This is a genomic window from Marinobacter sediminum, from assembly GCF_016820575.1.
GTDB classification, from domain to species: Bacteria; Pseudomonadota; Gammaproteobacteria; order Pseudomonadales; family Oleiphilaceae; genus Marinobacter; species Marinobacter sediminum.
In genome coordinates, this window is the sequence record NZ_JAEMQH010000001.1 from 1,203,268 (window position 1) to 1,260,938 (window position 57,671).

Here is a 57,671-nt window from a genome sequence, read left to right on the forward strand (position 1 = left end):
ATGCTGGGTGGTGTTCTGTTCGCTCACCAGGAAATGCAGGTTGCTGTTAGTGCGATCAAGGAATTCGCAGCCGAGATTGGCAAGCCGCGTTGGGAGTGGACTCCGGAAGTTGAGAACACCGAGCTGCTGAACGCCATCAAGGGTGAATTCGCTGGCGCCATCGAAGAAGCGTACAGCATCCGTGACAAGATGGAGCGTTATGCTCGTCTGAGCGAGATCAAGACCGCTGCTGTTGAGAAGTTTGCCGGCGAAGAGGAAGGCCAGCCTTCCGGTGATGAGGTCAAGAAGTACTTCGGCAAGATCGAGAAGTCGGTTGTGCGCCAGCAGGTAATTGATGGCAAGCCGCGTATCGATGGCCGTGACAACAAGACCGTTCGTCCGATCGAAATTGAAGTAGGCGTGCTGCCTAGCACCCACGGTTCGGCTCTGTTCACCCGTGGTGAAACTCAGGCCATCGTAACGACTACTCTGGGCACCGCTCGTGACATGCAGATCATCGATGCCCTGCACGGTGAGCGTAAGGACCCGTTCCTGTTCCACTACAACTTCCCTCCGTACTCGGTAGGCGAAGCTGGTCGTATGGGCAGCCCGGGCCGTCGTGAAATCGGTCACGGTCGTCTGGCGAAGCGCGGTATCTCCGCGGTTATGCCGACCATCGAAGAGTTCCCGTACACCATCCGTGCGGTTTCCGAGATCACTGAATCCAACGGCTCCAGCTCTATGGCGTCAGTATGTGGTTCCAGTCTGGCCCTGATGGATGCGGGTGTTCCGCTGAAGGCGCCGGTTGCTGGTATCGCCATGGGTCTGGTCAAGGAAGGCGACAAGTTTGCAGTCCTGACCGATATTCTGGGTGACGAAGACCACCTGGGCGACATGGACTTCAAGGTTGCTGGTACCAAAGACGGTGTTACTGCCCTGCAGATGGACATCAAGATCAACGGTATCACCGACGAGATCATGGAGCTGGCTCTGGAGCAGGCACAAGAAGCGCGTCTGCACATCCTGGGCGAGATGAACAAGGTAATCGCCGAGTCCCGTTCGGAGCTGTCCGCACGTGCACCGAGCATTACTACCGTTAAGATCAACCCGGACAAGATCCGTGACGTTATCGGTAAGGGCGGTGCAACCATCCGTTCTATCTGTGACGAAACCGGTGCGTCTATCGATCTGGACGACGACGGCAACGTGAAGATCTACGCCGATAACCAGGAAGCTGCCCAGGCGGCGGTTAACCGGGTCAAGGAGATCACCGCGGAAATCGAAGTTGGCGCGATCTACAAGGGGCGTGTTGAGCGCATCGTTGATTTCGGTGCCTTCGTTAACCTCCTGCCTGGCAAGGATGGTCTGGTGCACATTTCCCAGATCTCCGAGCGCCGTATCGAGAACGTGACTGACGAGCTGAGCGAAGGTCAGGAAGTTCTGGTTAAGGTTCTTGATGTAGACAACCGTGGTCGCGTTAAGCTGTCCATGAAGGAAGTTCAGGAAGGCGAGCAGCCGACTGACTTCTCTGCCTGATAGCTAGCCGCTAGAAGGTTCCGAAAAACCCGCCTTTCCTTTGGATTGGCGGGTTTTTCTTTTTCTGGCTGTTTGTTTTTGGTGGAGGCAACTGCTGAGAGGCATTTTTCAAAACACGCTACGAACACATCCATGTGCGCTTGTTTCGGGCCGTCCTTGGCCCTCAACAGTTTTGAAAAATGCCTCTCACCAGTTGCTCGTACTTATTTAGTGGCTTCGGCGAGGAAATTCAGTAGGGATTTTTTGTAAGCCGGGATCACGAACGTAGATGCGTGTGGCGTGTCTGTCTGTAGAAACTCTTTGGGCTCTTCTGCAGCCCTGTAGAGATCTCTGCCGTGATGGAAGGGGATGATTCCATCGCGGACACTATGGATGACCATGACCGGCACAGGGCTGATATCGTCGATGCGGTCGATGCCTTCGTATTCGGCCGGGATGGTCCAGCTTAGGGGGATCTGAAGCAGCCAGGTCAGCCAGACGCTGCCCAGTTTTTCCCGGGCAATGCCGCGAAAACCCGAGAACGTGCCGTCCAGTATCACGCCGTCGAGCCCTGGCTCTTCGCCGCGCTCAACCCATTCGCCGGCCAGGGGTATGCCTAGCGCCCCACCCAGGCTTTGTCCCAACAGGAACACCGGCCCGTCCCTAACCTCCGGTTGAGACCCAAGCCAGCGCATGCCGGTTTCTACATCGTGCAGGGCACCCTCGATGTCCGGCGCGCCGGTAGATCGGCCGTAGCCGCGGTAATCCAGGGTAAAGATGTTGTAGCCTTCAGCCGGCAGCCAGGCCACGTTGAAGATGTGGCTGCTTATGTTCTGGGCGTTGCCATGTAGGAAATACACAGTGCCTTTGGCCGTCCCAGGGTCTTTGGCAGGCAGCCACCAGCCGTGCAGAGTTTCGCCGTCCGCCGTTTCAAGGTAAACATCTTCGTACTCAAGGTTGAGGCTGTCGGGGGTAACGTAGGTGACCCTGTCTGGGAAGAAAAACACGCCACTGCAGCCCGCTTGCAACGCCGCCAGAGGCAGCAGCATCAGGAGCCGTAACTTTGTCCAGAGTGACGTCAGAAGTAGGCGTGGAGTCCGGTTTGCCATGTGCTCTGATACCTGTCGTAGTGGTCTTCCCGGGTGAATTCGGCGAACAGGCTGAAGGCGCGGCCCAAATGCCAGTTACCTTTTATATATACCTCATCCTGCCGGTGCTGGCTGCTGACGATCCAGGCTTTGGTCTTGGCGCCGGCGATCAGGCTCAATCGGTTGCCCTGATGCAGCAGGCCGATGTCGGCACCGGGGGCGGCGTCGTAGCCGCGGCGCAGGTCGTCGTCGATTTCCAGATCGGCGGTGGCAATGGCAAAGGCTTGAAGGTGATTGCCAAGTAACCAGCTGCCACCGGCGCCACCTTCCAGGTAGGGCGTCAGAACCCGCTTACTGCCATTATCGCTGCGACGGCCACCAAAGCCTACTTGCCAGGACAAAGGCGAGAAGAACTGGTCTCTGGGGCTCAGAGAGCGGATCTCGACGCCGATCAGCTGTTCCAGTTGCAGCTCGTCGTTGTCGGTGTAGTAACGGGCATCCAGGCGCAGGAACTGAAGCTGGGCACCGCGGCGATAACCGGCGGGTGGGTCCAGTACGTCGTGGTAGGCCGGGCGGAGGGTCAGTTCGGTGAACTCCCGGTGGGCCTGTTGGCCGGCACTAATGCTCGCGCGGAAGGTGTTATGGCCCTGATCGTCCCTGATCTCCGGTTGCGGTGGCGACTGGGGAGCCGGTGCGTCGTCGATATCGCTGCGCGCCATAAGCAGGTTGTGGGACAGGGGCGCGGCAAATTCCCGGGGCCAGCCGTCGGCTTCGCTCTGGTAGCGCACGTAGTCGTAGGTGGCATCAAGGACATGGGCTCTTTGCCGGGGCGCAAGCTGTTGGATTTCTTGGGCGTTGGGATCGACATAGCCGTTGGCGATGGCGGCTGCCAGAGTTTGCTGCTCCTCCGGCAACGATTCCAGGCTGTAGGTCACGGAAGTCGCTGCTGAAGGCCGGTAGTAGACGTCGCTGACCAGGTCTTTGTCGACCACCCAGCGTACGGTGTCAGAGGGAATAGCGTGAGTGCTTACTTCGCCCAGGAGGTTGGTGCCCGGGCGAGCCACATCAATCAGTGCCAGCAGCCGGTAGGCGCAGTTCTCGTCAAAGAAGTAGTAATCGAAGTTGTGGTCGCGGATTTCCCAAGCGTGCGCGATCAGCAGATCCACTTCCGCTTGCGTCAGGTTGAGCCGGTATTCCCATAGATCCCGGTGTTCGATATCCGAATACAGGCGTATTTTTTCGTAGTAGGGCTGCACGCTGGTGATGCCCGGATAACCGCCAAAGATCCCTTTGTAGGCAAACAGGATCTCGCTGTCGTGGGCGGCTGCGTCGGCCGCGTAGGAGATGGTGTTGGCCAGGAGGAGGTTGGTTTCGTCATCGTCCTGGGGCGGGTCCAGCCGCAGGAAAGTGTGCCCGAACATGGAGGAAGGGCTGTTCAGGTAGGATGCCGCGAACACCAGAGTTACCGTTTCGGTGTTCAGGGTCTCGGTCCATGACTCGTACGCAGGGCAGTCTACCGCCGGCAATGAGAGATTTAGCTGTCCCTTAAGCCAGGCTGTGCGGGCCGGGAATCGGCATTGGGCGTGGCTATCGCCGCTGCCGGGTTGCTGGATGGCGGATAAGGTGGCTTCCAGCTCGGCTTTGGGAGCGTGCTTGCCCTGGTCGCTGATGAAAAAAGCAGAATCGTCAGCCTGGCTGGTAAAGCCGCCGCCGAGGGTGTCCTGCTGGTAGTGCATCAGCGTCAGCCAGGCCGGATCCAGATGAAGGTCTTGAGTGGTCGGCGGAGTGTCTGCCAGGGCAGGTGCCGAGAGGGCAAGCCAGCATAGTGCTGGCCCGAGGCGAAGCGATTGGCCCATGGATGATGTAGTCGTCCGGGTTTGAGTGCGAGTGAAGCTGGATGGCGCGCCGTCCTTGGCACAAGAGCATCCCTGTACGGCGCGGTGTTATGCGGCCACGTACTTGCTCAGAGACTGGTTTTGCTCCAGCAGGGCGACAATGGCATCGACTGCTTCACCCGAGGTGGTGTCGGAGCTTGGGAAGATAGTGGCGAAGTTGTCCTGCAGTACCTTACGGAAGGTATCGCGGTCAGCTGCGTCAACGCCAAGGAGAACAGCCAGGGTATCCAGGTTCTCTCCGCTGCCGCGGGACATGTCACGGGCAACCTTGTCGATGTTGCTGTCCATGTACAGGGCCATGGATTGCACAGACTCGTTAGTCTGGCAGCCCAGGGTGCCGGTGGTCATACCGAAGGTCTGGTTACCGAAAGTGCCATTGGTAGTGGCGGCCAAAACGTGGGGGGCAATACCGGATTGTCCTTTCCAGATCATGGCGCCAACACCACAGCCAGGCTGTGCTAAAGCCATGGAAGAAGCACCCAGAAGAATTGCACCTGCGATCAGTTTTTTCATTATCCACTCCTTTATGTGGTTTTTTGCTCTCGTCGCATACCGCGTCACCCAGTGATGAGTGATATTGCAGAAACGGCCCTGACTGGTTTGTGTGGAGACAGGATGACCGTTTGACTGAGTATAGTGCATATCCTCAAGACGCCAACTGTACCTTGGATGAGTCTCTGATTTTCAGTGACATTTCCCGTCCTGACAGCACTTATCCGGGGCCCAGAAACAGAAAAACCGGCGCAAAAGGCATGCGCCGGTTTTTGATTGCCGAGGTAAAAACCTCTGGCCGCGGTCAGCCGCCCAGGTAGGCGTTCTGCACTTCCGGGTTTGCCAGCAGGTTCTTGCCGGTATCCTGCAGCCGGATCTTGCCGGTTTCCAGCACATAGCCGCGGTCCGCCAGGTTCAGTGCCTGATGGGCGTTCTGCTCAACCAGGAACACGGTAATGCCCTCGTCGCGCAAGTGGCCGATGATCTCGAAGATCTGTTTGATCACCAGTGGCGCCAGCCCCAGAGACGGCTCATCCAGGATGATCATGTTCGGCTTGCTCATCAGGGCACGGCCGATGGCCAGCATCTGCTGCTCACCGCCGGACATGGTGCCGGCGCGCTGGTGCTCGCGTTCCTTGAGCCGTGGAAACAGCTCGTAGGCGTGGTCCTGGCTTTTGCGGATTTCAGCCTTGGTGTTGAAAAAACCACCCATGTGCAGGTTTTCTTCCACCGTCAGCCCGGAGAAAATCCGTCGGCCTTCGGGAACGATGGCAATACCAGAGCGCATGATGTTTGCGGTGGGGTCGCGGGTGATATCGCGCCCGTTCAGGATAACCCGTCCGGAGCTGGCCCGCGGGTTACCGCAGACCGTCATCAGCAAGGTCGTCTTGCCGGCACCGTTGGCGCCGATCAGCGAGACGATCTCACCTTTTTTAACTTCGACGGACACCCCGTGCAGCGCTTCGATTTTGCCGTAGTGAGTATGGACATTCTCTAGTACAAGCATGGTTCTTCCTCAGGCCTCGCCCAGGTAGGCTTTGATCACGTCGTCGTTCTGGCGGATTTCCTCGGGCGTGCCACTGGCCAGGGGGCGACCCTGGTTGATCACGTTGATACGGTCGGAGATATCCATAACCAGGCTCATGTCGTGCTCAATCAGCACCACGGAAACGTCGTAGTCCTCTTTCAGGCTGACAATCAGCTGGTTGAGGTCTTTGGTTTCCGCCGGGTTGAGACCGGCTGCCGGTTCGTCGAGCATCAGCATCTTCGGCTCGGTAACCATGCAGCGAGCAATTTCCAGCCGGCGCTGCTGGCCGTAGGCCAGATTGCCGGCTTCTCGGTTGGCCAACTCGAGCAAGCCAACGCGGTCCAGCCAGTAAGCCGCGCGATCCAGCGACTTGCGCTCGCGCTCCCGATAGTTCGGGGTGCCGATCAGGCCAGCGAGCAGGTTGGTGTTCAGGTGGCGATGTTGCGCGACCAGCAGGTTCTCGACCACCGTCATCTGGCCGAACAGGCGAACATGCTGGAACGTGCGCACCATGCCCAAGCGGGAGATTTTGTAATCCGGCTTGCCCTGAACTTCCTGACCTTCAAAGAGGATCTTGCCGCCGGTGGGCTTATAGAAACCACTCATACAGTTGAATACGGTGGTCTTGCCGGCACCGTTAGGGCCGATAATAGAAACGATTTCCCGTTCTTTGACGTCCAGCGACACCTGATCCACGGCCAACAGGCCGCCAAAGCGCATGGACAGATTCTTTACTTCAAGCATCGTCCATCACTCCTGTTTTTTCAGTTCAATATGAATACGGCGCATCGGCATGAGGCCCTGAGGGCGCCAAACCATCATCAGCACCATGGCGGCACCAAAGATCAGCATGCGGTATTCAGAGAATTCACGGGCCAGCTCCGGCAGGATGGTGACCGCGATGGCGGCCAGGACCACACCAATCTGAGAGCCCATGCCGCCCAGCACCACGATGGCAAGGATGATGGCGGATTCCAGGAAGACGAACGATTCCGGGCTGATAAAGCCCTGCTTGGAGGCAAACACGGTACCGGCGAAACCGGCGAAGAAGGCGCCGATGGTAAACGCCGACAGCTTGACCGCGGTGCGGCTCAGGCCGAGGGAGCGGGCCGCGATTTCGTCTTCACGCAGTGCTTCCCAGGCGCGCCCGACAGGCATGCGCATGAAGCGACGGATGACCAGCGCGGTGAACACCGCCAGTACCAGGGCAATCAGGTACAGGAAGATGACCTTGTGCTCGCCGCTGTAGGCGATGCCAAAGGTTTCGTGGAACGAGGTGTTGCCTTCTTCCTTCACACGCCGGCCGAACTCCATGCCGAACAGGGTCGGATCGGGAATGCCGCCGATGCCGTTGGGGCCGCCCGTAAGCGTGGTCCAGTTGTTGAGCAAGATCCGGATGATCTCACCGAAACCGAGCGTCACAATCGCCAGGTAGTCTCCTCGCAATCGCAGCACCGGAAAGCCCAGCACCAGGCCAAAGGCGGCGGCCAGCAAGGCGCCGATGGGCAGGGCAACCCAGAAGGAGACACCCAGGTACTGGGACAGCAGGGCGAAGGTGTACGCACCCACGGCATAGAACGCGACGTAACCCAGGTCGAGCAGGCCGGCAAGGCCAACCACCACGTTCAGGCCAAGCGCCAGCATGATGTAGATCAGTACCAGGGTGGCCAGGTCTACCGCGCCACGGGACATGAAGAATGGCCAGAACAGCGCCAGTACAACAATGCCGGTCAGCACCCAGGATTCAATTTTGGCGCGCCGGTTTTCGGCCATCGGTTCCTTGGGTTTGCCGGCAGTCAGGCTTCTGAGGTCGCCGACCCGGCCCATGATCTGGTCGCGGAACAGCTGGAACAGGAAGACCACCACGGCGGCCAGGAGGACGCCGAGGATGGTCGTGGTGTCGGCGCCAACGATGGTGACGTTAATACCCTTAGCCTCAAGATTGAATCCGAGGATCGGGTAGGAGATGAGCAGGGTAATGAACGCGCAGAACAGTGCGTGTTTGAAGTTAAGAGCAGCCATTAGATCTTCTCAACCTCCGGTTTGCCGAGCAGGCCGGTGGGTTTGAACAGCAGAATGAGGATCAGCAGGCCAAAGGAGACCACGTCCTTGTATTCGCCACTAAGGTAGCCGGAGGTCATGCTTTCGGACACGCCGAGGATCAGCCCACCCAGCATCGCGCCAGGAATACTGCCGATACCGCCGAGTACTGCTGCGGTGAATGCCTTGAGGCCGGCAATGAAGCCGAACAGAGGATCAACCGAACCGTAATACATGCCCAGCAACAAGCCGGCAACGGCGGCCAGCGCAGCGCCGATTACGAACGTGGCGGAGATGATCCGGTTGGTGTCGATGCCCAGCAGGTTGGCCATACCCAGGTCCTGGGACACGGCGCGGCAGGCGCGGCCGGTGCGGGAGCGGGCAATGAATAGCGACAGGGCGGTCATGCAGATCAGCGTCGTGATGAAGATGGTGATTTGCATGTAGGACAGGGACATCTGGAAGGCGCCGTCTGAGCCAAAGGTGAAGCCACCGTCAATCAGGGCCGGGAAGCCGATGTTGCGCGAGCCCTGGGCCAGGTGCACGTAGTTCTGCAGGAAGATCGACATGCCGATGGCGGAGATCAGCGGAATCAGTCGATGGCGTCCGCGTACCGGTCGGTAGGCTACCCGTTCCACCGCCCAGCCCATGGAGCTGGACACGATCATGGCGCAGACCAGGGCCACGATTAGAATCAGGGGGAGCCAGACAACGCCAAGGGAGGCGAGGCCGGTAATGGCGATCAGCGCGGTGTAGGCACCGATCATATAGATTTCACCATGGGCGAAGTTGATCATGCCGATGATGCCGTAAACCATCGTGTAACCGATGGCGATCAGGGCATAGGTGCTCCCGATCGTCAGCCCATTGATGAGCTGTTGAGAAAAATAAAGGAGGTCTTGCATGATTGGAAAACTCCGAAAGCCTGCCCCCTCCGCTTCCGCACGCCGAACCCGGGATAACCGAGCCAGGAGTGGGGGAGGTTCAACAGGAGCCTAGAAAAACACCTTCTCCCGGATCGCGGTGAGAAGGTGCTCTCAAAATTACCGTTTGTTAACGATTTGGCTTAGTTTACCGGAGTTTTGCTTCCATCTGAATGCCATTCGTACACAACAAACTCGAACGATTTCATATCGCCGGCTTTGTCGTACTCAACGGTGCCGATGGGAGTCTCATAGGCGCCGCTGCGCAGGGCTGCTGCTACGTCGAACGGATCAGTGGATTCGGCTTTTGCGATGCCATCGGCAATCAGCTGAACAGCCGCGTAAGAGGTCAGTACGAACGGGCCAGACGGATCTTCACCCTTGCCTTCGAATGCCTTGACCAGTTCCTGGTTCTCAGCTTTCTGGTCGAAGCTCGGTGGCAAGGTTACCAGCAGGCCTTCGGCCGCTTCGCCAGCAATGGTGTTGATGTCTTTGTTACCAACGCCTTCAGGACCCATGAATACGGCATCCAGGTCACCCTGGCGCGCCTGGCGCAGGATCAGACCCAGTTCCGGGTGATAACCACCATAGTAAACGTAGTCCACGTCAGCTTGCTTCAGCTTGGTGACCAGGGAGGAGAAGTCCTTGTCGCCTGCGGTGATGCCTTCGAACATGGCGATTTCAACGCCCTTGTCCTTCAGGGTGTCACGCACGGCGGTGGCGATGCCTTCACCGTACTGCTGCTTGTCGTGAACAATCGCAACGCGTTCAGGGTTCAGGCTGGCGATGTAGTTGCCGGCAACCGGGCCCTGCATGCTGTCCAGACCGATGGTGCGGAATACCAGCTCATAGCCACGCTCGGTGATTTCCGGGCTGGTAGAAGCCGGGGTAACCATCAGGATACCTTCGTCTTCGTAGATGTCAGACGCAGGCTGGGTGGAGCTGGAGCACAGGTGGCCAACCACAAAGCGAACGCCGTCGTTCACCAGGTTGTTGGCAACAGTTACCGCCTGTTTGGGGTCACACACGTCGTCGTATTCCACGGCGACGAGCTTTTCGCCCATCACACCGCCATTGGCATTGATCTGCTCGATGGCCATGCGAGCGCCGGAAAACTGCATGTCGCCGTACTGGGCAACAGGGCCAGTCATCGGGCCGGCGATGCCAACCTGGATTTCGGCGGCGGCGTGGCCGGCGCCCATCAGCGCGATAGAAGTGCTAACAGCGGTTGCAAGTTTTTTTACTGACATTTTCATTAGGTCTGTCCTGTTTGGTTCAGGGTTATTCTTGTGTTCTCAGAGAGTTAAACAAACACCACAGCCTCATGCTTGTCAAGCAGATCGGGCCAGAGTTTGTTCGGGAACACAGGGCCGCAAGAACAGGCTGGGGTGAACAGCCGGTCGCTTCCAGTCGCACAGCTTGTAAGCAAGCCCTGTGCCGCTCCGAGAGTCGTCACGCGTCCGTGCTGTCGTCCTGGTCTGGGAAAACCAGTGTGCGGAAGCTTTCATGCTCGCGCAGGTGTTCAAAACTGAGGTCTACCGAGGCATCGTCGCGGTAAGCTTCTGAAATGTCTATCGCTTTTTGCAGAGTCGCGACGGCATCTTCCCAGCGGCCGATTTCGGCGTAGGCGCAGGCCAGCTGGTAATGGGCATGGCCGTTGTCCGGAGCCAACTTGAGCGCCCGTTGGCACAGGCTGATAGCCCACAGCGGTTCCTGAATTTCCAGTACCGCATCGGCCTTGTAACTGAGTGCTTCGACATCGTCAGGCCGGAGGTCGAGAATCTGGTCGTAGGCTGCGATCTTGTTCTGCTGCGACGTCTCCTGGCTTGCCTTCAACCAGAGCGAGTGCACTTCGTTGGTGCGCTCAATCTCTGCCTGGTTCTGGTGAATGATGTCGGATTTCTGCTTCAGCTGGTCCTCAATGCCCTCCAGCCGCCTTTCGTATTCCACCACCAGTTCGTTAACGCGCTTCTCGGCCAGGCTGGTTAGCTGGTTGCGCATGTCACGGATGGAGTTCCAGCCGATAACAACGAGAATAGAAGTGGCGCCGGCGATCAGATAAAAGAAGTAGGTGACCGTATCGGTGGCGTAGGACATGGTTTTGTCGGCTACCGACAGCTCCTTATCAACCACCTTTTCAATCAGCTCGGCACGGGTGTTCTGCATCTCTTTGCGCAGGGCCTTGCTTTCCTCCAGCAGGTAGAGCTCGATGAACGGCGTGTACATGGGCTCTTCAAGGTCCGCCAGGGCCGCGGCGACATCGGCGGCGGTCACGTCTTTCTTGCCATTGGGTCCGGTGGTTTCCGGATCCTGGGCGTGGGCGGGTGCGACCAGCGTCATGGCCAGCACGAGGGCCATAAGAGTCATAAGCGTGGCGCGGATTTGACCCGGGCGGAGTGGAGCCAGTTGGAATGGGCTCAGAAGGGTGCCGGAGGTCGGGCGGCTGGAAAGGAACCGGTAGAGGTTTCGGCTGATCATGGGGCGACGTCCGTTATTCGGGTTTTCGGAAAGTTGCTGACCATAGCACAGTGGCTGCCGGAAAAAATGCCCCGGGGCTTGAATTGAGCGGGGTGAGGGCGAGTACGTCGGCCGCTAGGTAAATATGGCCACTTGCAATTTGTGGTGCAGAGACCTCTAATAGTTAGTGTTATAAATAAATTTGATGTTTTTAGTCGCTCAGTCTTGGCTGGGCTTTCGTGTGAATGAGGCAAGCGTCAATGGCGAGCAGCAAGGGTGCAAACCCCAACTCCCTCGACACCCCCGATTCTAAACAGACCGGAGCAGCCGCCCCGGACCGGAGCAGCACCGTGCACAACTACGAGCAGGTACTGGTCGCTTTGCGGCGGGTTATCCGTGCAACCGATCTCCACTCCAAGCGGCTTAGCAAGCACGCCGGTTTGACCGGCCCTCAGTTGTTGATTATGCGGACCATCCGAGCCCTGGGGGAGGTGACCATCGGCACGATTGCCGACAAGGTCAGTCTGAGCCAGGCCACGGTTACAACCATCCTGGACCGGCTGGAACAGAGGAATCTGGTGTACCGGGTGCGCAGTACCCAAGACAAGCGCAAGGTACACGCGCACCTGACAGAGCAGGGCGACGAAATTCTGGCCCGCGCCCCGAATCCGCTGCAGGAAGACTTCATCAAGAAGTTCCAGAGTCTCGACGAGTGGGAGCAGACCATGATCCTGGCCTCGCTTCAGCGCGTGGCCAACATGATGGACGCTGACGACATCGACGCCTCGCCGGTGCTGCACGTGGGCCCGGTACTGCGCGAAGACGGCTGGAAGTCCGAAACCAAGTCCTGAGCCTGGCCTCAGTGGGCGCCAGCCACGCCCACTGAACCGCCGGGTTAGTGAACGCTCGCCCCTCTGGCCGATTTGGTGCCAAAGCAAACCTGGAACACATCGTTATAGTGCCGGGCAAAGTTCACCGTCAGGCCTTCACGCAGGTACTCCGGCAACTCCTCGTAATCGCCCCGGTTCGCCTCCGGCAGAATCAGGTTGCTGATCTTCTGGCGGCGCGCGGCGATGACCTTTTCCCGGATTCCACCCACGGGCAGCACTTGGCCGGTCAGGGTCAGTTCCCCGGTCATGGCGATGTTCTGCTGGGGGGATTCACGGCGGGCAATCGACAACAGGGCCGTTGCCATGGTCACCCCGGCGCTGGGGCCATCCTTGGGTGTTGCTCCCTCTGGAACGTGCAGATGCACGAACGACTTGTCGAAGAAGGTCGGGTCACCCTTGAACCGTTTCAGGTTGGACGACACGTAGCTGTAGGCGATTTCCGCCGACTCTTTCATCACCTCGCCGAGCTGGCCGGTCAAGCGGAAACCCCGTTGATTGGTGTGGATGCGAGACGCTTCAATGCTCAGCGTCGCGCCGCCCATCGCGGTCCAGGCCAGACCGGTGACCACGCCGATGCCTTTCAGTGCCTTCTCCTTGCGGAACGGTGGCTGGCCGAGATACTCGGTCAGATCCGAGACGCCAACCTTGATCGGGGTGTCGGGCTCTTCCAGTAATTTCACAATGCCCTGGCGGATGATCTTGTGCAGCAGTTTCTCCAGGCTGCGGACTCCGGCTTCCCGGGCATAACCCTCGATCACCTGTTTGATGGCCGCGTCGGTCAGATTGAGCTGCTTTTTCAGCAGCCCGGCCCGCTTCAGCAGGCGTGGCAGCAAGTAATGCTTGGCTATGGCCAGCTTTTCCTCGGCGATGTAGCCGGACAGCCGGATTACATCCATGCGGTCCAGCAGGGGCCGGGGAATGGTGTCCAGCTGGTTAGCGGTGCAGATGAACAGGACCTTGGACAGATCCATGCGCACATCCAGGTAATGATCGAGGAATTCCCGGTTCTGCTCTGGGTCCAGGGTTTCCAGCAACGCCGAGGCCGGGTCGCCCTGGAAAGACGCGCCAATCTTGTCGATTTCGTCGAGCATAATGACCGGGTTGGCCACCTTGGCGTCCTTCAGCGCCTGCACGAACTTGCCCGGCATGGCGCCAATGTAGGTGCGTCGATGGCCTTTGATCTCGGCCTCGTCGCGCATGCCACCGACGCTGAAGCGGTAGAACTTTCGCCCCAGGGCATCGGCCACGGAATGGCCGATGGAGGTCTTGCCCACGCCCGGCGGGCCGACCAGTAGCAGGATGGAGCCGCTCACTTCACCCTTGAAGCTGCCTTCGGCGAGGAACTCGACAATGCGACTCTTCACATCGTCCAGGCCGTCATGGTCGCGGTCCAGAATGCGTTTGGCCTCGGCGAGATCGAAGTGGTCCTCTGAGTGCATGCCCCAGGGTACCTGGGTCAGCCAGTCCAGGTAGTTTCGGGTAACCCCGTATTCCGGTGAGCCCTGCTCAAGCACCTGCAGTTTTTGCACCTCGTCCTGGAAGCGCTCCTGCACTGATTCCGGCGGGTTCAGTTTTGCCATGCGCTGTTCGAAGCGTTCGACGTCGGCGGTCTTGTCGTCCTTGGCCATCCCCAGTTCACGCTGGATGACCTTCAGCTGCTCTTTCAGGAAGAACTCGCGCTGGTGCTTCTGGACCTTGGCGTTTACCTCTTCGCTGATCTCCGACTGCAGTCGCGCCACTTCCTGCTCTTTGCGCATCAGCAACAGCACCTTCTCCATGCGCCGGAGCAGGGGCACGGTATCGAGTACGTCCTGCAGTTCCTTGCCCGGAGCGCTGGTCATTGAAGCACCAAAATCGGCCAGCGGCGAGCTGTCGTCAGGTCCAAATCGGGACAGGTACTGCTTCACGTCCTCGCCATAAAGCGGGTTGGTGCGCAGCAGCTCTTTGATGGTGCTGATGATGGCCAAGGTATAGGCCTTGAGTTCATCCGGGTCTTCCTGCGGCTCCTTGGGGTATTCAACCTCCACCAGATAGGGCGGCTTGCGCCGAAGCCATTGCACAATCCGGAAGCGCTGAAGCCCCTGGGCAATAAACTGGACCTTGCCACTTTCGTGCTGGGCCTGATGCACTCGAACCGCACAGCCCATGGTCTCCAGCTCCTCGCTGCCGGGAATGTCCTGCTCGGTTTCCTGCTCGTCCACAAAGCAGATGCCGAGTACCTTGTGGTCGGTTTCACCAACACGCTTCAAAGTCTCCTGCCAGGGGTTCTGATTAACCATGATGGGCTGAACCTGGGCTGGAAAAAACGGACGATTGGACACCGGCAGCACATACATGCGGGTCGGCATCATCTGCTGGGGTAGGGCGAGGCTCTTGCTGTGCTCATCCTTGCCAATGTACTCGGTCAGATCCTCTTCGAACTCTTCTAATGAGCCTGTGCGGTTCTCGTCATTCATGCCGTGAAACATCCCCGGGAAAAGAGTGTGGTATTGTCCGGTCATTGTCCGTGCGGGTGCGACCGGAATGACGTGTTCTTTCCTATGTAACGGCAGATACGGCTATTTCAAGGATTCAGCCTTGTTCGCCGGAAGCTTGCCGCTTGCATGCTAGAGCCTTGATTTACCGGGGGCTGCCCCCATGGTTTTCTGCATCCTTAAATTATTTCTCTGATTTCTTCAGGTGCAATGCATGAGCAACTCTCCGTACGTTTTTGAAGCTACGATGGAAAACTTCCAGCAGCAGGTGATGGACGCTTCCGCCAATACACCGATTCTGGTGGATGTCTGGGCTGAGTGGTGCGCGCCCTGTAAGCAGTTGACGCCGGTGCTGGAAAAGCTTGCCGACGATTACGAGGGCGGCTTTTTGCTGGCAAAAGTGAACGCGGATGAGCAGCAGGAACTGACGTCCAGTCTGGGGGTGCGTAGCCTGCCGACCATAATCCTGGTCAAGAACGGTCAGGCCGTTGATGGCTTCAACGGTGCGTTGCCCGAGGGCGAAATTCGCAAGGTGCTCGACAAGCACGTGGAGGCTCCGGAGGAAGATCCTTACGAAAAAGCTCATCGCCTGTGGGAAGGCGGCGATGTCGACGGTGCCACCGCCATTCTTACTGAGATGAACCAGAAAGATCCCGACAACCTGAAGGTGCTGATCGATCTGGCGCAGCTGAAGGCGGAAGCGGGCGATCTGGAAACCGCCGAGCAGGTGCTGGAAAGCCTGCCCCCGGAAGAGAAGATGCAGCATCAGGCCAAACAGCTGGCGGCTCGGGTGAAGTTCCTGAAGCAGTCGGCGGAGTTGCCACCGATCAAGGATCTGGAGATGGCGCTGGAGCAGGATCCGAAAGATCCTAATGCCCTGCATCAGCTAGCGCTGCACCATGTGCTGTTGGAAAATAATGCCGAGGCCATGGATTTGCTGATTCGGCTGATGCAGGTCGACAGCAAATACAAAGATGAGGCGGCCAAGACCACCCTGATCGAACTCTTCGACAAGCTGGGCAACAACAACCCGGACGTGCGCACCTACCGGCGCAAGCTCTATACCCTGATGCACTGACTGCCACCGCGCGTCACCGGCTCCCGGGAACCAAACCCGGTGCCGTGCCTTCAAACCGGAAGGTGCGGTGACTCCCGGTAGGCAATCATGGCGCGTTTTGGTCGGCTCGGCTTTTTGCTAGTACTGTTGTGTTTGGCGGTCGCCGGTTGTGCTGGCCGCCAATATCCCTATGCTCCCGTGATTTCCGTGTCGGACCGCTGCGAGCGGTTGTTCGAGCGCTGGCACCTATCCGTTGAGACCAGCGGGCGTATTGACGTTCAGGACTGGTCGCCGCCGGGGTTTCCCTACCTGCGTGTTGATCGTTTTCTGGCCAGCTTTGACCTGGCGGCCCTATCCCCGCCCCAGCGCCGCGACTGGCTTACCCGGTCGCACACTAAAGCGGTGACTGCCTGGAGGTACGAGTTGCAGGGCGGCCCGCCGGAGGCTGACCGATTGCTGGCGGATCTCCGTGCTTGTGCCCAGCAGGCCATCACCGCGCTCTCTTCAAGTGCCGAGTTCTGGCCAGCGCTGCAGCAGGCGGCGACCGTTCCTGACAGCTACAGTACCGCTGCCCAGGTGTTCGGCCTCTACCCGTTGGTGACCCCGATTGTGCGTTGGCGTGCCTCCGTCACCATGGGTGAGCTGGCCCATCGGTTTGGACGTTATGACGTCCAGTCCGGTTGGCGTCGGTATGGCCCGGTGCCGGGCCGCTCTGGTGCGAGGGCAGCTCCAGAGCCCTATCGCCGGGACAGCCTTGGGATCCCGGTTCTCAGCGAGGACGAGTTTCGCGCCCTGGTGCAGCGGCACGCCCCGAGCTGGAGGATCGACACCCGGGATAGCAATGATGTGCCCGGTGTGCCAGGACGTAGTGGGGATGGTCGCTTGCAGTTTCGCCCTGAGCCAGTGGTGTTCACCCAGCTTGGGTTCACGTTTCTAGATGGCGCTATTCTGCCGCAACTGACCTATGTGCTCTGGTTCCCGGCCCGGCCACCTGAGGGTGTGGTGGATATTTATGCCGGTGCCCTGGACGGGGTCATGTGGCGGGTCACAATGGATCAGGCCGGGCAAGCGCTGGTGTACGACACCATCCACCCGTGTGGTTGTTACCACCAATGGCTGCTGGTGGACGGTGGCCTGAGACTAAGGCCAGATGTAGATCCTGAGGCGGAACAGCTCTGGGTGCTGGGAAGTGTGCCGGGTGGCTCAGTCGCACCGGTGTTGTCTCTGTCTGCGGGCGACCATCAGCTGGTGGCTGCGGATTTTTCTGGTCAGCTGCAGCGTCGGGTAAAAACCCAGACGTATCGGCTTGAAGCGCTCGACCGCTTGCGCGGAGCGACTCACGCTGGCGGCCGGCTCTATGGTGCCGATGGACTGATCGCGGGTACCGAGCGACCCGAACGATTCCTGTTGTGGCCCTCTGGCGTCGTGTCTGCTGGCGCAATGCGCCAGTGGGGGCATCACGCGGTGTCTTTCGTGGGGCGGCGGCACTTCGATGACCCCTTTGTGCTTGATTTCTTTCAATCTCTGACGGAATAGAGGCGCGGCTTTGGGGCAGGGCGGCCGCTATCTCAGAGTGGCACAGCCCGGGGAAAGGCCCGTTTTCCTCTACACATCTCTCTTCGTTCCTCTATAGTGACAACCGTCCGCCTTGGCCAATAGGTCGCTCAACTGACGCGATAAGGAATGCGTGATGTCATCTCAAGATGAGCAGGAAGCGGTGCCGCCTCAACTTTTCCCAGCGAACGAAGGCGAGTTGATTCAGTGTCTGTATCAGTCGCTCCAGAATCAGGCTGGATTCCACGATTTCCTGGCCATGTTGCAGGCCTCGGTCAACGGGTGTGCGGCACAGCTCAGTTTCATCCGGCGCAGCCCGCGCGCGATTGAGCACATCTGGTATGCCGGATTGTCTGATGAATTCATTGACTGGTACGTCGAAAACAACATGATTGCCCACGATGCGGTGACCAATTACGCCGTCACTCAACAGCCGGGCAATTTTCGGTCGGCGCTACCCCTGCTGGAAGACGGACCGCCCGGTGATGATTATGAGCGCTGGGAATCGGATCTGGACATGCTCGATTCCGCCTGGTTGGTGGTGGATGCCACCGATCATCACCTTATTCTCCTGACGGTGCAGCGCACGGTTGCTCAGGGGCCCTATCTTCCGGCAGAGCTTCAGGCGATGGACCGGTTGATCCCGTTTATTCGACAAACGGTGAGCCTGGCTGAGACCTTTCATCAACACCCGGACTCGAGCAAAGCGCTATCGGCGATTATTGAGCTGCTTGCCGAGGCGGCTTTCGTGTTCAACAACCGGGGCATGCTGGTGCTGGCTAACCAGCGTGGCGAGCAGTTTTTGGCGCGGGAGCGTTGCGTCGCCCTGCGACAGGACCGGTTTACGTTTTTTGATGAGGCCACTCAAAACGCGTTCTTTCAGACCATCACGCGAGTCGGGCGTGCCGATTTCAGAGGCGATGGTTGTGATCCGGAAACTTTGGTTGTTAAGCGGCCCGGGCGCGCTCCGCTGCTGATGACCCTTCGCCCGCTCGAACACAACGATCTTTTGACTGGCGGCGTTTTGGTGACGGTGTTGGATTCTGCGTTGAGAACCTTTCCCGATGCGGCAATGATTCGCGATTATTTCTCGCTCTCCTGGGCGGAGGCGCAGCTGTGTGAAGACCTGATCACCGGGCTGAGCCTTAAGGAGATTGCGCTTCGCCGACATAAGACCGAGGCCACGATGCGCAGCTATCTGAAGCAGGTGTTCATGAAAACCGGTCAGAGCCGGCAGGGCCAGTTGATCAGCGTCATCCTGTCGTCGCTGCTGCGGTAGTCACGAGGCTGGCTGGCGCCAGCCTCGCAAGCCAGGTGAATTAATCGGTGGTTTTAACCAGAACTACGAGGCCGAGCTCGTCCGGATTCTGGTCGCCCTCCTTCCAGCTCAGGGTGAAAACGCCAAGGCTGGCATCCTGGTTGAAGAAGCCTTTCAGAGTTGTTGTTCCCTCTTCGTCTGTGATGGTCAGGGTGGTGGGCTCTGCGCCGCCCAGGGCCACGGCGGCGGTGGTTTCGACAGTCTCGGTGGTCACCGCGATGTTACCGGCCAGACCGGTTTTGGCGACCTCGAAGATGGCGCCGTCAATGGTGGCCTCCGTTTCCGAGGTCATGGTCAGGAAGGTGTTGAATTTGCTGGAGGTCATCAGAAATTGCTCACCGGCACCCAGTTTCATGGCAGTGAGCATCATGCGGTAGCGGTTGCCGGTCACGGTGGGGGCGGTGTCGGGCAATTTTACCAGCAGCGTTTTGCTGGTTTCAGCGTTGTCCTGGTCCGTACCCTCGGCTTCGGCAAAGGCCATGAAATTGAAGGTGTCGTTGATGAAGCCATCGGAGTCTGAGCCGCCGGCCGAGGTGATGTCGCCGTCAGGGGTGATTGCGATGGTCTGGTCCGGCGCTCCGGCTTCCGAGAGTAAGGCGTAGTTAGCACCTCCGGAGCTCAAGCCGATCTGATGACCGCTGACGGCTCCGTAATCGAAACCACCATTGCCATCAAACGTCATCACGTTGGTTTCCGTTGACACCTCGATGACACCGTTCTGCATCCAGGAGCCAAGGTAAACGCGGCCAAACTGTCCAGTCAGGTCAGCGTTCTCGAACGCTGTCGGTTGGCGACTGAAGACTTCCAGCGAGCGGAACACTTCGTCACCCGCCTTCTGTTGCGGATCGACTGCATCCTTCTCACCATCGTCGTTGGTGTCCACGGTGGCGTAGCGCACGGCGGCTTCATTGGAGATCAGGAAAAACAGTCCGGCGTCAGACACTCGCTGCAGGTTGTAGGTGTTTGCCGGGAAGCGCCAACCGTAGTCGCCATCGATTTCCTCTTCGAACTCTCCGGATATCGACAGGATGCCGCTGTCGGTCAGGATTGCCGGGAAGCTTTCGCTGACTGTTTCTGTGCCCACATCGTAGTAAACCCCGCTCTGGTTCATAGCGGAGCCGGACAGGCTGCCATAAGCGCTCTCTTCGCCGACGTGGGTGACCTCAACATTACCGCTGCCGGTATCGGCGAAGGTGAAGGTGCTGGCCCAAAGGTCGTTCGCGTAGGTGCCAATATCGGTGTCATCACTGTCATGCAGGCCGAACGATAAGGCGGCGCTGCGGTAGGTGCCCGCAACACTGGGCGCATTGCCTTTCTCGGAGGCTGCAACGGCGACTTCGTTTTCAACGAAATCGCCGATTTCATTCTCCAGGGTTGCGAATGCCTGCTCCAGGTCGACTGAATCCGACAAGCTGAGATCAAACTCCTCGACCCGCCCCTCAAGCTTCACCACGTCGGCGACCAACAGCTGGTCCAGCTTGGCGCCCTGAGTAATGAACTTTTGGAGGACGAATTCGGAGACGGGCGAAATGTCGACATCCTGCTCGACCACCTGGGCTCGCAGATGGGTGCTGTTCTGGCCGGTGATTCGAACCACCAGGTTACCGGCGAGGTTAACGCCTTCGGGTAGCGTCAGCCGGTAGTCGCCGGTAACGGATGTGGTGGTGGTCGCCAATACGTTGCCAACCTGGTTGCCGTCGTTGTCCACTCGAATCAGTTCAACGGTTGCACCTTCAATCGGATCCAGGCCGGTAATGGCGGCAGCCAGCGGCGGGATGAAGAAGTTAAGCGCGAGTTCGAACGTGTTGGGTGTTTCGTAGAGGGCGACAGTGCCAGCCGGTGCTGAAGCTGTGCCAGAGATGGAGCCGTTGGAGGTGCCGGTGCCGGATGCGCTGCCGCCACCCGATGATCCGCCGCACCCAGCGAGCAGTAACGACGAGGACAGGGCGCCCAGGATTGCCACGAGTTGTACTTTTTTCACTGAAAACTCCTTGATGAACAGCCAGTGTGGTGTCGCATGAAACTAGCATGTGGCCCATCTGGAAAATGCCCTCATATGGGGGTAATTCGCTTGATTGGCTGCGGGGAGAAATCACCGAATTTATGTTGAAGTCCGTGCTGACGCAGGTCTGGTAGGGCTGATTGATCTGATCCAATCGGCGCCGCTTCGAGTAAGTCTCGGGACAGATTTGTGGAGGATATGGTTATGAGCAGTGTTAAAGATGATCGCCGGAAAATTCAGCGTTTCATGGGGTGGAGCGCGCTGATTCTATTCACGCCCTGGCTGCTGATTGCCGGCCTAAAGGCGGTTCAGGCGTTTCAGGGTGGGCTGCTGGACAACGCAGATTTGCGGGTGGTGCTGATTGGGGTGATCGGTGTGGTCTTCGGCGCACTGATGGTGTGGGTAATTCCATCCTGGAAAGCCCGTCGTGAGTCGCGGGGGCGCTAGCCAGCGACCCCGGTCGGGGCCGCTGGCGGGCAGCTGGCCTATCAGGCGTTGCCTTTCTTCATCTGCTCGAACTCATCCTCAAAGAAGAACTTCTCTTCCCCGAATGCCGGCTCCAGTTCATGCAACCAGGTTGCGGTATCGCTGTACTTGGCGAAGAACGGGCGCTGAACCCAGTCTGGGTTGCGGCCTTGAAGGAAGCGCAGAACGAACACCTTCTCACCTTTGATCTCGGTGATGCCCTGGATTTCCACCTTGCCGGGACCTGCGCTCATTGACGGGCCACGGGCGGTGCGGGCCAGGCCGCTGACCTTCTTTATGGCCTCGCGGTAGATATGGAAGGCCTCCACAAGCGGCACTTCAAAGTAGTTCTTGGCGCCGGTGTCCCGCTCTACAAACATGTAGTAGGGGATGATGCCGAGCTGCACTTCCTTCTTCCAGAGCTTGGCCCAGGCTTCGGCGTCGTCGTTCACGTGTTTGATCAGCGGGCCCTGGGCTCGAATCTCGGCACCGGTGGAGCGAATGCGGCGGATAGCCTCTTCAGCGATGTCGGTGGTGATTTCCTGCCAGTGATTGTAGTGCGCCATGATCGCCACGTGCTTGCCCCCCTCCACCAGCTTGGCGAACAGGTCGATCAGCTCTTCGGCGTCTTTATCAGTAACGAAACGGTACGGCCAGAAGGTTAGCGCCTTGGTGCCAATCCGAATGGTCTGGATGTGGTCAAACTCTGGTTCCAGGAGCGGTTCCAGATACTGCACCAGGTGCTTGGTTTTCATCACCATCGGATCGCCGCCGGTCACCAGCAGGTCGGTCACCTCGGTGTGCTCCTGCAGGTAGCCGTGCAGCTTTTCCGCTTCGGTGCTGGCCATCTTCAGGTCTTTGTCGCCGACGAACTGCGCCCAGCGGAAACAGAAAGTGCAGTAGGAGTGGCAGGTCTGGCCCTGAGCCGGGAAGAACAGCACGGTTTCCCGGTACTTGTGTTGAACGCCGTCCAGCACTTCGCCATCCAGTTCCGGCATGTTCATTTCCATCTGCCCGGCCGGGTGCGGGTTCAGGTCGTCGCGAATTTCTTTGGCGACCGCCTGGATTTCCTTCTTGTCGGCTCCGTCCCGGTGCAGTTTTGCCATGCGCTCGTAATGCTCGTCCTTCAGCATGGCTTTTTGTGGGAATACCAGCTGGTAAATCGGGTCGTTGGGTACCTTGTCCCAGTTGATCAGTTCGTTGATCACGTACTCGTTTACCCGGAAGGGCAGCACGCTGGCGACCACCTTCATTTCGAACAGGGTGGCCTCTGGCAGGGTGTCTTGAATGATGTCGATCTTATCGAGCTGCTTGTCGGTGTAGACCTTGAAGCGCCGCTCCTCGAATTCAGTAGTCGGAATCCGGTTGGGAAAGCTGACGATGGAGTTCATAGGTCGCCCTCTGTGTTGTAAGCCATAAGACAGGAGGGCGGAATTGCCGCCACTCCGCTGGTTAAAAAACGGGCAGGCGAGTATACATAACTTGCTGTTTATTTTCAGGTCTAATTAAAAAAGCCAGTCCTGAACGCAGGTTAAAGATATGGCAACCCTGAACTGGCGGTAATCTTCGGCTAAAGTCATGGAAATGTCGTAAATAGCTTGGTGTGAAAAATTTAGCGTAAGAATGAATTGTGATGGATTGCCGCCCCTACGACCTTGGTCTGAATGAGGTTGTTTGATGGTCCAAAAACGGTCATTCTTCCGTAACTAACCGCAAGTTATTCCTTTAAACGGGAGAAAACACGTCGTTTGATTGAGCTTGCCAATGATAATGTAGTAAAAATACTACTTTTCGGGCGTTGTGTTCCCTCTGTGTCCAGCTCGATCGGCGGCCTCGGGCCAAAAGCCGTTATCTTTCAGGGTGATCAGACAGGCAAAGTGGTGAGGCTGTTCTATGCTTGAGGAAGGTTCAGGCACGGTTCGCCGGCGCCGCTGCTTCGCTTATACACCCATAACAATACTCTGCAATCCATCGCAGCTTATCTACACCGCACGCGCGTGACTGCTGATCGTGGCCAGCGCGGCACTCTTTGATGCCAAGGGGAGGGTTTGATGTACCAGGACGATGATCCCATTGAAACCAGTGAATGGCTGGACGCGCTTGAATCTCTGATCGAGCAGGAAGGCGTTGACCGGGCCAAGTATATTCTTGAGAGGCTGTCCGAGCGGGCAAGCCGGGAAGGCACCGAGCTGCCATATTCAATCACCACGCCATTCCGCAACAGCATTCCGGCTACAAAGGAAGCGCGGATGCCGGGTGATCTGTTTATGGAACGCCGTATTCGCTCGCTCATCCGCTGGAACGCCATGGCAATGGTGCTCCGGGCGAATCAGCGTCCTGGTGAGCTGGGTGGGCACGTCTCTTCCTTCTCGTCGGCCGCCACTCTCTATGATGTTGGCTTTAACTACTTCTTCCACGGCGGTGACGAGAAGCGCGAATCCGACCTTGTTTACTTCCAGGGCCATTCATCGCCCGGCATCTACGCCCGTTCCTACCTTGAAGGTCGGTTCGAGGAAGCGCAGCTCGACAAGTACCGGGAAGAGGTTGATGGCGATGGCCTGTCCTCCTACCCCCACCCCTGGTTGATGCCGGATTACTGGCAGTTCCCCACGGTGTCGATGGGTCTGGGGCCGATTCAGGCCATTTACCAGGCCCACGTCATGAAGTACCTGCACAGTCGCGAGCTGATCGACATGGGCGACCGGAAAGTCTGGTGCTTTGTCGGTGACGGTGAGTGTGACGAGCCGGAAACTCTGGGCTCCATTTCCATGGCCGGCCGGGAAAACCTGAGCAACCTGATCTTCGTGGTTAACTGCAACCTGCAGCGCCTTGATGGTCCGGTACGGGGTAATGGCAAGATCATCCAGGAGCTGGAAGGTATCTTCCGTGGTGCTGGCTGGAACGTGCTCAAAGTCGTCTGGGGTCGCATGTGGGATCCGCTGTTCGAGAAGGACAAAGATGGCCTGATGCAGCGCGTGATGGACGAAGCGGTCGACGGCGACCTGCAGAACTTCAAGAGCAACGGCCCGGCTTACACCCGCAAGAACTTCTTCGGCAAGTACCCGGAGCTGTCCAAGCTGGTGGAAAATTTGTCTGATGAAGACATCGGCAAGCTGAACCGGGGTGGTCACGATCCCTACAAGATCTACGCGGCCTATCACAAGGCTGTCCACGATCACGGTAACCGTCCGACGGTCATCCTGGCGCACACCATCAAGGGTTACGGGTTCGGTACTGCCGGCGAAGCCCAGAACACCGCCCACTCGCTGAAAAAGCTGGATCTGGAACAGCTCAAGGCGTTCCGGGACCGGTTTGGCGTGCCGCTGAAAGACGAGGAACTGAAAGAGGTTCCCTACTACCGCCCGGCGCCGGACAGCCCGGAAATGATGTACATGAAAAAGCGTCGTCAGGAGCTTGGTGGTTTCTATCCGAAGCGTCGGAAAGACTGCCAGCGTCTGGAAACGCCGCCACTGGATACCTTCAAGGCACTGCTGGAAGGCTCCAATGGTCGCGAGATCTCCACCACCATGGCGTTCGTTCGCCTGCTGACGGCGCTCACCAAAGACAAGCGCATCGGCAAGCGGGTAGTACCGATCGTGCCAGACGAGGCGCGGACCTTCGGTATGGAAGGCATGTTCCGCCAGTTGGGCATCTACACGTCCGAAGGCCAGAAGTACGTGCCGGAAGACCGTGAACAGATCATGTACTACAAGGAAGACAAGAAAGGTCAGATCCTTGAGGAAGGCATCAACGAAGATGGCTCCATGGCAGCCTGGATCGCGGCGGCAACGTCGTACAGCACCAACAACTTCCCGCTGGTGCCGTTCTACATCTTCTACTCTATGTTTGGTTTCCAGCGTGTAGGCGATCTGGCCTGGGCCGCGGGCGATATCCAGGCGCGGGGCTTCCTGGTCGGTGGTACCGCCGGTCGTACCACGCTGAACGGTGAAGGCCTGCAGCACCAGGATGGCCACAGCCATATTCTGGCGCAGACCATCCCGAGCTGTAAGTCGTACGACCCGGCCTACGGCTACGAAATGGCCGTCATCATGCAGCACGGTATCAAGGAGATGTTCGAGGACAACCAGAACGTCTACTACTACCTGACCATCGAGAACGAAAACTACGAGCAGCCGGCCATGCCGAAAGGCAAGAAGGTTGAAGACGGCATCATTAAGGGCATGTACCTGCTGGATTCGGTTGAAACCAAGGGCAAGAAGAAAGCGCCCCGGGTTCAGCTGCTGGGCGCTGGTGCAATCCTCAACGAGGTGCGTGCTGCTGCCGAACTGCTGAAAGAAGACTTCGAGATTGCCAGTGATGTCTGGAGTGTCACCAGCTTCAACGAGCTGGCCCGTGACGGTCAGCATGTCGACCGCTGGAACCGTCTGCACCCGGACGACTCGCCGAAGAAGGCATACATTACTGAGTGCCTGGAGAAGCAGCAGGGGCCGGTGGTGTCTTCCACGGACTACATGAAGTTGTTCTCCGAGCAGGTTCGCGCCTTCATTCCGCAGACTTTCGTTACCCTGGGTACCGATGGTTACGGTCGCAGTGATACCCGCGAGAAGCTGCGCAGTCACTTCGAGGTTGACCGTTATCACGTGGCCGTGACCGCTCTGTCGGCACTGGCGCAGGACGGTGAAGTTAAGAAGGATGTGGTTCTCGAAGCCATGCGGAAGTACGGAATCGATCGCAACAAAACGAACCCGGTGCTGAGCTAAGGAGACCGCCATGAGTGAACAGGAAATCAAGGTTCCCGATCTCGGCGGTGCGGACGAGGTCGAGGTTATTGAAATCATCGTCAGCAAGGGGGATTCGGTTGAAGAAGAGGATCCGATTCTGACGGTGGAATCCGACAAGGCATCGGTTGAGCTGCCTTCGCCAGGCACTGGCAAGATTACCAATATCAGTGTGAAGGTCGGTGACAAGGTCAAGGAAGGCGACGTTGTCGGCACCATGGAAGTGGGTGGTGCCGGTGGCGGAGACGACGCCAAAGAGGAAGCTGACGACAAGTCCGAGCAGGCATCCGAAGCCGCGTCTGAGGCCAAATCCGGTGACAGCTCTGCCGATAAGGCAGAGCCAAGCAAGCCGGCCGCGAAAAAAGGCGGTGGCTCGCGCAAGGAAACCGTTAAGGTTCCGGCTCTGGATGGCTTCGACAATGTCCCGGTGATCGAGATCAACGTCGCCGAAGGCGATTCCATCGAGGCGGACGACGCCCTGGTGACGGTCGAGTCGGACAAGGCCACCATGGAGATTCCGGCGCCCTACGCGGGCAAGGTTGGCAAGATCCTGGTGTCTGAGGGCGACAAGCTGTCCGAAGGCGACGATCTGCTCGAGATGACCGTCGAGGAAGAAGGTGGCGAGTCAGACGATCAGGCCGAGGCGGAGCCCGCCAAGGAAGCCAAGAAGGATGAGGCTAAGCCTGAGCAGTCCAAGCAGGAAAAAGCCGCTCCCGAGCCTCAGGGTGCGACCTACGAGCCGCCCGCGCCGGGCACCAAGGTTCATGCTGGCCCGGCCGTGCGTAAGCTGGCCCGTGAATTGGGCGCCGATCTGACCCGCGTTAAAGGCTCAGGCCCCAAGAACCGGATCGTGAAAGACGATGTTCAGGCTTACGTGAAGAGCCAGCTGCAGCAGGCCCAGCAAGGCGCATCCGTGGGTACCGGTTCCGGTATTCCCGGGGTCAAGCTGCCGGACTTCAGCCAGTTTGGTGAGATCGAAAAAGAAGCGATGTCTCGCATGATGTCGGCCACGGCCACCAACATGCAGCGCAGCTGGCTGAACGTGCCTCACGTGACCCAGTTCGAAGACGCGGACATCACAGACATGGAAGACTTCCGCAAGGCCCAGAAGGCCGCTGGCGAGAAGAAAGGTGTGAAGATGACACCGCTACCCTTCATGTTGAAAGCCTGTGCCACGGCGCTGGCGGAACTGCCTCAGTTCAATGTCTCTCTGGACATGGACAAGAAGGAAGTAATCCGCAAGAAGTACATCCACATCGGCATTGCCGTGGATACGCCGCACGGGCTGATGGTTCCGGTGATTCGCAACGTGGATCAGAAGGGCTTGTGGGAACTGGCGGCGGAAAGCGCTGAACTGGCCCAGAAGGCCCGGGACAAGCAGCTGAAGCCATCAGAGATGCAGGGCGCCTGCTTCACCATCACCAGCCTCGGTGGTATTGGTGGCACCGCGTTCACGCCGATCGTGAACACGCCGGAGGTGGCGATTCTGGGTATTTCCAAGGCGGCGATGAAGCCGGTTTGGGATGGCAAGGAGTTCCAGCCCCGGTTGATGTTGCCGCTGTCGCTGTCCTACGATCACCGAGCGGTGAACGGGGCAGATGCGGCGCGCTTCACCACGCTGCTGAGTCAGCTGTTGGGAGATATTCGGTCCCTGCTGCTGTAACAGGCTCGGGTTCCGAAGTTTCTTCGGTCGACAAAAAAGCCGGAAGGGCATCATGCCTTTCCGGCTTTTTTCGTTGGGGCTCTCTTCCGTTGAGCGCCTTTCCTTAGGAGTCTGTTAGTTGGCGAAGAACATCCAGTCGAAGTAATCGTGCAGGTCCTGCATGGTGGCCGCTTCGTCCGGGTGGGTCAGTTCAAACAGCAGGTTCTGGTCTTTGGCTTTTTTCATGGTGTCACCTCGTGGGTTGCTACGCTGGACCGGGCGGAGTGATTCCGTCGCATTCTGTTCAGGGTTAACAAAGCATCGAGTGTGCCAAAAACTAAGTGCTGGCTAAGTGTATGAATTGCTGGGGTGTTAAGGGTTGGCGTTCTGGGTGCTTAAAAAGGGAGTGCAGCAAGTTGGTGCCGGATGCACCGGGATGGAACGAAAAAGCCCCGGCAGGGCCGGGGCTTTTCCGAGTTAACTTCTAAGGAAGATTAGAAGTTGTACTGCGAGGCAAACAGGATACGGCTGGCGTCGCCGTCTGTGCCATCAACATTTTCACGGCTCAGGAACTGGTATTCAACGCCCATCATGACGTTTTTGACCGGGCTCCACTTGTAGTTGGCCATGACAGCTGAGTTGGTTTCGCTCTTGTCAGCTACGTCATAACCTTCGTCCTCGGCGTCATCCCAATCAACTTCGACCATGCCGTAGCCAATGTTGATGCTGCGACCGCCGCCCAGGTTGATGCCGGTGCCGATGGTGGCGCCATAGCCGGAGATGGTTTCAACATCGCCAGAGGCGTCAATGAAGGCGCTTTCCGCACCGAAGTTCTCGCCAGAACGATACAGGTAGCTGTTGGCGCCGTCGGAGTATGAAATGTTACCTTGGATGGTGATCATGTCGGTCAGCGACATCTTGGCCGACAGGAAGGTGCCAAAGCCGAACGCTGATTCGTCGTTATCGCCGTCGTCATAGCCTACCTGATGGGCCAAAACCGCGGCTGAATATGCCAGGCCGCCAGCGGAATCTTCCAGGCGAGCGGTCAGAGCTGGCATTGAGTCCTTCTCTGCGACGTCAGCCGGCAAGATTGCATCGTCGTTCACAAAAGAGCTGTTCGGTTGCTCCAGAGAGAAAGACAGCGGACCGGTGGTGTATCGGATTTGAGGCGCCCGTGACTGCAGGCCTGCGTTACCCGGCAGGGAGTCAAAGTCCAGAGTTGAGGTGTTGCCCACGAAGCTGGTGAAGTTTGACCAGGTCTGACCGGCCAGAACATTCATGTAGGAGCCGTAAGCGTGACGAAGGCGGAGGCTGCCACCACCGCCGCCGCGGAAGTCACCCTCAATGTTGACCATAACGCCTTCGGGGCTGGTGGCCTTTACACCAATACGGCTCTGGAAAGCGTCTGCGCCGAAGTGGCCATCTGCTGCATCATCGTTGCCAGCGAGGCCGGCATAGGAGCCCGAGCGGGTGCTCAGCGCCTGGTTGCTATCGATATCGTAACTGGCGTTCAGGCGGCCATAGCCATAAACAGCCATGTCGTAATCGCCAGCGGTAAAGCTAACCGCGCCAGCCTGGCCTGCTACCCCTAGCACTGCCGCTGCTGCCGTCGCACGAATAGCCATTCTTAATTTGTTACTTTGCATTGTTGTTGTCTCCACACATTTATTGTTGTTGGACCCAAGACTCAAGGTAGTTACGAATCTGTGACAGTTCAAATTAATTCGCGCGATATTTAGACGAATGTCTAGGGGTGGATTTCGTTGCTATACAAACATCTGCGGATGTGCCACCCGCGTACAATGGAACTATGACAAACCAAAGCACCCACCTTCAGGACACCACTTTCGCTTTTCTGGATATTGAAACCACGGGAGGTAATTCTGCCCGGGATAGAATCACAGAAATCGGCATACGATTCTGGCGCGCCGGTGAGATGGTGGGAGAGTGGCAAACCCTCCTCAATCCAGAGACCCGGATCTCTGCCTTCATCGAGAACTTTACGGGTATTTCCAATGATATGGTGGCCGATGCACCGCTATTCGCGGACATCGCCGACGAGTTGGAAGAGAAGCTGAAGGGCACCGTATTTGTGGCGCACAACGCCCGGTTTGATTATGGCTTTATCAAGTCAGAATTCCGCCGGCTTGGGCATCTTTTTTCCGCCAAAGTTCTATGCACGGTGAAGCTGTCGCGCCGACTGTATCCGGAGTTCCGCCGCCACAACATGGATGCCCTGATTGAGCGCCACGGCTTGGGCCGGGTTCAGCGTCACCGAGCCATGGGTGATGTCGAGGCAATGCTGTCGTTTTTCCTGCACGCACGCGCCGAACGAGGTGATGAGGTTATGGAGGATGCCATCGCCACCTTGCTTCAGCGCCCCAGTATTCCCTCCCATTTGCCGCCGGACACGCTCCAGGATTTGCCGTCGAGCCCCGGTGTTTACCGATTTTACGGCGAGAACGACGCACTGCTTTACGTGGGCAAGAGCACCAACATTGCCCAGCGGGTGGCTTCGCATTTCTCCGGCGACCATAACTCCAGCCGCGGTGTGCGGATGTCAGAAAGTCTGCGTCGGGTGGACTGGACCCAGACCGCGGGCGAGCTCGGCGCGTTGTTGCTGGAACTGAAGCAGATCAAAACCCTGAAACCACTCTTTAACCGTCGCTCCCGGGCCGCCAAGAACCTGGTGAGCATAGAGCTGAGTGAGACGGGGGCAGGCTATCTACAGGCACGTCTGGTCAGGGAAATCGAGCCTCACAGACTGGGCAATTACTTCGGGCTGTTTCGAAGCAAGCGCGATGCTGAGCGCGCTTTAAGCGGCATTGCCGCGAAGAATGAGTTGTGCAACCGCTTGCTGGGCTTGGAGCCTGATCATGAGGGCGCTTGTTTCCAGCGTGCCCTCGGGCGTTGCAGGGGTGCCTGTGAAGGGCTGGAAGATGTCACTCGTTACAACTTGCGCACCCAGATCGCCTTTCACGCCTTGCGTCTGCAGACCTGGCCCTGGGAAGGTCCGGTGGGAGTTGTGGAGCATGACCGATCTTCTGACCGTACCGACATCCTCGTGGTGTACAACTGGATGCACGTAGCCACCGTGCATGAGGAAGCCGACCTGCACGAGCTTTCCCTGAGTGGCCAGGCGGTCACGTTCGATCTGGATTCCTACAAGCTGCTGATCAAGGCGCTGCACGGCCGGGACGGAAAAAACCGCAAAATCCTTGAGTTGCCGGCGATTGGTGCACCGGATGTGCTAATGCCCTGAGTGGCGTATCATGGGGTTAGGTCCGCACACGTACTTACTTGCCCGGTGCGGTGACTTTACTATTGTTATGCGTTCATCCGCGTTTCCCGAGAGAGATTTATGCACAAAGAACCCGTCACTCGCGAACTTTTTGATCAAGTCATGGTACCCAACTACGCACCCGGTTCGATCATCCCGGTCCGAGGTGAAGGTTCCCGAATTTGGGATCAGGAGGGGCGGGAGTTTGTTGATCTGCAGGGCGGCATCGCAGTGACCTGTCTGGGCCATTCTCACCCTGGCCTGTTGAGCGCGCTGCATGATCAGGCGGAAAAAATCTGGCACCTGTCCAACGTGATGACCAACGAGCCGGCACTTCGGCTGGCCAAGAGTCTGTGCGATCTGACATTTGCGGAGCGGGTGTTCTTCGCCAACTCCGGCGGCGAAGCCAACGAGGCAGCGTTCAAACTGGTGCGTCGTTATGCCTGGGAGCACCACGGTCCAGAGAAGAACGAGATCATTTCCTTTAAGAACGCTTTCCACGGCCGGACTCTGTTCACCGTTAGCGTGGGTGGTCAGCCCAAGTACCTGGAAGGCTTCGAGCCCGCGCCGGGTGGTATCCACCACGCCGAGTTCAACGATCTGGAGTCGGTGAAGAAACTGATTTCGAAAGAAAAGACCTGCGCCATCGTGGTCGAGCCGATTCAGGGCGAGGGCGGTGTAATGCCGGCTGACCCGGAGTTTCTGAAAGGACTGCGCGAGCTGTGCGACGAGCACGACGCCTTGCTGGTATTTGATGAAGTTCAGTCCGGTGCTGGCCGAACCGGTCACTTGTACGCCTACCAGATGTACAGCGTCACTCCGGATATCCTGACCAGTGCCAAAGGCCTGGGCGGCGGTTTCCCGGTTGCCGCCATGTTGACCACGGCTCACGTGGCCAAGAGTCTGGGTGTTGGCACCCACGGCAGCACATACGGCGGCAACGCTCTGGCCTGTGCGGTGGCGCAGAAGGTTGTCGATACGATCAGTCAGCCGGATATTCTGAAGGGCGTGAAGGCGCGCTCCGACCGGTTGCGCAAAGGCATGATGGACATCGGCGAACGCTACGGTGTGTTCAGCGAAGTGCGCGGCGCCGGGCTTTTGCTCGGTTGCGTCCTGACTGAGAAGTGGCAGGGCAAGGCCAAGGACTTCCTGAACGCCGGTCTGGACGAAGGCGTGATGGTGCTGGTTGCCGGTGCCAACGTCGTGCGGCTTGCACCGTCGCTGATTATCCCGGAATCCGACATCGATGATGCGCTCGAGCGGTTTGAAAAAGCGGTGAAGAAGCTGACGGCGTAAGGAGTCGATATGTGGCTTGTACGTCCGGCCCAACCGGCTGACTTGGAGCAGATCCTTGAGATAGCGGGCACCCAGAGTGCCCGTCTTTCCTCAACCCTGCCCAAACAGTCCGAAGCCCTTGCGAGCAAAATTGAACATTCCCTGGCCTCCTTCGCCGGCAACGTGCCGGCCAGTGACGCGCCACGGTTTCTGTTTGTTCTGGAAGATACCAACACCGGCCAGGTGGCAGGAACAGCCGGCATTGATGCCCGTGCCGGTAACGGTCAGCCGTTTTATAACTATCGCCGCGATGCACTGGTTCATGCCTCCCATGAACTGGGTGTGTCGCGCCGGGTAGAAGTGCTGTACCCGTCCCATTCCCTGACCGACCAGACCCTGCTGTGCTCGTTTTCCATTCGCCCTGAACTGCGCAACACCGAGGCATTTGAGTTGCTGTCCCGGGCCAGAATGCTGTTCATTGCCGAGCACCGGGAGTGGTTCTCGTCGCGGCTGGTGGTTGAAATTCAGGGTGTGCAGGACGAAAACGGCAGCGTGCCGTTTTGGGACAGCCTGGCGCGGCACTTCTTCAACATGGATTTTGAAACCGCCGACCAGTATTCCTCCCTACTCAGCAAAACCTTCATTGCCGAGCTGATGCCGCCAAACCCGGTTTACGTCACTCTGCTGACTGAACAGGCCCAGGCAGCATTGGGGCAGTGCCACCCAATGACCAAACTCAATCTGGAGTTGTTGCTGCGCGAGGGTTTCCACTCCGGCTGCTACCTGGACATTTTCGATGCTGGCCCGGTACTGGAAGCTCGCACCGATTCGGTCCACACCCTGGTGACCAGTCATCGCAAGAGTCTCCATGGAAGTCAGGATGAGGCTGGTGACCAGTGCCTGATCGCTGCCGGGGAAGGCTTGGCGTTCCGATGCACGATAGCTCGGGCGGAAGAGGCACTGGATGATGAACTTAAGGTGTCGGTGAAGGCCTGGAAAGTGCTGGAAAAAAGCGCGGGCGACGCGGTAAGGATGGCACCGTTATGAACAGAATGATGCCTGTTGTATTAACCCCGAGGGAGGGCGTGACATGCTGGTGATTCGCCCGCTTCAGGAAAGCGATCTTGACGATCTCTATGCCATGGCGCAAAACGCCGGCAAGGGACTGACCACCCTACCAGCAGACCGCAAACTGTTGCAGAAGAAAATTGCGCACACCCGTGAAACCTTCAACCAGCGCTGCGCCCCGGAAGCCGGGCTGTACCTGTTTGCGCTCGAAGACACCGAGCTGAAGAAAACCGTGGGTATCAGTGGTATCCAGGCCCGGGTCGGGCTGGACGAGGTGTTTTATAACTATCGCCTCAGCATTACGGTCAATGCCTCCAAGGAGCTGGGCGTGCACGTGCGTACGCCCACGCTTCATTTGTCCAATGACATGACCGACACCAGTGAGATCTGCTCGCTGTTGTTGTCGGATGACTACAAGGGCGGTGGCAGTGGTTTGCTGCTGTCACGTTGCCGGTTCATGTACCTGGACGAGTTCCGCAAGCATTTCTCGGAGAAAGTCTTTGCCGAGATGCGGGGCGTGTCTGACCGGGACGGCCGTAGCCCACTCTGGGATGCCCTTGGCAGCAAGTTCTTCGACATGGAGTTCACCGAGGCGGACATGCTGTCCGGGCTCGGTAACAAGGCCTTTATTGCCGAGCTGATGCCCAAGTACCCCATCTACCTGCCGATGCTGCCGGATCCCGCCCGGGCCGTTATCGGCCGGGTGCACGAAAACACCGCGCCAGCGCTCAAGATGCTTCAGGCTGAGGGTTTCAACTTCAACGGTCTGGTGGATATTTTTGACGGTGGCCCGGTGGTTGAAGCGTTCGTGCACAACATCCGAACGGTTCGGGAGTCGATCAACCGCTATGCGATGGTCACGCAAACCCCGATTGATCTGGATGTTCCAGCCGGCGAGCGGGTCATGATTTCCAATCGGTCGTTCCGGGATTTCCGGGTGACCACCATTCCGGCCAGCTGCATCGGGTCGGATACGGTCAAGATGCCGCTCGAGGTGGCCGAGGCTTTGAACCTGGAGTCGGGTGATCCGGTTCGACTGGCCCCGTTAAAGGATAACGGCCCCCAGTTCCTGCATGCGCACCGGAGTCATGACAAGGCGGACGAACGCGTTCGCGAGTCGCGAAGCCGTTTCTGAAAAATTGAGATTCCGAACCCATTGAACAGTGGCGCTTTGCCGCCATCAAACTTATATAAGTCCAGTACCGGGAGGTGCTCTGATATGGCAAACCTGACAGGTGAACTATTCATTGATGGCCTGTGGCTCCAGGGTCACGGCGAATACTTTGAATCAACCCAGCCGGTTACTGGAGACACCGTCTGGGACGGCAATGCCGCCAATCTGGAAGACGTCGATGCCGCGGTCCGTGAGGCCCGCAACGCGTTTGTGAAATGGCGCCGCAAGAGCTTCGCGGAACGTCTGGCGGTGGTTGAGGCCTTCCGCGACCAGCTCGAGGAGCACAAGGAAGCGCTGGCACACCAGATCGGTCTGGAAACCGGTAAGCCGCTTTGGGAATCCCGCACCGAAGTGGCCGCCATGATCGGCAAAGTCGCCATTTCCGTTCAGGCCTATAACGATCGCACCGGGCATTCCGAGTCCGAGGTGGCGGGCGGTCATGCGGTGCTTCGCCATCGCCCCCACGGCGTTGTCGCGGTGTTTGGTCCCTACAACTTCCCGGGGCACTTGCCCAACGGCCACATTGTTCCGGCACTGCTGGCGGGTAATACCGTGGTGTTCAAACCCAGCGAACTGACGCCGGGTGTTGCCGAGATGACCGTCAAGTTCTGGGAGAAGGCAGGCATTCCCGAAGGCGTGATCAACCTGGTCCAGGGCGCGTCCGCGACTGGCAAATCCCTGGCCGGACATCCAATGATCGATGGCCTGTTCTTTACCGGAAGCTCCACCGTGGGCCATCTGCTGCATGAGCAGTTTGGCGGCCAGCCGGAGAAAATCCTGGCGCTCGAAATGGGCGGCAACAACCCGCTCATCGTGCAGGATGTAGCCGACGTCGATGGCGCCGTACACCACGCCCTGCAATCGGCGTTTCTATCCGCCGGCCAGCGTTGCACCTGCGCCCGTCGCCTGCTGGTACCCAAGGGCAAGAAAGGCGATGAGTTCCTGGATCGCCTGGCGGAGCTGTCGGGCCGTATTCAGGTTGGCGAGTTTGATGCCGATCCACAACCGTTCATGGGCTCGGTGATTTCCGCGGAAGCTGCAGAAAAACTGCTGGATGCCCAGGCTAGCATGCTCGAAAAAGGCGCCAAGTCGTTGCTTGAAATGAAGCAGGTCAAGCCGGGCACCGGCCTTTTGTCACCGGGCATCGTTGATGTCACCGGGCTGGATGTAGCCGACGAGGAATTCTTCGGACCACTGTTGACCGTATATCGCTACAAGAGCTTCGATGATGCCTTGGAGCTGGCTAACGATACCCGCTACGGCTTGTCCGCCGGCATCCTAACCGATGATCGCAAACTCTACGACCGATTGGTTGAGGAAGTGCGGGCCGGCATCGTGAACTGGAACCGGCCGTTGACCGGTGCCAGCAGCGCCGCGCCGTTTGGCGGTGTGGGTGCCAGCGGTAACCACCGTGCCAGTGCCTACTACGCGGCGGATTACTGCGCCTGGCCGATGGCCTCGTTGGAATCGCGCCACAGTGAGGTGCCGGAAAGCCTCGCTCCTGGCCTGAATTTCGACAAGTAACCCCTAATTGCGACCAATAAAAACGGAACGAACAGCGATGGTGAAGCACGCGGTAGAAGCGAATTTCGACGGTCTGGTTGGGCCTACTCACAACTACGCCGGGCTGTCCTGGGGGAACGTGGCCTCGAAGTCGAATGTGCGCGCGGAATCCAATCCCAAGGAAGCCGCGCTGCAGGGGCTGGCGAAGATGAAGCGGCTGGCGGACCGTGGCTACGTCCAAGGCATACTGCCGCCCCATGAACGGCCCCATATCCCAACGCTACGGGCGCTGGGCTTTGAGGGGGCGGACAGCCAGATCCTGGAGCAGGCCGCGAAATCCAGTCCGTCGATTCTGGCGGCGGTGTCGTCTGCGTCCACCATGTGGACCGCCAATGCGGCGACGGTATCGCCCAGCGCCGATACCGCCGATCACCGGGTGCATTTCACCCCGGCCAACCTGAGCGCCAAGTTCCATCGCTCCATTGAGCATCGAGTGACCGGGCGGGCACTGAAGGCGATCTTCGCCGATGAGGGCTATTTCGCTCATCATCCGGCGCTGCCGTCGGTGAGCCAGTTCGGTGACGAAGGTGCTGCCAACCATACTCGCCTGTGTGGCGGCTACGGCGAACCGGGTGTAGAACTGTTCGTGTACGGGCAGGTGGCGTTCAATGATCAGGCCCCGGCTCCGAAAAAATACCCGGCCCGACAAACGCTGGAGGCCTCCCAGGCCATTGCCCGGCTGCACGGGCTTGATGACCAGCACACGGTGTTTGCCCAGCAAAACCCGAATGCCATCGACGCGGGCGTGTTCCACAACGATGTCATCGCAGTCGGCAATGGCAACACCCTGTTCTATCACGACATGGCGTTTCTCGAAGAGGAGCGGGTGCTGGCCGATATCCGGTCGCGCCTGACCGGTGCCGAACTTGAAGCAGTGCGGGTTAGCAGTGAGGAAGTGCCGATTGAGGATGCCGTGGCTTCCTACCTGTTCAACAGCCAGTTGCTGAAGACCCCGGATGGCATGATGCTGGCGGTGCCCGGCGAGTGTCGGGAAGTGGCTTCGGTCAGTCGCTACCTGGATACCCTGGTGCAGTCCGGCGGACCCATCACCTCGGTCGAGGTGTTTGACGTCAAACAGTCGATGCGCAACGGCGGCGGCCCCGCCTGTTTGCGCTTGCGGGTCGTGCTGAGCGATGAGGAGCTCAAGGCCATGCACCGGGGTGTGCTGTTGACCGACGATTTGTATGAGCGCCTGACCGCCTGGGTCAAGGCGCACTACCGGGACCGGCTGTCACAGGCGGACCTGGCTGATCCGATGTTGCTGGAGGAGGTGCGCAAGGCCCTGGACGAGCTGACGGGTATTCTGGGGCTCGGATCGATTTACGACTTCCAGCTCTAGGACGCGATCGACGACGTCAGCATTTCCATCGTGTGCCGGATAAGCGCATCGGCGGAAACATTCTCGCCCGGTTTGCCGTTACCGGTGCTGAGTTCTGACTGACACAGCAACAGGACGCCATGGAGGGCGCCCCGAAGATAAAGTGCGGTCTGGACCGGGTCTGCAATCCGGTCCCGGCTCATGGTGCCGTCCTCCAGCCCCAGGCGGATGGCGCCAATCATCAGCGCCATAAGATCAGACTTCGAACACAGCATCTCTTCTGTCTGACTCTCATCGGCCTCGGCCATCGCCGTAGACGCCGTGGTTAATGCCGAGAAGTAATCCGGCTCATCCAGGTAAAACCGATAGTACGCCTCGCCCATGGCCGCGATCTGCGCCAGCCCGGTGTCGGCCCGATCGCGGGCCTCCTGGAAACGGGTCGCCAGGCTTTGTCCGGCCCGCAGCATGATGCCCCGCTGGATGGCCGCCTTATCCTTGAAATAGACGTACAGCAGCGCCCGGCTCAGGCTGGCGGTGCGGGCGATGTCATCCATGGACGTGCGCTCGTAGCCTTTTTCTGAAAAAACCAGTTCAGCCGCGTCCAGGATCGCATCGTAGCGAGCCTGGCGCTCTCGTTCTCGGCGTGTTTTCAGCGGTTCACTCATCTGACGTCCCATATAGCTATAACTTGCCACTACTTACCACTACTTACCACTACGGCGTTGGCATCATACCTCAAAGTGAATAAGGCCTGATTATTGACAAAATGTCAAAGAGTGACATTATGTCGTAATTATAGTCTCGGGATTCCGATGGAGCGGAAGCCCGTCACCGACCAGAGCATGGATGAAAGGACAAATCATGAAGCCACTTCTCTCATCATTCGCCGCTGTTATTGCTATCGCCGCCGCGATGTCGCTGTCTGGCTGTAAAGCCGGTGATGTCTCGGCCGAAACTTCAGAGCCCACCGTATCGGTAAGAGTTGCCGACGTGACCGGTGGTCAGACCGAGGGTCTGGCGTTGCGTTTCTCCGGCATCGTGCGAGCGACCCAGCGGGCAACATTGACGTTTCAGGTCAGCGGTACCCTGAAAGAACGTGCCGTGGAGCTGGGCCAAACAGTCAGCGCCGGTGACGTGCTGGCGCGTGTCTATAATCCGGCCCTGGCCCCGGCGCGGGATTCGGCCCGGGCCAAGCTGGATGAGCTGAAAACCCAGTTCGAGCAGGCCAAGCGGGAATGGGATCGGTCCAGCCGATTGCACGAGCGGGGCGTGGTGTCGGAGCAGAGCCTGGAACAGCTTGCTGCTCGGCGGGATTCGCTCCGGGCCAGCGTGGCCACGGCTCAGGCGGCTTTGGCCGAGGCTACCCAGCTATTGGATGAAAGCACGCTAAGAGCGCCATTCTCGGGCCGGGTTGAAGCCCTGCTGGTGGAGCAGGACGAATTTGTTGCCGCAGGGCAACCGGTAATGCGGATGTCATCCCCCCAGGGCCGGGAAGTGGAGGTTCGGGTACCGGCTTACTTGCTGGAGCATGTGACTCTGCAGCAGGAACTGCCGATCTGGTCTGTGCAGGACCGGACCCGTCCGCCCCAGATTGGCTCGGTGGTGGAAATTGCCCAGGCTGGCGCAGTCCGAGGTGAACTGCACCCGATTCTGGTGAGCCTGCCGGTGGATTCGCTGGAGTCTGGCGCGCCGGTGGAAGTGGGCATCACGCCAGTGCGTATGTCAGCGACCACCGTGCCTCTACTGTCGGTGGTGCGTACAGGTGAGGGCACGGGCGTGTTCCGGGTGCGGGACGGCCAGGCCAGACGCGTTCCGGTGACTGTCGAGCGTATCGTGGGTGAGCGTGTGGTGGTTCGTACCGAAGAGCTTTCTCCCGGTGACCAGGTGGTCTACGCGGGTATGACCCGGCTCACCGATGGTGACGCCGTGGAGGTGCGGTGATGACTCGCCGACTGCTGAATTGTCGCCGGCTCCTGGGCATGGTGGTCACCATGCTGTGCTTGCTGGGCATCGCCGCCTACAGCACCATGCCGCGCCAGGAAGATCCCTCGTTTCCCTACCGGGCCGGCATGGTTACCGTAAACTACCCGGGTGCCAGTGCCGACGCCGTCGAGCGGCTGGTACTGAGGCCTCTGGTCGCTGAATTGCGCCAGGTCGAAGAGGTGGATTTCAGCCAAGGCACGGCCCGCACTGGTGTGGCCCTGGCCCGGTTGAAGTTGAATGACACCATCTACGACACGGACTCCGCCTGGGATCGGGTACGCCTGGCCATGGATCGGGCCCGCCAGGACTTTCCCGACGATGTGGGCCAGATGTCGTTGGATGACCGGCTTATCGATATACCGGCGGTAGTGCTCGCGGTGTCGGGCGCCGCCTCGGTGACTGAACTGAGCTCGGTAGCCGAGCGCCTGAAACAGAATCTGTCCGACATCTCCGGGGTCTCGCGCATAGTGCTTGAAGGCGACGCCGACGAGCAGATCACCTTGGCGTTGGATGATGCCGCGCTGCACCGTTTGGGCATCTCCCCGGCCCGGGTGTTGGATACCCTGGCGCGCAGAAATCAGACCATCCCCGGTGGATTCGTTGTGGTGGACGGCCGACGCCTGTCTGTGCTGCCAAACAGCGAATTTGCTGACATTGAGGCCATTCGCGCCACGCCAATTGAATTGCCCGACGGCTCCCAGGTGCCTCTGGCAGCAGCAGCCGACGTTTGGCGTGGGCCGGTCGAGCCTCGCCAGCCGGAAACCTGGTTCGACGGCGAGCGAGTGGTGCTGCTCTCAATCATCATGGAGGAGGGCACTACCGACGCCATCCGGTTTGGCCAGCGGGTGCGTGAACGGGTAGAGGCGATCCGCGGCGAGTTCGAGCCCTACGAGATTCGAGAGATGTTTTTTCAGCCGGACAAGGTTGAGCAACGCTTGGATAACCTGGCCTGGAGCCTGGTGCTGTCGGTACTGATCATTGTCGCGGTGGTGTTCACCGGCATGGGCATCCGCATGGGTGTACTGGTGGCTTCGATCTTGCCCATGGTGGCATTGATCAGTATTGGCCTGTACGACCTGGGCGGTGGGGTGCTGCATCAGATAGCCGTGATCGGCATGGTGATTTCCCTGGGGATCCTCATCGACAACGCCATCGTGATTGTGGAGAACATCCAGCATCATCTGGATCATGGCAGTCGCCGGCTTGATGCCCTGCGCACTGCGGTTGGAGAACTCGCCGGGCCATTGGGCGCGTCCACCGGCACCACTTTGGCGGCGTTTGCGCCGCTGCTGTTGTCCAAGGGCGGCACGGCTGATTTCACCCGGGGTGTTCCGGTGATGATCATGCTGACCCTGTCGGTCAGTTACCTGCTGGCGATTTCGGCGGTACCCCTGTTGGCAGCCCGCTTCCTGAAGCCTCGCCAACAGGCCGGTAAAGATCGCCTGATCGGATTGGCGCGGGCTCTCGGTGGGCTGGTGTCCCGCTATCCGGGCCGCCTGATTACCGCCGGTGCGCTGCTGGTGGCCATCAGCGTCGGCATGACGCCGTTCATGGCCAAGCAGTTCTTTCCCAATGCCGACCGGCCACGAGTTATCGTTGAACTTTACATGCCCGAGGGTACCGACCAGGTTCGCACGGCCGAAGCTGCAGAGGCCCTGGAGAGGATGATCCGCACTCAACCCGACGCCTTGGAAGTTCATCGGTTCGTCGGGTTTACCGGCCCGAGTTTCTATTACAACCTGCAACGGGCGCCGCAGGCACCCAATCGCGCCCGCCTGGTGATTCGCACGCCAACCCTGGCCGATACCACCGAAATGATTCGCTGGGTCCGCGCTCATGTGCGCGATGAAATGCCGGAATTGGACGTGACCGTTGGCATACTCGGCCAGGGCCCGCCCAGGGCGGCACCGGTGGAGGTCCGGGTCTACCACGCCAATGACGAAACCCGCTCTGAGGCGGTGACGAGTGTGTTTTCCATCCTGCGTGAAACCGAAGGCACGGTGGATGTTCGCCACGATCTGGATATCGGGGGGCCAAGCATCGCCATCAATGTAGACGACGCTACCGCCGCACGTTACGGTCTGACCAGAGCCGACGTTGCCCAAGGCCTGTATGGTCAGAGCTTTGGTGTGGTGGCGGAGCGGTACCGGAAGGAAGACAATCCGATTCCGTTAGTGTTGCGCTCCCGGGAGGGGACGTCTCTTTCGCTGTCTCGTTTGCTGTCCATCAACATCTACAACGATCGCGGCGATGCGGTACCTCTGTCCGCGGTGGCCACCGTGGAGACCAGCTGGGAGCCGGCAGTGTGGTACCTGCGCGACGGCGTGCGTATGAATACCGTGACCGCCAACCTGCAGGCAGGTTATGGCTTCAGTAGTGCCCTGGAGAGCATGTACCAGGCCATTGAGGAAAACCCGCTGCCTGCTGGCACCCGGATTGCTCTAGGTGGCGATGCCGAAGGCTCTGGCGATGCCAACAGCGCGTTGCTTACGGCCGCACCCATTGGCGTGCTGTTACTGCTGTTCTTCCTGCTGTTGCAGTTCAATTCCTTCCGCCGGGTCGGGATCATCCTGCTGACGGTGCCATTGGCCACGGTGGGCATATTCCCGGGGCTGGTGCTATCGAATTCGCCGTTTGGCTTCCAGTCGCTGCTGGGCGTGATCGCCCTGGTGGGGATAGTGGTGAATAACGCCATCGTGCTGCTGGATGTCATGGACCGGCAACTGGCGGCTGGTGAGGGCATTCGGGATGCGGTGCGCAAGGCGGTCGAGCAGCGCACCCGGCCAATCCTGCTGACCACCGCCACCACCGTAGCCGGGTTGCTGCCGCTGGCGTTCTCCAGCTCAACCCTGTGGCCACCCATGGCCTGGGCGATCATCTCCGGGCTGCTGGCCTCTACGGTATTGACCCTGCTGGTAATCCCGGCGGTGTGCACGCAACTGATCAAGGCCCCGGTGCCTGAGCCTGAGAACGCGCCGGCCTGAGCCAGCGCTGAACCGGGATTTTGATCCGGCTCCGGTGTGTTTACCGGGGCCGGATCAGCAGGCCCGCTCGCTGGCCCACAGGCACGTCCCTGTTGGGAAACACAATCGACTCGGCCTGATCGCCAACCCGGTACGTGGTCGACTCGTCCTCCCAGAGCACCGTGCCCGGCGCGTACTCGGTAAAGTTCGCCACGTCATCCGGCACATGAAACACAAAGTTCGGGCCGGTATTCAGAATCTCCTGCACCACCTCAAACACTGTTAGCCGTTCAAACGTCGCCTTCTCCGATTGCGGCGCAGGCTGGCCCCGGAATCGACGTCGCAGCGCATCACGAATGCCGGTAAACCGGCTCAGATCGTTCTGCCCGAACGGCCGCACCTTGCCCAGCTCCACGGTGAAGCTCTCGGCGCCGAGCTGAGACGACGAGAACGACGAAAACGTGGTACCTGCCTTGTGCTGAAGCAGCAGCGTTTCAACGTCGGCCTCCAGCAGGAACTCGCACTGCTGCGCCGGCACCTCGCGACCTTCAACAAACGGATAGAGCGCAAACTTTTCCCGCTGGGATGGCCGGATGGCCGTGTGCAGGTCGTAGTGTGAGAGCTGGCCCGAATGGTTGGCCTGAAAGTCCCGACATAGCGACTCAATCTGTCGCGCTCTCGCCGCTTCCGGCAACTCCTGATACTCGGCCTTTTGATGGGCACCGTGGAACAGTCGGTTCATGTTGGCATCCAGAAACCGGTCGCCCCTAACCATGGCCGGCGGGTTGCCCAGGATCAGCAACAACGGACAAGCCAGCGGCCAGTCACCATTCAGCAACTCGCTGACCAGGCCATTCAAAACCTCAATAGGTGCCGTCTCGTTGCCGTGCACACCGGCGGAGATAATCAGCGCTTCGTCATTCGGGTTGGATTGGTTAGCACCTGGAATCAGCTCCAGAATCCCCAAGGCCTTTCGAACAATAATCGTGCCGTCTGGGAGCTGGCTGCGAGTTTCGCTCAAATTATCGGAAGCATGGCTCAAGGTGTGATCAAGCCAGTCAGGTGAGTTAGAAAACAGATCCGAATAAACAGTCATTGGAATCCCCGAAACAAATCTGGGGGCGGGCAGGGTGTTGCCTCCCGGGAGTGTATTAAGCCATGGACGGCTTCACTCAAGCGCCCCATGGATGGGCTCGAGCGGCTCCCGGGAGGCAACACCCTGCCTGCCCGGGCACCAAAGTCTGCGCAAGTGTCAGTTGCTTATGGGGCGCTGATGTCGCAACAGATGGTTTTCAAGCTTGCGGAAAGCAAATACCAGAATAAAGGTCAGCACCATGTAGATCAGCGCCACAAAGATAAACGCATCGAATGGCGCGTAGAACCGGGAATAGATATTCCGGGCGGCACCGGTCAGATCGACAATAGTCACCACACTGGCAATCGCGCTCGAGTGCAGCATGAAGATGACCTCGTTGGAGTAGGCCTGAACCGCACGCCGGGCGGCACTCGGCAGGATAATCCGACGCATGCGCATGAACCAGTTCATGCCATAGGCCTTGGCCGCCTCAATCTCGCCATGGGGCGTGGACATGATCGCACCGCGAATGATTTCGGTGGTGTAGGCCGCCGTGTTCAGGGTGAACGCCAGCAGCGCGGGATAGAACGGCTCTCGGAAAATCCCCCACCAGAAAGTTTCCTGAATCCCCGGAATCTGCGCGATGCCGTAATAGATGATGTACAGCTGGATCAGCAGCGGCGTGCCACGGAACAGGTAGGTGTAGAGCCACACCGGCAAGGAAACCAGTGGATTCCGGCTGGTGCGCGTGATCGCCAGTGGGACAGCGCAAACCAGGCCGATCACCAGCGACAGGAATACCAGTTGAACCGTGCTAACCAGACCATTCCAGTATTCCAGCATGGTCATGGCGGTAAAGATGTCGTTCTGGTTCAGCCATTGGGCGATAAAGTCAGGCATGTCTTATCCCCCCTGAACCACGCCGACATTGGCGCGCTTGTTGAGCCATTTGATGAACAGCTCGGATCCGGCGGTCAGCGCCAGATACACGAACGCCACCGGAATGAAAAAGTGGAACGGCATGCGTTCGGCCTTGGCCGCTTCCTCGGCCACCCGAACCATATCGGTCAGGCCGATGATGGACACCAACGCCGTGGTTTTCAGAAGCACCTGCCAGTTATTACCGAGGCCGGGCAGGGCATGGCGAAGCATCTGTGGAAAGATGATGCGTCGGAACGTGTGCCAGCGGGTGAACCCGTAGGCGCGCGCGGCTTCAATCTGGCCGGTTTCAACCGCCAGAAAGGCACCGCGAAAGGTTTCGGTCATGTAGGCACCGAAAATCAGCCCGATGGTGACAACACCAGAAATAAACGGATCGAACTGAAAGAAAAAGTCGATTTCGTAGGCTTCCCAGAGCAGGTCCGAGATATTGTTCACGGCCACCTGTCCGCCGTAGTAAAACAGCAGCATCATGACCAGATCCGGTACACCGCGAATCAGCGTGGTGTAGGCCGTAGCGGCGCCTTTGGCGACACGGTTGCTGGACAGCTTGGAGGAGGCGCCAATCAGTCCGAGTGTGACTGCCAGGGCCAGAGAGAGGAAGGCCAGTTCAATGGTAATGATTGCCCCGTCCAGTAGTGCCGGGCCATAGCCTTTCAGATCGAGCATGGAAACGTCCGGTAGTCAGGGGTGGCCGGTGAGGCCACCCCTGCGGTTTACATCTTGATGTCGTAGTTGAAGTACTTCTGCATGATGGTGTCGTAGGTACCATCTTTCTTCAGTTTCTTCAGGGTAGCGTTTACCTTTGCGGCCAGGTCCTTGTCACGCTGACGCATGGCAACACCTACGCCTTCACCCAGCTTGACCGGCTCGCCGACTTCCTTGAAGCCGTCTTTGCTCAGTACGGTCTGCTCGCCTACCGGGTAATCAACAAAAACCACGTCCAGGCGCTGGCCTTCCAGATCCAGAACCATGTCGTCGGCAGTGGTGTAACGCTTGATGGTTACGATGCCGCCCATGTTCTCGGTAACGAAGGAGTCCATGGTGGTGCCACGCTGAACGCCAACTACCTTGCCCTTCATGGCGTCCATGTCGGTGACGTCGGTGTTGAAGGCTTCAGGCGCGAACCAGCCACCCGGGGTGTTGTAGTACGGCTCGGAGAACAGTACGCGCTCGGCACGCTCCGGGGTGATGGACATGGAAGACATGATGGCGTCGAATTTACGCGCCAGCAGGCCAGGAATCATGCCGTCCCAGGATTGAATGACGAATTCGCAGTCCGCTTTCATCTCGGCACACATGGCTTCGGCCAGCTCAACTTCGAAGCCGGTCAGCTCGCCATTTTCGTCTTTGTACTCAAACGGCTCATAAGGCACGTCAAAGGCGATGCGGATTTCTTTCCAGTCTTTGGCCTGGACGGTTCCGGCCGCCAGGGCCAGGGCGCAACTCGCTGCAACAATCAGTTTTTTCATGTGTTACTTCTCCAGTGATTTGCCTTTTCGGCTTATTTTTAATGGAAGCACTGCATCCAGTACGAACTCAAGATAGCACCGAGTGTCAGAAGTTGGGAGCGAGGAACTGCTTCATGCGTTCCGAGTCCGGGTTATCAAACACTTTTTCGGGCGTACCCTGTTCTTCAATTACGCCCTGATGCAAAAACAGGACCTGACTGGAAACATCCCTTGCGAACGCCATTTCGTGGGTGACCACGATCATGGTTCTGCCTTCCTCGGCCAGACTCTGCATAACCTTCAGAACTTCACCCACCAGTTCCGGATCCAGGGCTGAGGTGGGCTCATCGAACAGCATCACCTCAGGCTCCATGGCCAAGGCGCGGGCAATGGCAGCACGCTGCTGCTGACCACCGGACATCTGCGCCGGGTAGTAATCCTTGCGCTCATAGATGCCCACTTTCTGGAGGTAGGACTCGGCACGTTCGATGGCCTCTTTCTTTGGCACCTTCAACACGTTTACCGGGGCTTCGATGATGTTTTCCAACACGGTCATGTGAGACCACAGATTGAAGCCCTGGAACACCATGGAAAGTTTCGAGCGGATCTGTTCAACCTGCTTGTTATCAGCCGGAATACGCTCGCCCTTGCGGTTGTTGGTGAACCGGATTGGGTCGCCGTGCACGATAATGTCGCCGGAGGTAGGCGTTTCCAGCAGGTTGATACAACGCAAAAAGGTGCTCTTGCCGGAGCCGGAACTGCCGATCAGGGAAACCACGTCGCCTTTGCGGGTTTCCAGTGAAATGCCCTTGAGCACTTCATGCTTGTCGAAAGTCTTGTGAATATCCCTGCAGATCAAAGGCGATTTGTCCGCCATTGGAAGCTCCCGAGGCTGTCAGTCAAAGGCGCATGTTTTACGGACTGTGGCGGCGGAAATCAATACCTCTTAAAAAGGCTTTTCTGCTTTGTTAGCCGAAATCCAACACGCTGCTTTGTATGATGAATGTGTTTGCCGTACCGACACGGTGTGCCCGCATTATAGATTCTGCTGTGAGCGTTGTGCAGCGCTCTCCGGGGGAACCGGCATCCGGATGACCTGGCTGCCATCCTTTTCCAATTCGCGCAGCGAGTCGCTGACAAATCGAACGTGAGCCATGGCAGCCTTCTGGGCCACCCCGGGCTTGCTGGAGATTATGGCTTCATAGAGTTGTCGATGCTGGCGCACGATCTTTTTCCGCATTTCCTGTCTTGGATTCAGGTTAGCCACCGAGGCCTGGACCGTCATCAGCATCATATTTTTGAGGCTGCTGAGCACATGGACCAGTATCGGATTGTGGGATGCCTCCACGATTGCCAGATGAAAACTATGGTCTGACCGCGCGTTGCTGAGCGGGTCTGTCTCTTCCAGGGCTCTGAATGCCTTGGTGATTCGGTGTCGGTCTGCGCCATTAGCGCGCTGGGCCGCCAGGAATGCCGCCTGGCCCTCAAGCTGCTCGCGTACTTCCAACAAATCGTACAGCGTGCGGGGGTGGCCTTCGAACAGGTGCATGAGCGGGCTGTGGTCGTCCACGGATTCTGATTGCGGAACCATGCTGGCAACGAACGACCCCTTGCCGTGTCGTGTCTCAATAACCCCGCGGCCTTGCAGCTCGTGCAGTGCCTCCCGAATGACAGCCCGGGACACGCCCAGTCGAGCAGCCAGCTGGCGTTCCGAAGGAATTTTCTGCTCCGGCGCCAGCCCACCGTCAAGAATGAGCCGCTCGAGTCGGTACGAAATTTCCTGGGAGATTGCCATTCAGGTGCCTGTTTTTTCGCTGGTCTGACCAGTGACTGTTATCAGAGTTGGTGATTCGGACCTTGGTGGATACGCCGCCAAGCCCTGTAAATATGGATGATTACAGCCAATTCGTCCATTTATGACGCTGGAAAAACTGGTCCGACCAGTGGGTTAACCGCTGGACTAAACCCGCATTGGCTACGAATATCTTCTTAATGTCGGACGGTTAAATTTTGCCCAGCCGGCGTTGAGTCAGACGCTGATAACAACAAAACCAACGGAGACGTTTCGATGATTTCGAAGAATAACATCCGAAATAGCTGTGACACTGGCGAGACCCCACCTCGCAGAAGTTTCCTTAAAACTGCCGCCATGGGCGTCGCTCTTGCTGGTACGATGCTGCTGGGGGCTGGACAGGCTCATGCCGCAACCACGTGGAAGATTCAGTCCGTTTGGGACGCAGGCACCGTGGGTTACTCGTTGTTCGACGAGTGGTGCAAGAGTATTGAGGCGAAGTCAGGCGGAGAACTGAAGTTTCAATGCTTCCCGGCCAAGGCTGTCGCTGCCGACAATAACTCACTGTTCGACTCTGTTCGTAACGGTGTTCTGCAGGGTATGAATCCGTTCACCCTGTACTGGTCAGGGAAGATTCCTGCCTCTGTCTTCCTGTCTTCATATCCAGCCGGTCCTGATCAACCTCATCATTGGGACACCATGTTCTATTCCATGGGCATGTTGGAAAAGACCCGGGAAATCTACAAGAAGTTCGGTCTGTTCTACGTCGGCCCGATCCAGCATGACGCCAACATCATTCATTCCAAAAAACCGGTCAACAGCCTGGCTGACCTGAAAGGCATGAAGATCCGTGTCCCGGGGGGCATGGTTGCCGAGGTATTCCAGCAGTTTGGCGTGTCCACCGTCAGTCTGCCGGGCTCAGACATCTTTCCGGCCCTCGAGAAAGGCACTATCGATGCGGCGGACTACGTAGGCCCTGCGGTTAACTACGAGCTGGGCTTCTCCCAAGTGACTGATTACATCATCTTCGGACCTCCTGGGGTCATGTCCATTTACCAGCCGGTCGATCTGATGGACCTGACCGTCAGCCTGCGTGCCTGGAACTCGATATCGCCTGAGCTTCAGCAGTTGGTCGAGGATGAGGTGCGCATTTACTCCCAGAAACACTACCTGGCCATCCAGGAGCGCAACATAGCCGCCATGGAGAAGTTCAAGGCAGAAGGCGACACGGTTACCCGTCTGAGCCAGGAAGACCTGGAAGCCTGGCGTAAAGCGGCCATTCCCATCTGGTTCAACTGGGCAAACAAGAATGAGGACGCACGCGCCATTCTGGATATCCAGCTGAAGTACATGATGAACGACACGGTTGGTTACATTACCGAAGAAGACATCAAGGGCTTCTAAGTTCAAAAGCTCAAACAAAAACGATAATCGGGGAAGGCAGGGTTAGCCGACACAGGATTAACCCTCCCTTCCCCGCTCTTTGATCTAGGTGGTAGCAACATGTCTGATCTGAGTGCATTTGGCTTTGTCTTGCCGCACTGGTTCTACTGGGGTTGGCTTGCCGTAATGCCACTGCTCATGATGGCTTGGGATAAGTGGAGCAGTAAGCGTGGCGGCGATGATGCCGAGCCCGAAAAAACGATTTCCGAGTTACAAACCGAAGAAGATGACCCCCTGGCACACTTCGAGTATGAGGGTAACTGGTTTACAAAAGCCGTTGACTGGATGTGTGAGAAATCAGGGCTTTTCGTGGCGTTCTGGACCATCAACGCAGTACTTTTCTATTTCTTCGAAGTGGTGATGCGGTACATCTTCAATATGCCAACGATCTGGGTGCATGAAGCCAGCTTCCTGATTTTCGGCATGCAGTACATTCTCGCTGGCGCCTTCGCGCTGTTGCACGGTGCTCATGTCAGGGTGGACGTCGTCTACAACTTCCTTCCGGTGCGCGGGCGCGTGGGCATGGATATCTTCACCTCCATGTTCTTCTTTATTTTTGCGGCTGTTCTGGCCACCACATCGTGGACCTTTTTTCAGGACTCACTGATGATGACAGAGACCACGGTCGAGACATGGGGAATCCAATATTACCCCGTGAAAGGCGTAATGTTTTTGGGCGCGATCCTGCTCTTGCTAGCCGGCTTCTCGAAGCTGCTTAAAGACATCGTATTGTTTATCCGTCTCGGTCAGGAGCGCACCGCATGAGTACAACGACTGCAGCGCCGAGCAGCGGCATGGCCGGGAAGCTGGGCACATGGTTAATGATCATCGCCACCGTGGGTCTGGCGTTTGTCATCTGTGTTGAACTGATCAACATTCTGTTTTACGACCCGTGGAGTGACGAGCGGTTCCTTTTCAAACTTTCGGGCAGCCTGTCTGGCGTGGACATTGGCCCGCTGACCTATCTGATGTTCGGCTCCCTGGCAGTGGCTCTGATGATGGGCCTGCCACTGGCCTTTGTTACCGGCGGCCTGGGTGTCATGTTCATCTACCTGGTTGGTGATGCCATGATGCTGAACATCGTGCCTGGTCGTATCTTCCCGTTGATGGCCAACCCGGACATCGCGGCGATTCCCCTGTTCATCTTCATGGCGTCGATGCTTGAGCGTGCCGGCCTGATCGAGGAAATGTTCAGTGTGGTGTACAAGTGGATGGGTGGCATCAGCGGTGGTCTTGCGGCCGCAACGATTGTTGCTTCGACCATTCTGGCAGCGATGGTGGGTGTTATCGGTGCCGCGGTCGTAACCATGGGCATCATCGCGCTGCCGGCCATGTTGAAACGGCACTATGATCACAAGATTGCGCTTGGTTCTATTATGGCGGGGGGAACACTGGGTATTCTCATACCACCGTCCATCCTGGCCATTCTGTACGCGGTGGTGGCGCAGCAGTCGGTGGGCGAGCTTTACCTGGGCTCGCTGTTGCCGGGGCTGATGCTCTCCGGTCTGTATCTGACTTATGTGCTGGTGCGCAGCTGGCTGAATCCGAAGCTGGGCCCACCGATCCCGATGGAAGACCGGATCAGTCTGACAGAGAAACTAAAGCTCCTGGGTAACCTGATCGCCCCCCTTGCCCTGGTCGGCCTGGTTCTGGGCCTGCTGTTTGGTGGTATTGCTACGCCGGTAGAAGCAGCGGGCATCGGCTCTTTCGGTGCCATCATCGTTGCGATGATGCACAAAAAGTTCTCAATTGCCGGTCTTCGCGAAGCGTCTGTGACCACAGCCAAAGCGTCCGCGATGGTCCTTTGGATCATGTTCGGTGCCTCGGTATTCGTTGGTTTTTATATCCTGCAGGGCGGTCAGCAGTTCGTGACCGATGCCATTCTGGGTACGGGGATGTCGGCTTACGGTATCCTGTTGCTGCTGATGGTGTTACTGGTCGTTCTGGGTATGTTCCTTGACTGGGTTGGTATCCTGTTGCTGGCAGTGCCCATCTTCATCCCGATCGTAAAAGCGCTGGAGTTCCCCGGTCTGTTCGGGTTCCCGCCGGTCGCTGGCGACGATGTGGTGCTCTGGTTTGGTGTGCTTTATCTGGTGAATATGCAGATGTCGTTCCTGAGCCCGCCGTTCGGCTACGCCCTGTTCTACATCCGTGGTGTTTGCCCGCCGGAAATTTCTATGGGTACCATCTTCAAGTCATCCCTGGTTTTCCTGGCAATCCAGGCGTTCGGGCTGTTCATGTGTATTCTTATCCCTGGCATCGTCACTTGGCTGCCGGGACTGGTTTACGGCTAATTTTTTTAAGGAGTAATTCATTATGTTGACGATTAACAGGTTGGATCTTGCGGATGCGCGCATCCTGATCGAAGGGGCCGCAGAAAAGGCCCGGGAAATCGGAATTCCTATGTGCATCGCGATTGTGGACGAATCCGGCAACCTGATTGCCTTTGAACGCATGGACGGTGGCAAGATCACCAGCGTCACCATTGCCCAGGACAAGGCGTTCACCGCAGCCGCCGCCAAGAAGGCGACCCACGACTACAACAAGGCCAACGTGCCTGGCAGTCTGGCCTTTGGTATTCACACCGAGGTGGGTGGACGCCTGAGCTCTGTCGGTGGTGGTCTGCCGGTGATTGTGAACGGTGAAGTGGTTGGTGGTATTGGCCTGAGTTCCGGCACGCCCCAGCAGGACATGGATTGTGCCCAGGCTGGTCTCGACCACTTTGAAACCAAACGCGGTTAACCGCTGTCACAGCATAACTGGCGGGCTTCAGGGCCTGTCAGTGATCTCCGCCTGCGGGCGGAGCCCGATGTGACACGAATTCAGAGAATGCTATGACTACCAAGCCAACAGTCAGCAAAGCCGAGCTGGCGGAACAGTTCCGGTCGTTCATCGATCCGGACTATGTCATTACCGACAGCGAAACCATGAAGCCCTACGAGTGCGACGGCCTTTCCATGTACTGCGAGATGCCATTGCTTGTGGTGCTGCCGGAAACCGTAGAGCAGGTGCAGCGGGTGATGCGCATCTGCAACGAACACAAGGTGCCGGTGGTTGCCCGCGGTGCTGGTACCGGGCTCAGCGCCGGAGCCATGCCCCACAAAGAGGGGGTGGTGCTGTCGCTGGCCAAATTCAACCGCATCCTTGAGATCGATCCGTTAGCGCGAACGGCCCGGTTGCAGCCCGGCGTTCGCAACCTGGCAATCAGTGAGGAAGCGGCTCAGTACGGTCTGTATTACGGCCCCGATCCATCCTCCCAGATTGCCTGCACCATCGGCGGCAACGTGGCAGAGAACTCCGGCGGCGTGCATTGCCTGAAGTACGGGTTGACCGTGCATAACTTGCACAGCGTGGAGATGGTGACGGCCGAGGGTGATGTGGTCACCGTTGGCAGTGATGCCCTGGATGTCTGCGGTATGGATCTGCTGGCGTTGATGACCGGCTCGGAAGGACTGCTTGGCGTAGTCACCGAAGTGAAGGTGAAACTGCTGCCCAAGCCGGAAGTGGCGAGGGTCGTGATGGCGGGTTTTGACAGTGTCCAGAATGGCGGTGATGCCGTCGGTGGCGTGATCTCCCACGGCATTATCCCGGGCGGGCTGGAAATGATGGATAGCCACGCCATTGTTGCGGCGGACGATTTCGCCAAGGCGGGTTACCCGCGCGAAGCCAAGGCCCTGCTGTTGTGTGAAGTGGACGGTACGGTTGAGGAAGTGGACGAGCACATCGCCCAGGCCGAGGAAGTGTTCCGCAAGTTTGGAGCGACCTCGGTACGGACCTCCGAGAGCGAGGAAGAGCGAGCGCTGCTATGGAAAGGCCGGAAGTCGGCGTTCCCGGCGGTGGGCCGGATCTCGCCGGATTACTACTGCATGGACGGCACGATTCCCCGGCGCGAGTTGGCCAATGTGCTGCTGCGGATGGAGGAAATGTCCGAAGAGTTTGGCCTGCGAGTGGCCAACGTGTTCCACGCCGGCGACGGTAACCTGCACCCTCTGATCCTGTTTGATTCCAATGTCCCGGGTGAGTTTGAGCGCACCGAGGACTTTGGTAGCAGCATTCTTCGGCTTTGTGTTGAAGTCGGCGGCTGCATCACCGGTGAGCACGGAGTGGGGGTGGAGAAAATCCGGCAGATGGCGGTGCAGTTCAGCGACAACGAGTTGCAGCAGTTCCACGATGTTAAAGCCGCCTTCGATCCTGCCGGGATTTTGAACCCGGGCAAGGGCGTACCGGCCCTGAAATTCTGCCAGGAATACCGGTCCCTCGAGCATAAACAACACAAGCACGAACCTACGGAAGCCGCCCATGGCTGATATTTCCAAACAACTGACAGAACAGGTTATCGCTGCCCGCGATGGTGGGCACAAACTCAACATAGTGGGTGGCGGCACCAAGGCCTTTATGGGCCGGACTGCCGACCCGGACGCTGGCACCCTGAGCGTGGGCGAGCACAGCGGTATCGTTGAATACCACCCGGTTGAGCTGGTACTGACCGTGCGCGCCGGCACACCGCTGAGCGACATTGAGGCAGCACTGGCCGAACATGGCCAGGCGCTGCACTTTGAGCCGCCCAGACTGGGCCCTGAGGCCACTATTGGCGGCACCCTGGCGACCAATCTGTCCGGCCCGGCTCGGCCGTGGACAGGCTCGGTGCGTGATCAGGTGCTGGGTGTTCGTCTGCTGAACGGCAAAGGTGAGCACCTGCGCTTTGGTGGCCAGGTGATGAAGAACGTCGCGGGCTACGATGTCTCGCGCCTGCAGGCCGGCGCCATGGGAACCCTGGGCGTGATGACTGAGATCAGCCTCAAGGTAATGCCGAAACCGGCGGCGTCCATGACCCTGGTGCAGGACATGGCTATGGATGAAGTCATCCATTACATGAACAGCCGTTCGGCCGAACCCAAGCCGATCACTGGCGCTTGTTGGGTGGGCGGTAAAGTCTATCTTCGCCTGTCCGGTGCCAAGTCAGCCGTGGAAGCCACGGCCCAAAAATGGTCCGGCGAGGTGCTGGAGCAGGGCGATGAGTTCTGGCAGCAGGTTCAGGATTTGAAGCACGAATTCTTTGCCGGGAACGATGTCCCGCTGTGGCGCTTTTCCGTTGGGTCTACCGCCGCAAACCCGGCGCTTGATGGCAACTGGTTCATCGACTGGGCCGGTGCTCAGCGCTGGTACCGTGGTGCCGGCGAACTCAGTGACATGGAGCCGCTGGCCCGGGCCGCGGGCGGACAGGTCAGCCTGTTCCGTGGCGGCGACCGCAACGGCGAGGTGATGCACCACCAACCTGAGGCGCTAAAGGCGATTCAGCGCCGGGTAAAGAATTCGTTCGATCCGGATAATATTTTTAATCCCGGACGTTTATACAGCTGGTTGTAAGAGCAGGAATACGATGCAAACAAATCTGGTTCAACAATTTGCCAATACAGCGGAAGGGCAGGAGGCCGAATCCATTCTTCGGGCCTGCGTCCATTGTGGATTCTGCACCGCAACCTGCCCGACCTATCAGGAGCTGAACGACGAGCGCGACGGCCCCCGTGGTCGGATCTACCTGATGAAGATGTTCCTGGAAGGCCAGGAAGCGACCGAAAAGACCCGGGAGCATCTGGATCGCTGCCTGACTTGCCGCAGCTGCGAAACCACCTGTCCGTCCGGAGTTCAGTATGGCCGCCTGGTGGATATCAGTCGGGGGCTGATGGAGAAAGAGCTGCCACGGGCTCCCAAGGACAAGTGGCTGCGCTGGGGACTGGCCCGGGTCATCCCCAATCGCCAGCTCTTTGGCCTGCTGTTGCGGATGGGGCAAATATTCCGTCCGATACTGCCGGCGCCGCTGCGCACCAAGGTACCGCCGCGAAAACAGGCCAGCCCCTGGCCCGCGGCCAGTCATAACCGCATCGTGCTGGCTCTGGCCGGCTGCGTGCAGCCGTCCGCAACACCGAACACCAATGCGGCCGCAGCCCGGGTAATGGATAAGCTGGGTATCACCATGGTCGAGGCGCCCGAGGCAGGCTGCTGTGGCGCCGTGAACTACCACCTGTCCGAGCACGAGAAAGGTCTCGAGCGGATGCGCCAGAACATCGATGCCTGGTGGCCAGCCATCGAGGCCGGTGCCGAGGCCATCATCATGACCGCCTCTGGTTGTGGCGCCATGGTTCAGGACTACGGCCACCTGCTCAAGGATGATCCGGTCTACGCCGCCAAAGCGCAGAAGGTGAGTGAGCTGTGCACCGACATCGGCGCTTTCCTGCTAAAGCAGGATCTGGACAAGCTCAAGCTGAGCCAGAGTCCGGGTAAGGTGGCGTTCCACTGTCCGTGTACTCTGCAGCACGCCATGCAGCAGAGCGGCGTGGTCGAGCAGGTTCTGACCAAGGCCGGTGTGAACCTGGCCGTCACCAAGGACAAGCACCTGTGCTGCGGGTCTGCCGGTACCTACTCGGTAACGCAGCCGGAGATGAGCCAGAAGCTGCTGGGTAACAAGCTCAAGGCACTGACCGTGGACAACCCCGACCGCATCGTCACCGCCAACATTGGCTGCCAGATGCACCTGGAAACCAAGGCGCAAGTGCCGGTCCAGCACTGGATCGAGTTGCTGGATCAGTAAGCTGATGCGGTATTGGATTTGGTAATCCGGGGCCAGGTTCCGTTCATTCCCTGATGGGGTCGTTATACTGCTCCGCAGTTAGCGAACCCACAGGGAGTGGATCTTTATGCCATGGATATTGGCGATTTTCGTTGTCATCGGATGCTTCAGTTCACCGCTTTACGCCGGGGTTTATACCTGGATTGACCCCAACGGCGTGGCGCACTTCTCGGATTACCCACCGGGCAAATTGCCCCATCAGGAACTTGTCATCTCACCACCATTAACGGTGCCTATGTCGGAAAACCTGCGGCAGGGCAGGCGCGTGTCTGGAATTCGTGACGACGTTCGCGGCTTGCTGTCGACACCCGGTCGGGGAGTGAGAGAGGGCGGTGCGAAGGAAAAGGCCCTCGTTCAGCGCAAAAAAGCCTGTGACACTTATCGGAAAAAACTGGACAGGATTCAATCCAAGCTGCGGGCCGGTTATGGCAACGACAAAGGCAATACCCTCCGGCGTCAGCGGCGTGAAACCAGCCAGAAGCTCAGCCGTGAATGCCTGTTGCAGTAGCCTGAGGTGCTATATTGCCCGAAACCAACAGCAATCAGGAGCCCACCATGACCAACTTGCCCGAACTGACCGACGCTCTGCTGACCCTCGATGAGCGGGTCGCCGTTCTGACCCTGAACCGTAACGACCTCCGAAATGCCCTGACCGGCTCCGCCCTGATCGATGACATCGTGGCTACGGCCGAATGGGTGAATCAGTGCGATGAGGTGTCCGTTCTGGTGATCACCGGTGCCGGCTCGGCGTTCAGTGCCGGTGGCAATATCCGCGACATGGCCGAGCGTGGCGGCGATTTTGCCGGCGATGTGGCCGAGTGTGCCGATCGTTACCGCAAAGGTATCCAGCGTATTCCGCTGGCGCTGCAGGCGGTCGAAGTGCCGGTGATCGCGGCGGTGAATGGGGCGGCCATTGGTGCCGGTTTTGATCTCGCCAACATGGCCGATATCCGGATTGCTTCCGAGCGGGCCAAGTTCGGCGAGACCTTTCTGAATCTCGGGATTATTCCCGGCGACGGCGGTGCCTGGCTGATGCAGCGCCTGATCGGTTACCAGCGGGCGTTTGAGCTGACCATGACCGGCCGTGTGATTGAGGCCGATGAAGCCAAAGAGCTTGGCATCGTCATGACCGTGGTGCCGGACGACCAGTTGATGCCCGAGGCGTTGAAACTCGCGACCCGGATGGCCAACCAGCCGCCGAAGGCAACCCGGTTGACCAAACGCCTGATGAAGATGGCCCAGCGCATGGAATTGAAGGATTTCCTTGATCTGTGCGCTGTGTTTCAGGGTATGAGCCACAACGAGCCAGAGCATCTGGAGGCGGTGAATCGCATGTTGGCATCAATGGGGCGGGGGTAACCCTGGCTGCGTACTCACCAACAAGGACAAAGCCATGACAATTCTGATTACAGGCGCCAACCGTGGCATCGGCCAGGGACTTGCCGGCGAATGGCGGCGCGAAGGCAAAGAGGTCATTGGAACGGCCCGGAATGAGCCAGGCTTGGAGCAGCTGGACGTGGCGGAGCCGGACAGCGTCTCCGCCCTCGGCAAGCGCCTGCAAGGCCGGCCCATATCAACGCTAGTGTGTAATGCCGGCATCCTGATGGACCGCCATGAACAACTGGAGGCTGGTTATTCTCCGGAGCTCTGGGCCAGGCACTTTCAGGTCAATGTTACCGGCGTATTCCTGACGGTACAGGCACTGATGCCCAATCTCAGGTTGGCCCAGGAGCATGGCGATACCCCAAAAATTGCGATCGTCTCCAGCTTGCTGGGTTCCCAGGCTGCGGCCGGTGGCGGGAGGTACATATACCGGGCCTCCAAAGCCGCCGCGATCAATCTGGGGCGCAATCTTGCGGTCGATCTTCGACCAGAAGGCATTGCGGTGGGTATCTATCATCCAGGTTGGGTCGCCACCGATATGGGAGGTCCTGAGGCCGAGGTTTCGGTTGAAGAGTCAGTTGATGGCCTGCGTCGGCAGATCGACAACCTGAATCTGACTGAAACGGGATGCTTCAAAGCCTGGGATGGGAAAGTCTTGCCGTTTTGAAGTAGCGCAAAAACAAAAAAGCCCGCACAAGGCGGGCTTTTTCGTGGAATTCGTGGTGCCCGGAGGCGGAATCGAACCACCGACACGGGGATTTTCAATCCCCTGCTCTACC

Annotated in this window: 46 protein-coding genes and 1 tRNA gene (2 of these 47 only partly in view); 26 read left to right on the forward strand and 21 right to left on the reverse strand. The window is 58.5% G+C overall.

The window, feature by feature from the left end; all coding sequences use genetic code 11:
* A protein-coding gene (pnp, locus tag FGO67_RS05335; protein ID WP_238942273.1) for a polyribonucleotide nucleotidyltransferase crosses the window boundary here: on the forward strand, positions 1-1,515 show its 3' portion. It extends 600 nt beyond the left edge of the window; 1,515 of the gene's 2,115 nt are visible here — the last part of the coding sequence; its start codon lies off the left edge, out of view; the stop codon is at positions 1,513-1,515.
* A 203-nt stretch (positions 1,516-1,718) separates the two neighbouring features.
* Here pnp and FGO67_RS05340 read toward each other — a convergent pair whose 3' ends face one another.
* From FGO67_RS05340 to FGO67_RS05380, 9 genes are all read right to left on the reverse strand, one after another.
* Positions 1,719-2,603, reverse strand: coding sequence for an alpha/beta hydrolase (locus FGO67_RS05340; RefSeq protein ID WP_203299644.1), 885 nt, complete (start codon positions 2,601-2,603; stop codon positions 1,719-1,721).
* Entirely contained in the window at positions 2,573-4,438 is a 1,866-nt protein-coding gene (locus FGO67_RS05345) for an Lnb N-terminal periplasmic domain-containing protein (protein ID WP_203299645.1), read from the reverse strand. Before FGO67_RS05345 ends, FGO67_RS05340 begins: the two co-directional genes overlap by 31 nt.
* 87 nt (positions 4,439-4,525) lie before the next feature.
* A complete protein-coding gene (locus FGO67_RS05350; RefSeq protein WP_203299646.1) occupies positions 4,526-4,990 on the reverse strand; it encodes a DUF3015 domain-containing protein in 465 nt (154 codons plus the stop codon).
* 283 nt (positions 4,991-5,273) lie between these two features.
* On the reverse strand, positions 5,274-5,975 hold the full coding sequence (locus tag FGO67_RS05355) for an ABC transporter ATP-binding protein (RefSeq protein WP_203299647.1): 702 nt from the start codon (positions 5,973-5,975) through the stop codon (positions 5,274-5,276).
* A 9-nt stretch (positions 5,976-5,984) separates the two neighbouring features.
* Entirely contained in the window at positions 5,985-6,740 is a 756-nt protein-coding gene (gene livG, locus FGO67_RS05360; protein ID WP_203299648.1) for a high-affinity branched-chain amino acid ABC transporter ATP-binding protein LivG, read from the reverse strand.
* 6 nt (positions 6,741-6,746) lie between these two features.
* On the reverse strand, positions 6,747-8,018 hold the full coding sequence (locus FGO67_RS05365; protein WP_203299649.1) for a high-affinity branched-chain amino acid ABC transporter permease LivM: 1,272 nt from the start codon (positions 8,016-8,018) through the stop codon (positions 6,747-6,749).
* Positions 8,018-8,941, reverse strand: coding sequence for a high-affinity branched-chain amino acid ABC transporter permease LivH (livH, locus tag FGO67_RS05370; protein WP_203299650.1), 924 nt, complete (start codon positions 8,939-8,941; stop codon positions 8,018-8,020). The genes FGO67_RS05365 and livH overlap by 1 nt, the downstream gene beginning before the upstream one ends.
* 161 nt (positions 8,942-9,102) lie before the next feature.
* On the reverse strand, positions 9,103-10,209 hold the full coding sequence (locus tag FGO67_RS05375) for a branched-chain amino acid ABC transporter substrate-binding protein (protein ID WP_203299972.1): 1,107 nt from the start codon (positions 10,207-10,209) through the stop codon (positions 9,103-9,105).
* Positions 10,210-10,411: 202 nt separating this feature from the next.
* A complete protein-coding gene (locus FGO67_RS05380) occupies positions 10,412-11,317 on the reverse strand; it encodes a tetratricopeptide repeat protein (protein ID WP_420844499.1) in 906 nt (301 codons plus the stop codon).
* Positions 11,318-11,766: 449 nt separating this feature from the next.
* On the opposite strand from FGO67_RS05380, the gene FGO67_RS05385 reads away from it, so the two are divergent.
* The gene (locus tag FGO67_RS05385; RefSeq protein WP_138438776.1) at positions 11,767-12,267 is read left to right on the forward strand and encodes a MarR family winged helix-turn-helix transcriptional regulator; all 501 of its coding nucleotides are present in this window, start codon (positions 11,767-11,769) and stop codon (positions 12,265-12,267) included.
* A 44-nt stretch (positions 12,268-12,311) separates the two neighbouring features.
* Here FGO67_RS05385 and lon read toward each other — a convergent pair whose 3' ends face one another.
* The gene (gene lon, locus FGO67_RS05390) at positions 12,312-14,762 is read right to left on the reverse strand and encodes an endopeptidase La (RefSeq protein ID WP_203299651.1); all 2,451 of its coding nucleotides are present in this window, start codon (positions 14,760-14,762) and stop codon (positions 12,312-12,314) included.
* Positions 14,763-14,994: 232 nt separating this feature from the next.
* On the opposite strand from lon, the gene trxA reads away from it, so the two are divergent.
* From trxA to FGO67_RS05405, 3 genes are all read left to right on the forward strand, one after another.
* On the forward strand, positions 14,995-15,858 hold the full coding sequence (trxA, locus tag FGO67_RS05395) for a thioredoxin (RefSeq protein ID WP_203299652.1): 864 nt from the start codon (positions 14,995-14,997) through the stop codon (positions 15,856-15,858).
* 87 nt (positions 15,859-15,945) lie between these two features.
* Positions 15,946-17,373, forward strand: a complete 1,428-nt coding sequence (locus FGO67_RS05400) for a hypothetical protein (protein ID WP_203299653.1) — start codon at positions 15,946-15,948, stop codon at positions 17,371-17,373.
* A 154-nt stretch (positions 17,374-17,527) separates the two neighbouring features.
* Positions 17,528-18,670, forward strand: coding sequence for a helix-turn-helix transcriptional regulator (locus FGO67_RS05405; RefSeq protein WP_203299654.1), 1,143 nt, complete (start codon positions 17,528-17,530; stop codon positions 18,668-18,670).
* 40 nt (positions 18,671-18,710) lie between these two features.
* Here FGO67_RS05405 and FGO67_RS05410 read toward each other — a convergent pair whose 3' ends face one another.
* Complete coding sequence (locus FGO67_RS05410; protein WP_203299655.1) at positions 18,711-20,690, reverse strand: hypothetical protein; 1,980 nt, start codon at positions 20,688-20,690, stop codon at positions 18,711-18,713.
* Between the two features lie 225 nt (positions 20,691-20,915).
* Between FGO67_RS05410 and FGO67_RS05415 the strand changes: the two genes are divergently transcribed.
* Positions 20,916-21,158: a hypothetical protein gene (locus FGO67_RS05415; protein ID WP_203299656.1), complete on the forward strand. Its 243-nt coding sequence runs from the start codon at positions 20,916-20,918 to the stop codon at positions 21,156-21,158.
* Between the two features lie 41 nt (positions 21,159-21,199).
* Here the strand turns inward: FGO67_RS05415 and FGO67_RS05420 are convergent, their stop codons facing one another.
* Complete coding sequence (locus FGO67_RS05420; RefSeq protein WP_203299657.1) at positions 21,200-22,567, reverse strand: KamA family radical SAM protein; 1,368 nt, start codon at positions 22,565-22,567, stop codon at positions 21,200-21,202.
* A 660-nt stretch (positions 22,568-23,227) separates the two neighbouring features.
* Here FGO67_RS05420 and aceE point away from each other — a divergent pair.
* Together aceE and aceF are read left to right on the forward strand one after the other, a co-directional pair.
* Positions 23,228-25,897: a pyruvate dehydrogenase (acetyl-transferring), homodimeric type gene (gene aceE, locus FGO67_RS05425; protein WP_203299658.1), complete on the forward strand. Its 2,670-nt coding sequence runs from the start codon at positions 23,228-23,230 to the stop codon at positions 25,895-25,897.
* Positions 25,898-25,907: 10 nt separating this feature from the next.
* Positions 25,908-27,578: a dihydrolipoyllysine-residue acetyltransferase gene (aceF, locus tag FGO67_RS05430; RefSeq protein WP_203299659.1), complete on the forward strand. Its 1,671-nt coding sequence runs from the start codon at positions 25,908-25,910 to the stop codon at positions 27,576-27,578.
* Positions 27,579-28,051: 473 nt separating this feature from the next.
* Here the strand turns inward: aceF and FGO67_RS05435 are convergent, their stop codons facing one another.
* On the reverse strand, positions 28,052-29,203 hold the full coding sequence (locus FGO67_RS05435; protein WP_203299660.1) for a DcaP family trimeric outer membrane transporter: 1,152 nt from the start codon (positions 29,201-29,203) through the stop codon (positions 28,052-28,054).
* 164 nt (positions 29,204-29,367) lie between these two features.
* Between FGO67_RS05435 and FGO67_RS05440 the strand changes: the two genes are divergently transcribed.
* From FGO67_RS05440 to astB, 6 genes are all read left to right on the forward strand, one after another.
* Positions 29,368-30,819, forward strand: coding sequence for an exonuclease domain-containing protein (locus FGO67_RS05440; RefSeq protein WP_203299661.1), 1,452 nt, complete (start codon positions 29,368-29,370; stop codon positions 30,817-30,819).
* Between the two features lie 99 nt (positions 30,820-30,918).
* Entirely contained in the window at positions 30,919-32,133 is a 1,215-nt protein-coding gene (locus FGO67_RS05445; RefSeq protein ID WP_203299662.1) for an aspartate aminotransferase family protein, read from the forward strand.
* 9 nt (positions 32,134-32,142) lie between these two features.
* Positions 32,143-33,159, forward strand: coding sequence for an arginine N-succinyltransferase (locus FGO67_RS05450; protein WP_203299663.1), 1,017 nt, complete (start codon positions 32,143-32,145; stop codon positions 33,157-33,159).
* A gap of 43 nt (positions 33,160-33,202) precedes the next feature.
* Complete coding sequence (astA, locus tag FGO67_RS05455) at positions 33,203-34,315, forward strand: arginine N-succinyltransferase (RefSeq protein ID WP_203299664.1); 1,113 nt, start codon at positions 33,203-33,205, stop codon at positions 34,313-34,315.
* An 84-nt stretch (positions 34,316-34,399) separates the two neighbouring features.
* Positions 34,400-35,878, forward strand: coding sequence for a succinylglutamate-semialdehyde dehydrogenase (gene astD, locus FGO67_RS05460; RefSeq protein ID WP_203299665.1), 1,479 nt, complete (start codon positions 34,400-34,402; stop codon positions 35,876-35,878).
* A 37-nt stretch (positions 35,879-35,915) separates the two neighbouring features.
* Positions 35,916-37,256 (forward strand): N-succinylarginine dihydrolase, encoded by a 1,341-nt coding sequence (gene astB, locus FGO67_RS05465; RefSeq protein WP_203299666.1) that lies wholly within the window; start codon positions 35,916-35,918, stop codon positions 37,254-37,256.
* Here astB and FGO67_RS05470 read toward each other — a convergent pair.
* Positions 37,253-37,900, reverse strand: a complete 648-nt coding sequence (locus tag FGO67_RS05470; RefSeq protein ID WP_203299667.1) for a TetR/AcrR family transcriptional regulator — start codon at positions 37,898-37,900, stop codon at positions 37,253-37,255. The genes astB and FGO67_RS05470 overlap by 4 nt on opposite strands.
* 196 nt (positions 37,901-38,096) lie before the next feature.
* Here FGO67_RS05470 and FGO67_RS05475 point away from each other — a divergent pair, with 196 nt between their 5' ends.
* Both FGO67_RS05475 and FGO67_RS05480 read left to right on the forward strand, forming a co-directional pair.
* Positions 38,097-39,176: an efflux RND transporter periplasmic adaptor subunit gene (locus tag FGO67_RS05475; RefSeq protein ID WP_238942174.1), complete on the forward strand. Its 1,080-nt coding sequence runs from the start codon at positions 38,097-38,099 to the stop codon at positions 39,174-39,176.
* Positions 39,176-42,202, forward strand: a complete 3,027-nt coding sequence (locus tag FGO67_RS05480; protein ID WP_203299669.1) for an efflux RND transporter permease subunit — start codon at positions 39,176-39,178, stop codon at positions 42,200-42,202. Before FGO67_RS05475 ends, FGO67_RS05480 begins: the two co-directional genes overlap by 1 nt.
* Positions 42,203-42,242: 40 nt before the next feature.
* On the opposite strand, the gene astE is transcribed toward FGO67_RS05480, so the two are convergent.
* The 6 genes from astE to FGO67_RS05510 form a co-directional block, all read right to left on the reverse strand.
* On the reverse strand, positions 42,243-43,277 hold the full coding sequence (astE, locus tag FGO67_RS05485; protein WP_203299670.1) for a succinylglutamate desuccinylase: 1,035 nt from the start codon (positions 43,275-43,277) through the stop codon (positions 42,243-42,245).
* 156 nt (positions 43,278-43,433) lie between these two features.
* Entirely contained in the window at positions 43,434-44,156 is a 723-nt protein-coding gene (locus FGO67_RS05490; RefSeq protein ID WP_203299671.1) for an ABC transporter permease, read from the reverse strand.
* 3 nt (positions 44,157-44,159) lie between these two features.
* Entirely contained in the window at positions 44,160-44,864 is a 705-nt protein-coding gene (locus tag FGO67_RS05495; RefSeq protein WP_203299672.1) for an ABC transporter permease, read from the reverse strand.
* Positions 44,865-44,911: 47 nt separating this feature from the next.
* Positions 44,912-45,667, reverse strand: coding sequence for a transporter substrate-binding domain-containing protein (locus FGO67_RS05500; protein WP_203299673.1), 756 nt, complete (start codon positions 45,665-45,667; stop codon positions 44,912-44,914).
* Between the two features lie 85 nt (positions 45,668-45,752).
* A complete protein-coding gene (locus FGO67_RS05505; RefSeq protein WP_041339196.1) occupies positions 45,753-46,523 on the reverse strand; it encodes an ABC transporter ATP-binding protein in 771 nt (256 codons plus the stop codon).
* Between the two features lie 159 nt (positions 46,524-46,682).
* Positions 46,683-47,441, reverse strand: a complete 759-nt coding sequence (locus FGO67_RS05510) for an FCD domain-containing protein (RefSeq protein WP_203299674.1) — start codon at positions 47,439-47,441, stop codon at positions 46,683-46,685.
* Positions 47,442-47,714: 273 nt separating this feature from the next.
* On the opposite strand from FGO67_RS05510, the gene dctP reads away from it, so the two are divergent.
* From dctP to FGO67_RS05560, 10 genes are all read left to right on the forward strand, one after another.
* Positions 47,715-48,842: a TRAP transporter substrate-binding protein DctP gene (dctP, locus tag FGO67_RS05515; protein WP_203299675.1), complete on the forward strand. Its 1,128-nt coding sequence runs from the start codon at positions 47,715-47,717 to the stop codon at positions 48,840-48,842.
* 99 nt (positions 48,843-48,941) lie between these two features.
* Entirely contained in the window at positions 48,942-49,646 is a 705-nt protein-coding gene (locus FGO67_RS05520) for a TRAP transporter small permease subunit (RefSeq protein ID WP_203299676.1), read from the forward strand.
* Positions 49,643-51,175: a TRAP transporter large permease gene (locus FGO67_RS05525; RefSeq protein ID WP_203299677.1), complete on the forward strand. Its 1,533-nt coding sequence runs from the start codon at positions 49,643-49,645 to the stop codon at positions 51,173-51,175. Before FGO67_RS05520 ends, FGO67_RS05525 begins: the two co-directional genes overlap by 4 nt.
* 22 nt (positions 51,176-51,197) lie before the next feature.
* Positions 51,198-51,623, forward strand: a complete 426-nt coding sequence (locus FGO67_RS05530) for a GlcG/HbpS family heme-binding protein (protein ID WP_203299678.1) — start codon at positions 51,198-51,200, stop codon at positions 51,621-51,623.
* Positions 51,624-51,715: 92 nt separating this feature from the next.
* Entirely contained in the window at positions 51,716-53,188 is a 1,473-nt protein-coding gene (locus FGO67_RS05535) for an FAD-linked oxidase C-terminal domain-containing protein (RefSeq protein ID WP_203299679.1), read from the forward strand.
* On the forward strand, positions 53,181-54,248 hold the full coding sequence (gene glcE, locus FGO67_RS05540) for a glycolate oxidase subunit GlcE (RefSeq protein WP_203299680.1): 1,068 nt from the start codon (positions 53,181-53,183) through the stop codon (positions 54,246-54,248). The genes FGO67_RS05535 and glcE overlap by 8 nt, the downstream gene beginning before the upstream one ends.
* Positions 54,249-54,261: 13 nt before the next feature.
* Positions 54,262-55,470 (forward strand): glycolate oxidase subunit GlcF, encoded by a 1,209-nt coding sequence (gene glcF, locus FGO67_RS05545; protein ID WP_203299681.1) that lies wholly within the window; start codon positions 54,262-54,264, stop codon positions 55,468-55,470.
* A gap of 106 nt (positions 55,471-55,576) precedes the next feature.
* Positions 55,577-56,017 carry a DUF4124 domain-containing protein gene (locus FGO67_RS05550; RefSeq protein WP_203299682.1) on the forward strand — a complete coding sequence of 147 codons (441 nt, stop codon included), beginning with the start codon at positions 55,577-55,579 and terminating at the stop codon, positions 56,015-56,017.
* Between the two features lie 47 nt (positions 56,018-56,064).
* Entirely contained in the window at positions 56,065-56,868 is an 804-nt protein-coding gene (locus FGO67_RS05555; RefSeq protein ID WP_203299683.1) for an enoyl-CoA hydratase-related protein, read from the forward strand.
* 34 nt (positions 56,869-56,902) lie between these two features.
* On the forward strand, positions 56,903-57,559 hold the full coding sequence (locus tag FGO67_RS05560) for an SDR family oxidoreductase (RefSeq protein WP_203299684.1): 657 nt from the start codon (positions 56,903-56,905) through the stop codon (positions 57,557-57,559).
* A gap of 53 nt (positions 57,560-57,612) precedes the next feature.
* On the opposite strand, the gene FGO67_RS05565 is transcribed toward FGO67_RS05560, so the two are convergent.
* Positions 57,613-57,671 (reverse strand) — tRNA-Phe (locus FGO67_RS05565); it runs 17 nt beyond the window's last position.

Bases quoted from the DNA above. Each gene is read 5' to 3' on its own strand.
- FGO67_RS05510 (WP_203299674.1), bottom strand. From the start codon at position 47,441: ATGGCAATCTCCCAGGAAATTTCGTACCGACTCGAGCGGCTCATTCTT.
- astA (WP_203299664.1), top strand. From the start codon at position 33,203: ATGCTGGTGATTCGCCCGCTTCAGGAAAGCGATCTTGACGATCTCTAT.
- FGO67_RS05345 (WP_203299645.1), bottom strand. From the start codon at position 4,438: ATGGGCCAATCGCTTCGCCTCGGGCCAGCACTATGCTGGCTTGCCCTC.
- FGO67_RS05375 (WP_203299972.1), bottom strand. From the start codon at position 10,209: ATGTCAGTAAAAAAACTTGCAACCGCTGTTAGCACTTCTATCGCGCTG.
- FGO67_RS05555 (WP_203299683.1), top strand. From the start codon at position 56,065: ATGACCAACTTGCCCGAACTGACCGACGCTCTGCTGACCCTCGATGAG.
- glcF (WP_203299681.1), top strand. From the start codon at position 54,262: ATGCAAACAAATCTGGTTCAACAATTTGCCAATACAGCGGAAGGGCAG.
- FGO67_RS05505 (WP_041339196.1), bottom strand. From the start codon at position 46,523: ATGGCGGACAAATCGCCTTTGATCTGCAGGGATATTCACAAGACTTTC.
- FGO67_RS05450 (WP_203299663.1), top strand. From the start codon at position 32,143: ATGTGGCTTGTACGTCCGGCCCAACCGGCTGACTTGGAGCAGATCCTT.
- FGO67_RS05380 (WP_420844499.1), bottom strand. From the start codon at position 11,317: ATGGCCCTCGTGCTGGCCATGACGCTGGTCGCACCCGCCCACGCCCAG.
- FGO67_RS05525 (WP_203299677.1), top strand. From the start codon at position 49,643: ATGAGTACAACGACTGCAGCGCCGAGCAGCGGCATGGCCGGGAAGCTG.
- FGO67_RS05350 (WP_203299646.1), bottom strand. From the start codon at position 4,990: ATGAAAAAACTGATCGCAGGTGCAATTCTTCTGGGTGCTTCTTCCATG.
- glcE (WP_203299680.1), top strand. From the start codon at position 53,181: ATGGCTGATATTTCCAAACAACTGACAGAACAGGTTATCGCTGCCCGC.
- FGO67_RS05470 (WP_203299667.1), bottom strand. From the start codon at position 37,900: ATGAGTGAACCGCTGAAAACACGCCGAGAACGAGAGCGCCAGGCTCGC.
- astE (WP_203299670.1), bottom strand. From the start codon at position 43,277: ATGACTGTTTATTCGGATCTGTTTTCTAACTCACCTGACTGGCTTGAT.
- livH (WP_203299650.1), bottom strand. From the start codon at position 8,941: ATGCAAGACCTCCTTTATTTTTCTCAACAGCTCATCAATGGGCTGACG.
- FGO67_RS05400 (WP_203299653.1), top strand. From the start codon at position 15,946: ATGGCGCGTTTTGGTCGGCTCGGCTTTTTGCTAGTACTGTTGTGTTTG.
- FGO67_RS05500 (WP_203299673.1), bottom strand. From the start codon at position 45,667: ATGAAAAAACTGATTGTTGCAGCGAGTTGCGCCCTGGCCCTGGCGGCC.
- FGO67_RS05355 (WP_203299647.1), bottom strand. From the start codon at position 5,975: ATGCTTGTACTAGAGAATGTCCATACTCACTACGGCAAAATCGAAGCG.
- FGO67_RS05520 (WP_203299676.1), top strand. From the start codon at position 48,942: ATGTCTGATCTGAGTGCATTTGGCTTTGTCTTGCCGCACTGGTTCTAC.
- FGO67_RS05420 (WP_203299657.1), bottom strand. From the start codon at position 22,567: ATGAACTCCATCGTCAGCTTTCCCAACCGGATTCCGACTACTGAATTC.
- FGO67_RS05495 (WP_203299672.1), bottom strand. From the start codon at position 44,864: ATGCTCGATCTGAAAGGCTATGGCCCGGCACTACTGGACGGGGCAATC.
- astB (WP_203299666.1), top strand. From the start codon at position 35,916: ATGGTGAAGCACGCGGTAGAAGCGAATTTCGACGGTCTGGTTGGGCCT.
- astD (WP_203299665.1), top strand. From the start codon at position 34,400: ATGGCAAACCTGACAGGTGAACTATTCATTGATGGCCTGTGGCTCCAG.
- FGO67_RS05560 (WP_203299684.1), top strand. From the start codon at position 56,903: ATGACAATTCTGATTACAGGCGCCAACCGTGGCATCGGCCAGGGACTT.
- FGO67_RS05475 (WP_238942174.1), top strand. From the start codon at position 38,097: ATGAAGCCACTTCTCTCATCATTCGCCGCTGTTATTGCTATCGCCGCC.
- aceF (WP_203299659.1), top strand. From the start codon at position 25,908: ATGAGTGAACAGGAAATCAAGGTTCCCGATCTCGGCGGTGCGGACGAG.
- lon (WP_203299651.1), bottom strand. From the start codon at position 14,762: ATGAATGACGAGAACCGCACAGGCTCATTAGAAGAGTTCGAAGAGGAT.
- aceE (WP_203299658.1), top strand. From the start codon at position 23,228: ATGTACCAGGACGATGATCCCATTGAAACCAGTGAATGGCTGGACGCG.
- FGO67_RS05340 (WP_203299644.1), bottom strand. From the start codon at position 2,603: ATGGCAAACCGGACTCCACGCCTACTTCTGACGTCACTCTGGACAAAG.
- FGO67_RS05480 (WP_203299669.1), top strand. From the start codon at position 39,176: ATGACTCGCCGACTGCTGAATTGTCGCCGGCTCCTGGGCATGGTGGTC.
- FGO67_RS05490 (WP_203299671.1), bottom strand. From the start codon at position 44,156: ATGCCTGACTTTATCGCCCAATGGCTGAACCAGAACGACATCTTTACC.
- trxA (WP_203299652.1), top strand. From the start codon at position 14,995: ATGAGCAACTCTCCGTACGTTTTTGAAGCTACGATGGAAAACTTCCAG.
- livG (WP_203299648.1), bottom strand. From the start codon at position 6,740: ATGCTTGAAGTAAAGAATCTGTCCATGCGCTTTGGCGGCCTGTTGGCC.
- FGO67_RS05440 (WP_203299661.1), top strand. From the start codon at position 29,368: ATGACAAACCAAAGCACCCACCTTCAGGACACCACTTTCGCTTTTCTG.
- FGO67_RS05405 (WP_203299654.1), top strand. From the start codon at position 17,528: ATGTCATCTCAAGATGAGCAGGAAGCGGTGCCGCCTCAACTTTTCCCA.
- FGO67_RS05415 (WP_203299656.1), top strand. From the start codon at position 20,916: ATGAGCAGTGTTAAAGATGATCGCCGGAAAATTCAGCGTTTCATGGGG.
- FGO67_RS05530 (WP_203299678.1), top strand. From the start codon at position 51,198: ATGTTGACGATTAACAGGTTGGATCTTGCGGATGCGCGCATCCTGATC.
- FGO67_RS05445 (WP_203299662.1), top strand. From the start codon at position 30,919: ATGCACAAAGAACCCGTCACTCGCGAACTTTTTGATCAAGTCATGGTA.
- dctP (WP_203299675.1), top strand. From the start codon at position 47,715: ATGATTTCGAAGAATAACATCCGAAATAGCTGTGACACTGGCGAGACC.
- FGO67_RS05535 (WP_203299679.1), top strand. From the start codon at position 51,716: ATGACTACCAAGCCAACAGTCAGCAAAGCCGAGCTGGCGGAACAGTTC.
- FGO67_RS05435 (WP_203299660.1), bottom strand. From the start codon at position 29,203: ATGCAAAGTAACAAATTAAGAATGGCTATTCGTGCGACGGCAGCAGCG.
- FGO67_RS05365 (WP_203299649.1), bottom strand. From the start codon at position 8,018: ATGGCTGCTCTTAACTTCAAACACGCACTGTTCTGCGCGTTCATTACC.
- FGO67_RS05550 (WP_203299682.1), top strand. From the start codon at position 55,577: ATGCCATGGATATTGGCGATTTTCGTTGTCATCGGATGCTTCAGTTCA.